We start from the raw sequence: 57,070 nt of genomic DNA, 5'->3' as shown, positions 1-57,070 counted from the left end.
GGATCCCGTCATGCCACTCGCCCTGCTTGCGCTCACGATCAGCGCATTCGCCATCGGTACGACCGAATTCGTCATCGTCGGGCTGATCCCGACGATCGGCGCCGATCTCGGCGTCAGCCTGCCGTCGGCCGGGCTGCTTGTCAGCCTGTACGCATTGAGCGTCGCGATCGGCGCGCCGCTGCTTACCGCGCTCACCGGCCGCGTGCCGCGCAAGACGCTGCTCGCCGCGCTGATGGCGCTGTTCACCGTCGGCAACCTCGTCGCATGGCAGGCGCCGAACTACGAATCGCTGATCGTCGCCCGCGTGCTGACCGGCCTCGCGCACGGCGTATTCTTCTCGGTCGGCTCGATCATCGCGACCACACTCGTGCCGAAGGAAAAGGCCGCGAGCGCGATCGCGACGATGTTCAGCGGCATGACCGTCGCGTTCGTCGCCGGGATTCCGCTCGGCACCTTCATCGGTCAGCACTTCGGCTGGCGCGCGACGTTCCTGATCGTCGCGCTGTTCGGGCTTGTCGCGTTCATCGGCGCGGTCGCCTTCGTGCCGCGCAAGCTGGCGCAGACGCCGCCCGCACCGCTCGCGCGCCAGTTCCGCGTGCTCGCGCAGCCGCGCCTGCTGCTCGTCTATGCAATGACGGCGGTCGGCTACGGCGGCTCGCTGATCGCATTCACGTACATGGCGCCGCTGCTCGAGCAGATCGCGGGCTTCACGCCGTCGCAGGTCAGCCTCGTGCTCGTCGGCTACGGCGTGTCGGTCGCGTTCGGCAACGTGTGGGGCGGCAAGCTCGCCGATCGCATCGGCCCCGTGAAGGCGCTGAAGCGGATCTTCCTGCTGCTCGCGCTCGTGCTGCTCGCGCTGACCTTCACCGTTCACGCCAAGTGGCTCGCGGTGCTGACGATGCTCGCATGGGGCGCCGTCGCGTTCGGCAACGTGCCGGGGCTGCAGGTGTACGTCGTCAAGCAGGCGCGCCATTTCGCGCCGGAGGCGACCGACGTCGCATCGGGCTTCAACATCGCCGCGTTCAACCTCGGCGTCGCGGGCGGTTCGTCGCTCGGCGGACTGATCGTCGCGCATGTCGGCCTCGGCCAGACGCCGTGGATCGCCGCGGTCGTCACGCTCGGCGCATTCGCGCTGACCGCGCTGAGCGGCCGCCTCGATCGCAGCGAAGGCCTGCCCGAACGCACGGCCGACCGCGTCGAACTCGCGCACTGAGCGCACCGATCCCCAGGAGCCACACGATGAACGCATCGACGCCGCGCCCGCCGTTCGCGGGCAAGACCTTCGAAGTCCGTTACGACGGCCTGACCGCACTGAACGCTTACGACGACGACGGCGTGCACCTGCGCTACGCGATCACCGCAGGCCCGTACGCGGGCGCATCGGACGAAGTCGGATACACGTGGCAGCACGTCAGCGGCGAGACCTACGCGATCGCCTGGCAGGAAGCCGACCGCGCGACCGTCGTCCACATCGACGATTTCGCCGCCGGCACGTCGCGCGCGTTCTTCACGGCGTCGTCGCTCGATTTCCACCGCCTCGCAGGCAGCCTGCGCGAAATCTGAACGGAGTCCGATCATGTCCCCTTCCCTCGACACCCTCACCGCCGGCGGCTTCAGCATCGGCGTGGAACTGCCGCTCGACAACGACTGGTCGCCCGGCGGCGACGCGAAGCGCCAGCACGACGGCCGCCGTCCCGGCGTGCCCGACATGACGCTGCACGCCGAACTCGCGCGGCGCGCGGACACGCTCGGCTTTCGCGCGCTCTGGGTGCGCGACGTGCCGGTCTACGACCCGTCGTTCGGCGATGCCGCGCAGGTCTTCGAGACCTTCTCGTATCTCGGCTATCTCGCCGCCGTCACGCGCGACATCCTGCTCGGCACGGCCGCCGTCGTGCTGCCGCTGCGCGAACCGCTGCTGACGCTGAAATCGGCGGCGACGATCCAGGAACTGAGCGGCGGCCGCCTGCTGCTCGGCGTCGCGAGCGGCGATCGTCCGGTCGAATATCCGCTGTTCGGCCGCGATTTCGCCTCGCGCGGCGCGAACTTCCGCGATCAGATCGCGCTGTTGCGCGACGGCGCGCGTGCGCATCTGCCGCCCGGCCTCGATGTGCTGCCGGCCGCGCGCACGCCGGTGCCGCTGCTCGTCGCTGGCCTCGCGCAGCAGACGCCGGCCTGGATCGGCGAGCACATGGACGGCTGCCTCGCCTATCCCGGCTCGCCGGCCGACCATGCGCAGCGCGCGGCGAACTGGCGCGCGGTCGCGGGCAGCAAGCCGTACGTCAGCTTCATCCATCTCGACCTCGCGGAAGACCCGCACGAGCCGCTGCAGCGGCACCGCTTCGGCGCACGTGCGGGCCGCATCGCGCTCGCCGAGGAACTGGCCGAGATGCGCGACGCGGGCGTGCAGCACGTCGGCCTGCATTTCCGCCGCAACCGGCGGCCGGTCGGCGAGTCGATGGCCGAGATCGCGGCGGACGTGCTTCCGGCGTTCCATCCGCGCACGCAGGTGCGCGCCGCGTAACGCCGGCACGCGGGCGCGGCAGCGGCGGCGGCAGCCGCGAAGCCGCGCCCGATCCTTGATTCCGAATCAAATATTTTTGTCCGCTAACGGCGTTTATCTCACGAGTCCGACGGACCACAATGATTCCCGTAGCGACACCGTTCCATCCATCCAGGAGCCCATGATGAACCCCATTCCCGCATTCGGCCTCGGCACGTACCGCCTGAAGGGCCAGGTCGTCATCGACTCGGTCCGCAACGCCCTCGAACTCGGCTACCGCGCGATCGACACCGCGCAGATCTACGGCAACGAAGCCGAAGTCGGTGAGGCTATCGCCGCGTCGGGCGTCAGCCGCGATGCGCTCTTCCTGACGACGAAGATCTGGGTCGACAACTATGCGCCGGACAAGCTCGTGCCGAGCCTCGAGGAAAGCCTGCGCAAGCTGCGCACCGACACCGTCGACCTGACGCTGATCCACTGGCCGGCCCCCGACAACGGCGTGCCGCTCGCGACGTTCATGGCCGCGCTCGCCGACGCGAAGGCGAAGGGCCTCACGCGCCGGATCGGCATCTCGAATTTCAATATCGCGCTGACGAAGGAAGCGATCGCGGCGGTCGGCAAGGACGCGATCGCGACGAACCAGATCGAACTGAGTCCGTATCTGCAGAACCGCAAGCTCGTCGAATTCCTCAACGCCGAAGGCATCCACGTGACGTCGTACATGACGCTCGCCTACGGCAAGGTGCTCGGCGACCCGGTGATCGGCGCGATCGCCAAGCGCCACGCTGCAACGCCCGCGCAGGTCGCGCTCGCATGGGCGATGCAGCTCGGCTACTCGGTGATTCCGTCGTCGACGAAGCGCGAAAACCTCGCGAGCAACCTGCTCGCGCAGACGCTGCGTCTGACCGACGACGACATGGCGCAGATCGCCGCGCTCGAGCGCAACGGCCGCGAAGTCGACCCGGCCGGCCTCGCGCCGAAGTGGGACTGAGCGCCCCGCCCGTTTATCGAATCGACCTGTCCGCGGCCGCGCGCCGCGGCATCCGAAAGGACATCATCATGACCCAGGACCCGCTTTTCCAACCGCTTCGCCTCGGCGCGCTGACGCTGCCGAACCGTATCGTGATGCCGCCGATGACGCGCTCCCGCGCAAGCCAGCCCGGCGACGTCGCGAACGAACTGATGGCCGCGTACTACGCACAGCGCGCGAGCGCGGGGCTGATCGTCAGCGAAGGCACCTACATCGCACCGCTCGGCAAGGGCTACGCATGGACGCCCGGCATTCACACGCGTGAGCAGATCGCCGGTTGGCGCAAGGTGACGGACGCCGTGCATGCCGCGCACGGCCGGATCTTCGCGCAGCTGTGGCACGTCGGGCGGTTGAGCCACACGAGCCTGCTCGGCGGCTGGCAACCCGTCTCGTCGTCGCCGCTGCAGGCGAAGGGCGTGAACGTCTTCATCGCCGGCGAAGACGGCAGCACGCCCGGCTTCGTGCAGGCGTCCGAGCCGCGCGCGCTGACGATCGACGAGATCCGCGAGATCGTCAAGCAGTACCGTGCCGCCGCGCGCAACGCGATCGACGCCGGCTTCGACGGCGTCGAGCTGCACGGCGCGAACGGCTATCTGGTGAACCAGTTCATCGATTCGAACGCGAACACGCGCACCGACGCGTACGGCGGCTCGCTCGAGAACCGGCTGCGTTTCCTGCGCGAAGTCACGCAGGCGCTGATCGACGGCACCGGCGACGCATCGCGCGTCGGCGTGCGTCTCGCGCCGCTGACGACGCTGAACGGCTGCGTCGACGACGATCCGGAAACGACCTATCTCGCGGCCGCGAAGCTGCTCGGCGAACTCGGGATCGGCTATCTGCACATCGCGGAAGCCGACTGGGACGATGCGCCGCTGATGCCGGTCGCGTTCAAGCGGCAGCTGCGCGCCGCGTTCCCGGGCGTATTGATCTACGCCGGCAAATACACGGCCGAGCGCGCGCGTGAAGCGATCGCGGCCGGCTGGGCGGACCTGATCGCGTTCGGCCGGCCGTTCGTCGCGAATCCGGACCTGCCCGAGCGCCTGCGTACGGGTGCGCCGCTCGCGCTGCACGACCGCAACACGCTGTTCGGCGGCGGCGCGCAAGGGCTGACCGACTATCCGACGCTCGCGCAAGCCGCGGCATGACCGTTCACAGGACTCCAGAATGAAAGTCACTCTCGCACGGCTCGCGCTTGCCGCCATCCTGCCGTTTGCCGCGACCCACGCGACGCCGGCCATCGCCGCAGCCGACTGGTATCCGTCCGCATACGGCGCGGACGACGAGATTGGCGCGGCCAACCTGCTGACGCCCGACGTCGTGCGCGCCGCGGTCGGCCTCGTGAAGACCGGCAAGACGTATGCGCTCGCGGTGCCGGTCGACAAGAACCTGCCTGCGTTTCGCCATCGCAGCTTCCGGCTGTACAACGTACAGGTCGGCCAGCAGGCCGGCAAGAGCCTCGGGCCGAACAAGTTCACGTTCAACGACGAGCTCGTCAATGCGTGGACCGGCGTCGGCACGCAGCTGAACGGCATCGGCCACATCGGCATCGACAACGTGTACTACAACGGCAACCGCGCGATCGACTTCGTGACCGTCGACGGCGTGAAGAAGCTCGGCGTCGAGAAGGTGCCGCCGATCGTCACGCGCGGCGTCGTGCTCGACATGACCGCGTACTACGGCAAGCCGATCGTGCCGGGCGGCACCGAATTCACGGTCGCCGACATCCAGGCCGTGCTGAAGCGCGAAGGGCTCACGCTGCGCAAGGGCGACGTCGTGCTGTTCAACACGGGCTGGCTCGAGCTGATCGGCAAGGACGACAGACAGTTCCTCGAAGTCGAGCCCGGCATCGGCATGGAAGCGGCGAAGTGGCTCGCCGATCAGGGAATCGTCGCGTTCGGCGGCGACACATGGGCGTCGGAGGTCTATCCGAATCCGCACGGCGCCGACGAGTTTCCGATCAACCAGTACATGCTCGCGAAGCGCGGCATCTACAACCTTGAGCTGATCGACAGCCGCGCGCTCGTGCGCGACCGCGCGTGGGAATTCCTGTTCGTGCTCGGCCAGCCGCTGTACGTCGGCTCGACGCAGGTCAACATCAATCCGGTCGCGATCCGCTGAACGCGGCCGCACGAACCGGTCACCGGAACATTCGCATGAGAATCGCACTTCCTTCCCGCCTGGGTTTCGGCACCGCGCCGCTGGGCAACATGTATCGCGACATCCCGAACGACGAGGCGCTCGCGACCGTGGACGCCGCGTGGGAAAGCGGCATCCGTTACTTCGATGCCGCGCCGCTGTATGGCGCCGGCCTCGCCGAGCTGCGGCTCGGCGAAGCGCTCGCCGGCCGGCCACGCGACGAATACTCGCTCGGCACGAAGGTCGGCCGGCTCGTCCTCGACGAGCACGAGGACGCGTCGCAGCGCGATCTCGGCGAGAAGGGCGGCCTGTTCCGCCACGGGCTGCCGAACAAGATCGTCTACGACTACACCGAGGACGGCACGCTGCGTTCGATCGAAGCGAGCCTGAAGCGGCTGCGCACCGACCGGCTCGATACCGTATGGATCCACGATCCGGCCGTCGACTTTCACGGCGAGCGCTGGCGCGACGTGTTCGACGTCGCGATGTCGGGCGCCGCGAAGGCGCTCACGCGGCTGCGCGATGAAAAGGTGATCCGGGGCTGGGGGCTAGGCGTGAACCGGATCGAGCCCTGCGAACTCGCGCTCGAACGCTCGGATCCGGACGGCTTCCTGCTCGCCGGTCGCTACACGCTGCTCGATCATGCGGGCGCGCTCGAGCGGCTGATGCCGGAAAGCGCCGCGCGCGGGCTCGGGATCATCGTCGGCGGCCCCTACAACTCCGGCGTGCTCGCGGGCGGCACACATTTCGAGTATCAGCCGGCGACGCAGGAAATGCTCGATCGCGTCGCGCGGATCCGGCAGGTTGCCGAGCGCTTCGGCGTCGATGTGCGCGCGGTCGCACTGCAGTTCTCGCTCGCGCATCCGGCCGTCGCGGCCGCGATCCCGGGCGCGAGTCGGCCCGAGCGGATCGACGAAAACCTGCGCCTCGCATCCGCGCCGATTCCAGCCGGACTGTGGGACGCGCTGAAGGCCGAGCGCCTGATCGCCGACCACGCCCCGACGCCGGCCGGCGCCGCATAACGCGCCGAACGCGCGAAGCGCGTGCGACCACGCACGCGTCGCGCGCGTCGGCGGCCCGACGCATCGGCCGCCGGCGACGCGTCCACGCCCGACCTCCCGCTCACCGCCCCCTCGTCGCAGCGGCCGGCCCTGCCATTCGCGCATGCAAATAGTCGCCTTAACGGATCCGATCTAGGCGTATACACGCGTTTTCTCGCGACGATGCCCCGCCGCACGCCGATATAAGCGCTGCGACATGCGCTGCATGCTCGTCTCCCAATGGGACGCCGACAGGCGTTCGCCTACTCTTCGCTACGGCAAAGCGCCGGTGACGCGACCGCCGCGATGCGGTTCGCGCCGGCCTGCCGGCGGCCCCGCGTCGCGCGCGATGCGTCCCCACGACGTTGCCGCCATTCCAACCAGATACGAGACACCCTGACGACGGCGCGCAACGCGCCGTTTCAGCACGCTGATAAAGGAGCAAGCTCATGAGTGATACCCCGGTGCAGCCGACGGTCGGCGTCGGCACGGAAGAAAACGACTTCGGCACGCCGGGCGTCATCGACCGGTATTTCGGCATATCGTCGCGCGGCAGCACGCAGCGTCGCGAGATCGTCGCGGGCGCGACCACGTTCCTCGCGATGGTCTACTCGGTATTCGTCGTGCCCGGCATGTTCGGCAAGGCCGGCTTCGACACGAGCGCCGTGTTCGTCGCGGTCTGCCTGACGACCGCGTTCGGTTCGCTGCTGATGGGCCTGTGGGCGAAGCTGCCGATCGCGATCGGCTGCGCGATCTCGCTGACGGCATTTACCGCGTTCGGCCTCGTGCTCGGCAAGGGGCTGCATCCGACCGTCGCGCTCGGCGCGGTGTTTCTGATGGGTCTCGTGTTCACCGGCATCTCGATCACCGGCGTGCGCTCGTGGATCCTGCGCAATCTGCCCGCGGGCGTCGCGCACGGCACCGGCATCGGCATCGGCCTGTTCCTGCTGCTGATCGCGTCGAACGACGTCGGCCTCGTGATCAAGAACCCGGGCGCCGGCCTGCCGGTGTCGCTCGGTCAGATCACCGCGTTCCCGGTCATCATGTCGGTGATCGGCCTGGCGGCGATCTTCGGCCTCGAGAAGCGCCGCGTGCCGGGCGGCATCCTGCTCGTCGTGATCGCGATCTCGCTGTTCGGCCTCGCGTTCGATCCGGCGGTGAAGTACCGCGGCGTCTTCGCGCTGCCGTCGCTGAGCACGCCGGGCCATGCGTCGCTGATCGGCGCGATGGACCTTCGCGGCGCGCTGTCGATGGCCGTGCTGCCGAGCGTGCTCGCACTCGTGATGACGGCCGTGTTCGACGCGACCGGCACGATCCGCGCGGTTGCCGGCCAGGCCGGCCAGCTCGACGAAAACGGCCGCATCGTCAACGGCGGCCGCGCACTGACCGCCGATTCGGTCAGCTCGATCTTCTCCGGCTTCCTCGGCGGCGCACCGGCGGCGGCCTATATCGAATCGAGCGTCGGCGTGGCCGCCGGCGCGAAGACCGGTCTCGCGGCCGCGGTGGTCGGCCTGCTGTTCCTCGTCGTGATGTTCTTCTCGCCGCTCGCCGCGCTCGTGCCGTCGTACGCAACCGCGCCCGCACTGATGTACGTCGGGCTGCTGATGCTCGGCAGCGTCGCGAAGCTGCATATGGACGACATGGTCGACGCGATGTCGGGGCTCGTCTGCGCGGTGTTCATCGTGCTGACCGCGAATATCGTGACGGGCATCATGCTCGGCTTCTCGACCCTCGTGATCGGCCGCGTCGCGAGCGGCGAATTCCGCAAGCTGAATGCGGGCACCGTGATCATCGCGGCCGTGCTCGTCACGTTCTATCTCGGCGGCTGGGCGATCTGACCACGAACCGCGCGTGCCGCAGCAGCGGGGGCGCATCCCGATAACGACGTCTCCTCCACCCTCATCGTCGAGGGACTCCGGGCCCGGAAACGCAGGTTTCCGGGCCTTTTTTGCTGCGCCGACGGCCGCACGCGACGCGCGCGGCGCGCTACCCTATCGATCTTCGCACCGCCGCCCGCGGCGAGCCGGTCCCATGCACCGGCCGCCACCGGGCGCGCCCGCTCCCGAACCCGACCGATGACGCGCATCCGAAATCACCTGAACGTCGCGCAACTGCAGGCCTTCGTCTGCGCCGCGCATCACAAGAGCCTGCGCGCCGCCGCGCGCGAACTCGGCGTCACGCAGCCGGCCATCACGCATACGATCCGCGAGCTCGAAACCGCGCTCAACGCCGAGTTGCTCGTGCGCAGCGTGCGCGGCGTCGAGCTGACGGCCTGCGGCCACGCGCTGCTGCCGCGCGCGGAGCAGCTGCTCGGCGACATGCGCCGCACGCTCGAAGCGGTCGAACAGGTGAAGGGCGAAATGTCCGGCCGCGTCGCGGTCGGCACGATGCCGTCGATCGCGCTGACGGCGCTGCCGCACGCGGTCACCGCGTTTCGCCGTGCGATGCCGAACGTGAGCCTGCATCTCGAGGAAGTGACGGTGCCCGACGCGCTCGCGCAGCTGCGCAACGGCACGCTCGACATCGCCGCGATGCACCACGTGCCGGCGCTCGACCGCGATTTCACGCAGTCGCCGCTGCTGTCGACCGAGTTCGTCGTCGCGATGCGCGACGGCCATCCGCTCGCGCACGCGCGCCGTTTAGAGGAATTGCTCGACGCGGAGTGGATCGTCACCGTCGGCGCCGAGCAGTTTCCGCACAGCGTGATGACGGCGATGTTCGACGCGCGCGGGCTGCCGCTGCCGAAGCGCCTGCTGCGCTCGCCGATGTCGTTCGCGGTCACGCTCGGGCTCGTCGCGCGCTCGGACGTGATCGGCTGCTTCACGCGCCCGCTCGCGGCGATGGTCGCGCCGCTCGGCATCCGCACGGCCGAGCTCGACGACGCGATGCCGCGCTTCGACCTGTCGATCATCGCGCGGCGCGACCTGCTGCCGACGCCGGCCGTGTCGCAGTTCATCGCGTGCCTGCGGCGCGCGGTCAACGAAACGCTCGGCTGAAGCGTTCCGGAAGGCAGGCACGCGCGACAAGTCGCCGCGCGGCCGCCCGATCCGGTATCGGGGCATGTCCTAGGCGCCGCGCCGGTATTTTGTCTTGATAATCTTGCGCACGTCGCGCGCCCGCATCGGGCAGGCGAAACGGACAGTCCGACGCGAAGCCGCGCCGGGCCGAAGGCTTACGGCGCGGCACAACCGCGCACCCATCGAACAAAACGAGGAGTCACCGAGTGAAAAAGATTCTTGCGGCTGTGACCGTTGCCCTGCTCGCCGTATCGGCCGGCAGCGCATACGCGAAAGACTGGACGACCGTGCGGTTCGGCGTCGACGCGAGCTACCCGCCTTTCGAGTCGAAAGACGCGAGCGGCAAGGTGGTCGGCTTCGACGTGGATCTCGGCAACGAAATCTGCCGCCGCCTGAACGCGAAGTGCGTGTGGATCGAGAACGACTTCGACGGGATGATCCCGGCGCTGAAGGCCCGCAAGTTCGACGGCGTGCTGTCGTCGATGTCGATGACGCCGGCGCGCCAGGAACAGATCGCGTTCTCGTCGAAGCTGTTCAACACGCCGACGCGCCTCGTCGCGAAGAAGGGCTCGGGCCTGATGCCGACGGCCGAATCGCTGAAGGGCAAGTCGATCGGCGTCGAGCAGGGCACGATCCAGGAAACCTACGCGAAGACGTACTGGGCGCCGAAGGGCGTGAAGGTCGTCCCGTACCAGAACCAGGACCAGGTGTACGCCGACCTGATCGCGGGCCGCCTCGACGGCGCGCTGCAGGACGCGGTGCAGGCCGAGATCGGCTTCCTGAAGACGCCGCGCGGCGCGAGCTTCGACTTCGCGGGCAAGGATCTCGACGATCCGAAGACGCTCGGCGAAGGCGCGGGCATCGGCCTGCGCAAGGAAGATACCGACCTGAAGGCGAAGATCGACGCGGCGATCGCGGCGATGCGCAAGGACGGCACGTACGACAAGATCGCGAAGAAGTACTTCGACTTCGACGTGTACGGCAAGTAAGCGCGCGCGCCGCATCCGCGCAGACGGGCTCCGCAAGGGGCCCGTTTTTTTTGCGCGCGCGGCTGCGCACGGCGCCGCGCGTCCCGCTATTTTTTTCGCGTCAACCCGCTGATTTGCAAAGGGAAAACGGCTGTTCCGGAACCGGTTTGATGGCTTCGACGAAGGCAACGTACAATCGACCTTCCACGCACACCGGACCATTCGCGGCTGCGCCGCGCTCCCGTCACCATGCAAACGCAGACCCATCCGCTGATTTCCCCCGCCGTCGGCACCGAACGTCAGATCACGAGCTTCCATTACGGCCCGCGCGGCGGCAAGAAGGTCTATATCCAGTCGTCGCTGCACGCGGACGAACTGCCCGGCATGCTGGTCGCCGTGCTGCTGCGCCGCAAGATCGCGGCGCTCGAAGCGGCCGGCAAGCTGCGCGGCGAGATCGTCATCGTGCCCGTGCCGAACCCGATCGGCCTGTCGCAGCATGTGTTCGGCGATCATCTGGGCCGCTTCGAGCTCGGCTCGATGCAGAACTTCAACCGCAATTTCCACGATCTCGCCGCGCTCGTGCTGCCGCGCATCGAAGGCCGCCTCACGCACGACGCGCAGCGCAACGTCGAAGCGGTGCGCGCGGCGATGCGCGAAGCGCTCGACGAACAGAAGCCGCGCACCGAGCTCGAATCGCAGCGTCTCGCGCTGCAGAAGCTGTCGTACGACGCCGACATCGTGCTCGACCTGCACTGCGACAACGACGCGGTAATGCACCTGTATACGAACCCCGATCTCTGGGAAGATGTCGAGCCGCTCGCGCGCTATCTCGACGCGCAGGCGTCGCTGCTCGCGCTGAACTCGGTCGGCAATCCGTTCGACGAGATTCACAGCTTCTGCTGGTCCGATCTGCGCAGCCGTTTCGGCGAGCGCTTCCCGATTCCGAACGGCGCGATCTCGGTCACGGTCGAGCTGCGAAGCGAGCGCGACGTGTCGTACGAGCTGGCGGAAAAAGACGCGCAGGCGATCGTCGAATATCTGACCGAACGCGGGATCGTCGAGGGCACGCCGGCGCCGCTGCCGCCGCTCGCGCATCCGGCCACGCCGCTCGCGGGCACCGATCCGCTCGTCGCGCCGGTGTCCGGCGTGCTGGTGTTCCGCACGCCGGTCGGCGTGTGGATCGAGGCCGGTCAGGAAGTCGCCGATATCGTCGATCCGCTCACCGATCGCGTCGTCACGCTGAAGAGCAGCGTGTCGGGCGTGCTGTATGCGCGTCAGGTCGTGCGCTTCGCGACGGCCGGAATGGAAGTCGCGCGCATCGCCGGCGCAACGCCGATCCGCACCGGGTCGCTGCTGTCCGCATAAGCGCCGCCGCACGCGCGCCGCGCCGCGGCCTGTATCACAGCGAAATCGCCCGCTTGCGCGGGCGATGTATTTGAGGCGGATGCGAGAGCCGGGCGGCAGCGCGCCGTGCGCGCACCGCACGCGCCGCTCAGAACGCCGGCACGATCGCGCCGCCGAATTTCTGCTCGATGAACTTGCGCACGTCGTCCGATTCGTACGCGGCGACGAGCTTCTTCACCCACGGCTTGTTCCGGTCCTGCTCGCGCACTGCGATCAGGTTCGCATACGGCCCGCGCAGGTCCTCGATCGCAATCGCGTCCTTCACGGGCGTGAGCCCCGCCTTCACCGCGTAGTCGGTATTGATCGAGGCCGCGTCGAGATCGGGCAGCGCGCGCGGCAGTTGCGCGGCGTCGAGTTCGACGATGCGGATCTTCTTCGGGTTCTCGGCGACGTCGAGCGGCGTCGCGTTCACGCCGTTCGTGCCGACGCCGGGCTTCAGCTTGATGACGCCGTATTTCTGCAGCAACAGCAGCGCGCGGTTGCCGTTCGACGGATCGTTCTGGATCCCGACCTTCGCGCCCGCCGGCAAATCCTTCAGCGACCTGTATTTCTTCGAATAGAAACCCATCGGCGCCGTATAGGTCAGCCCGACGTTGACGATCTTGTAGCCGCGCTGCTTGATCTGGCTGTCGAGAAACGGCTGATGCTGGAAGCCGTTCGCATCGAGATCGCCGGCGTCGAGCGCGGCGTTCGGCTGCACGTAATCGTTGAACTCGATGATCTTGATCGCGAGCCCTTCGCGTGCGGCGACCTTGGTCACCTCGCTCCAGATCTGCGCATCGGGGCCGCTCATCGTGCCGATCTTCAGCGTCTGCGGATCGGCGTGCGCGCCGGGCGCCGCGAAAGCCAGCGCCGCGCCGAGGGCGGCGAAGCCGGTCAGGATCGAACGTCGCATGGTTCCTCTTGCCGTGTCGTTGTTGGAACGCGCATCGTCGCACGGGGCCGGAACGCGACCAACCAAGCTTATTTCATGTGCATTTTCCGCAGCGCGATCAAAGTTCAGGCGAATTCGATATAACGGGCGGCCGCGACGCCGGGCAGAATTCAGCTCCTGTTTCGGGCCGGAACAGGGGCCGGATGTCGCATCGGCACCACACATTCTTCATATGACAGAGGCTGTCACATTCATTACGTGGCACGTCGATAAAGTCGCCGTCGGTCCGTGAAAGCGCCCGCAGAGAGCGCCGGAACCGCAACTGGACACGCATTTATTCGCTCGGAGAATCCTTTGAACAAGAAACTGTTGACCACCGCCATCCTGGCAGCCACCGCCGGTGTGGCGCACGCGCAAAGCAGCGTCACGCTGTACGGCGTGATCGACGCCGGTATCAGCTACGTGAACCACAGCAAGAACGCTACCGGCGGTAGCAGCAAGCTGTTCAAGTACGACGACGGCGTTGCGCAAGGCAGCCGTTGGGGCCTGCGCGGCACCGAAGACCTCGGCGGCGGCCTGAAGGCGATCTTCGTGCTCGAAAACGGCTTCAACAGCGGCACGGGCGCACTCGGCCAAGGTGGCGCGCTGTTCGGCCGTCAAGCCTATGTCGGCCTGAGCCAGTCGCAGTACGGCACGCTGACGTTCGGCCGTCAGTACTCGTTCTCGACCGACGTGCTCGGTTCGAACTACTCGACGGGCGGCAACACGGTCGCAGGCAACTATGCGTACCACGTCAACGACGTCGACCAGCTCACGTCGAGCCGCATCAACAACGCGGTGAAGTTCCAGAGCGCGAACTACGCCGGCTTCACGTTCGGCGCCTTGTACGGCTTCTCGAACTCGACCGACTTCGCAGGCGCACCGGGCACGGGCACCACGAACAGCGGCGGTTCGTCGCGCGCATACAGCTTTGGCCTGAACTACGCGAACGGTCCGTTCTCGCTCGGTGCGGCCTACACGGACATCCGCTATCCGAGCCAGTCGACGACGCCGTCGGGCGGCTCGAACTTCAACACGGCGCTCGCGAACATCAGCACGGGTAACGTCCGCGACCTGCGCACGTACGGCGTCGGCGGCCGCTACGTATGGGGCCCGGCAACGGCATGGCTGCTGTGGACGCGTACGCAGTTCTCGACCGTTTCGGGTGCAGGCGGCACGTTCTACAACGCATATGAAGGCGGCCTGAAGTACGCGATCACGCCGGCCCTGTCGGCAGCAGCCGGCTACACGTACACGAACGCAACGCAAAACGGCGCATCGGCGCACTGGAACCAGGGCAACCTCGCGCTCGACTACGCACTCAGCAAGCGTACGGACGTGTACGGTCTCGTGATCTACCAGAAGGCGTCGGGCAACAACGTACAGGCGCAGATCGGTTCGAGCACGAGCTACTTCAACACGTCGGGCAACGGTTCGTCGAACCAGATCGCCGCACGCGTCGGTATCCGTCACAAGTTCTAAAGCATCCGCTCAACCTGCGGATCACGACGGCAGAAGCGCCCCGCTCCACGCGGGGCGCTTTTTTATGGGCTTTTAAGTTTCGCTTAATTCTGGGCTGAGACGATGCACTCACCCCCCCTGTTGGCCGCCTGAGCATCGGCGGCATTTTTTTTGCGAACCCGGCGGCGCCGCCACCGGATACCCATAACAAGACAGGATCGGAGGCCCGTGATGATCGAAGATACCGTTTTCAGCCATCTGCACACGATTCTGACCCGCGAGCACTCGTTACCCGTCCAGAGCTGTCGCGTGTCCGTCGAAATGCAGCGCCCGTGGGGGCGCCCGTATCGGCTCGTCGAATGGACGATGCATCTCGATGCACCCGCGCGACGGCAGATCGTGCCGGCCGAATCGACCGACGCGGAAATCGCCGAAGTCGTCGCGTCGCACGTGCCCGGCCGGCTGTACGGCGACGGCCGCCTGCAGTTCTAACCGCCACTTCCCGCGTTCCTCCGGCGCCCGCCGCGGCGCCGCGCGTGCCATGCAACGGCCGCTGCGCCCGGCGCGTGCGGCACTCCGTCCCTTTGGGTCCGGCGACGAAGTCTGCTACGCTGCGCGTTTTCGTCCACGCAACACACGATGGAAAACCCTTTCAACGAACGCGGCGTGACCATCACGCGCAACGGGCTGTCGTCCGGCGGCCAGGTCTTCGCGCTGCGTGACATCGGCGACGTCGACGTCGTCAAGGTCCCGAAAAACCGGCTCGTACCATCGCTGATCTCGCTGATCGGCGTCGTCACCGCGATCGCGGGCGGCGTCGCCTCGTCGAGCGCGGCGCTCGTGGTCGGCGTGATGCTCGTCGTCGTCGGCTATCTCGCCTGGACGACGCAGGACGTCACGTATCGGCTGATGGTCCAGATGCCCGACGGCAAGCGCGAAGCGCTGTCGAGCGTCGACGCCGAGTTCGTCGAGCGCGTCGCGCAGGCGGTACGCGCCGCGCGCACGGCCACCGCCGCCGCCGGCTGATTCGCCGCGCACGAAGCGCCTTCCCCGTTCGCGATCGCGGCGCGCCGCGTGTCGACCGCCTAGTATGGAAAGTGCGGCCCGCCGCCGCATCGTCCGAGGAGGTCGGCATGAACGCTCAATCGCTGTCCGGCATGCTCCGCGCGCAGGAGCTGCTGCTCGTCTCGATGGTTCGCACGCTTCCCGTCGATGCCCGCGGCGCGCTCGTCGAGCTCTTTACCGAACAGATCGCGTTCGCCGAACAGGCGGGGCTCGAAAGCCGCGCCGAGCGCGACGTTCACGATGCGTTCGTCGCGCATGCGCGCAATCTGCTGATTCGCCTCGAATCGCTCGCCTAGCGCCGCGTCACGGCGCCCGTCTCCCGAATTGATCGCGCGCCACCGTGGCGCGCCGCTGGCGGCTGCGCGCCCGCGCGCATCGCGTTCGCTTCCTTGTATCGATAATAATTCTCATTTACACTTCAGGCATTCGTCAGCTTCCTTTCAATTTGCCGTGCGCCGCATCGCGCGCATGGGCCAGCCAGGTGAACGCGTCGCCCAGCCAGCCTTCGGGCTTGTTTCAACCATGGGAGACCACCTGTGCATCGCTCTACGCTGGCGCGCCAGCCGATCTTTGCCGCGCTCATCGGCGCGGTCGGATTGTCCGCCGCCACGGCTCACGCCGATTCTTCGCCGTCCCACGCCGCCGCCTCGTCCGTCATGGCCGATGCGGCAGCCGCACGCGCCGGCAGCGCGCTGCTGGACCCGGTCACCGTCACGGCGACGCGCACCGCGACGGCCGCGAGCCGCACCGCCGCTTCCGTCTCGGTGATCGACGCGGACGACCTCGACGAACAGCAGGCCACCAACATCAAGGACGCCTTGCGCTACGAACCCGGCATCACGGTGCGGCGCACCGCGTATCGTCCCGGCAGCGCGGCGCTCGGCGGCGGCCGCGACGGCGATTCGAGCATCAACATTCGCGGCCTCGAAGGCAATCGCGTGATGCTGATGGAAGACGGCATCCGCCTGCCGAACGCATTCTCGTTCGGCCCGCTCGAGGCGGGCCGCGGCGACTACACCGATCTCGATACGCTCAAGCGCATCGAGATCGTGCGCGGGCCGGCGTCGGCGCTGTACGGCAGCGACGGACTGACCGGCGCCGTCAACTTCATCACGAAGGATCCGCAGGATCTGCTGTCGATCTACCGCAAGCCCATCTACTTCTCGTTCCGGCCAAGCTACGACTCGACCGACCGCAGCATCGGCGCGACCGTGTCGGCCGCCGGCGGCAACGATCGCATCCAGGGGATGATCATCGCCGACGGCCGCCGCGGCCACGAAATCGACACGCGCGGCAGCAATAACGCGGCAGGCACGCTGCGCACGACGTCGAACCCGCAGCACGTGTACAGCGAATCGCTGCTCGGCAAGCTCGTGCTGACGCCCACCGCGCGCGACACGATCAGGCTGACCGCCGAAACCGTGCAGCGGCGCGTCGGGACCGACGTGCTGTCCGCGATCGTCGCGCCCGCGACGCTCGGCCTCACGACGAGCGACCGGCTCGAACGCAACCGCTTCAGCGCCGATTACGCCTTTCGCGACGACGCCTCGCGCTGGCTGCAGAACGCGCACGTGCAGTTCTACTACCAGGAAGCGACGCAGGACCAGTACGCGTTCGAAACGCGCGGCACGCTGCCGTCGCGCTCGCGCGACAACCGCTATCGCGAACGCACGTTCGGCGGCTCCGCGTTCGCCGAAAGCGGGTTCTCGACCGGCCCGCTTGCGCACAAGCTGCTGGGCGGCGTCGACGGCAGCCTGTCGCGGATCACGAACCTGCGCGACGGCACGGTGCCCGGCGTCGGCGAGACGTTTCCGAACAAGGCCTTCCCCGACACCGACTACACGCTGTTCGGCGCGTTCGTGCAGGATCAGATCGGCTACGGCCGCCTGCTCGTCACGCCGGGGCTGCGCTTCGATACGTATCGCTTGAAGCCGGCCGGCAACGATCCGCTGTTCACCGGCCGCGCGGTGTCGACGCACGCGAACGAACTGTCGCCGCGCGTCGCGGTGCTGTACGAGATCGCGCCCGCGCTGATTCCCTATCTGCAGTACGCACACGGATTCCGCGCGCCGACGCCCGATCAGGTCAACAGCAGCTTCTCGAATCCCGTGTACGGCTATACCTCGATCGGCAATCCGAACCTGAAGCCCGAGACCAGCGACACGTTCGAAGCCGGGCTGCGCGGCCGGGCCGGCACCGGCTACGGCACGATTCGCTACAGCGCGGCCGCGTTCACCGGCCGCTACCGCAACTTCATCGCGCGCACGACGATCGCCGGCAGCGGCCGGCCGACCGATCCGTTCGTGTTCCAGTACGTCAACTTCGCCGATGCGCGCGTTCACGGCATCGAAGGCCGCGCCGACTGGGCGATGCCGAACGGCATCACGCTGCGCACCGCGCTCGCGCTGACGCGCGGCTCGACACAAAACAACGGCGCCGCCAGCCAGCCGCTCAACACCGTGAATCCGTTCTCCGCCGTGTTCGGCGTGCGCTACGAGCCGACCGAACGCTGGTTCGTGCAGACCGATCTGCTGTTCCAGGCCGCGAAGCGCGACAAGGACATCGACCGGTCCGACTGTTCGAAGCGCGCGTGCTTCGCGCCGCCTTCGTCGTTCGTCGTCGACCTGCGCGGCGGCTATCGCTTCACCAAGCACGTGAGCGCGACGGTCGGCATCCGGAACCTGTTCGACCGCAAGTACTGGAACTGGTCCGACGTGCGCGGCATCGCCGCCGATTCGCCGGTGCTCGACGCCTATACGTCGCCCGGCCGTACCGTCGCAGTCAGCATGAAGGTCGATTTCTGATGCGCGCCGGCTGCACGCGCGTCCCACCGTCCGTCAAGGAGTCCGACATGATGCAATCCCCCGTTTCCGCGCCCTCCGTGCGCACGTCCACCTCGCTGCGCGACGCATTCGTGAAGCTCAAGCGCGAGCGCCGGCTGCGCAACCGCGACGTCGCGCAGGCGCTCGGCGTCAGCGAAGGCGAAGCGCTCGCCGCATTCGTCGGCGAGCACGTGGTGCGGCTCGATGCGCGCTTTCCCGAGCTGTTCGAGGAAATGCCGCGTCTCGGCCGCGTGATGGCGCTCACGCGCAACGACGCGGCCGTGCACGAAAAGGACGGCGCGTACGCGCAGATGAGCCACGACGGCCTCGTCGGTCTCGCACTCGGCGATATCGATCTGCGCATCTTCTATCGGCAGTGGGCGTACGCGTTCGCGGTGCGCGACGATACGCCGCACGGCCCGCTGAAGAGCCTGCAGTTCTTCGACGCGCAGGGCCATGCGATCCACAAGGTCTATCTGCGCGCGCACAGCGATCACGCCGAATACGATGCGTTCGTCGCGCGCTGGCGCGCGGCCTCGCAGCAACCGGGCCTCGACGTCGCGCCGGCCGCGCCGAAAAAACCCGAGCGTGCGGACAGCGCGATCGACGTCGTCGGCTTTCGCGCCGCGTGGGACGCGATGACGGACACGCACCAGTTCTTCGGCATCACGCAGCGTTTCGGCGTGAGCCGCCTGCAGGCGTTGCGTCTTGCCGATCCGCAGCACGCGTATCCGCTCGATGCCGCACGCGCGTTGCGTCACGTGCTCGAACGCGCGGCGCAGAGCGGCCAGCCGATCATGGTGTTCGTCGGCAACGCGGGGATGATCCAGATCCATACGGGGCCCATCGCGAACGTGCGCGAAGTCGGCGCATGGATCAACGTGCTCGATCCGGGCTTCAACCTGCACGTGCGCGAGGACATGATCGCGACCGCGTGGGTCGTGAAGAAGCCGACGAGCGACGGCATCGTCACCTCGGTCGAACTGTTCGACCGCAACGGCGAGCACGTCGCGCTGCTGTTCGGCGAACGCAAGCCGGGGCAGCCGGAGCGCGACGACTGGCGCGCGCTCGTCGCGTCGCTCGCGCCCGCCGCGCGCGGGGACGCACGATGAGCGCGCGCACGTTCGATCCGCGCCGCCGCGCGGTGCTGGCGGGCGCGGCCGCTAGTGCGCTCGCGGCGACGGTGCCCGCGCGCGCGATCGCGGCCGTCCAGTCCGCGCCGAAGCGCGTCGTCGTGATCGGCGGCGCGCTCGCGGAAACGGCCTTCGCACTCGGCGGCGAGCACGCGCGCGGCTACCGGCTCGTCGGCGCGGACACCACGTGCACGTATCCGGAGGCCGCGAAGCGCTTGCCGAAGGTCGGCTATCAGCGCGCGCTGTCGGCCGAAGGTTTGCTGTCGTTGCGGCCCGATCTCGTGCTCGCGTCGGCGGAAGCCGGTCCGCCGGCCGCGATCGCGCAAGTCGCGCGCGCGGGCGTCGCGGTGCAGACCTTCGACGAACATCACGATGCCGAATCGGTACGCGCGAAGATCGCCGGCATCGCGCAGGCGCTCGACATGCGCGATGCCGGCGTCGCGCTGCTGCGGCAGTTCGACCGCGACTGGCAGGCCGCGCGCGCTACCGTCGCCGCGCACGTGCCGGGCGGCGCGCAGCCGCCGCGCGTGCTGTTCGTGCTCAATCACACCGGCAACCAGGCGCTCGTCGCCGGCCGGCGCACGGCGGCCGACGCGATGATCCGCTACGCGGGCGCGCGCAATGCGATGCAGGGCTTCGATCACTACAAGCCGTTGACGAGCGAGGCACTGGCCGCCGCCGCGCCCGACGTCGTGCTGATCTCCGACGAAGGGCTCGCCGCGGTCGGCGGGCGCGCGGCGCTGCTGGGTGCACCCGGCTTCGCCGCGACGCCGGCCGGTCGCGCGCAGCGCATCGTGTCGCTCGACGCGCTGCTGCTGCTCGGCTTCGGCCCGCGGCTGCCGCTCGCCGTCACGACGCTGCATCGGCGTCTGTCCGACACGCTCGCGTAACGGGATCGCCGATGTCCGCTCGTCTCTCGTCGATTCGCGCGTCGTCGGTCGCCGCGGGCGCGCACGGCGCACGACGCATCGGCACGCAGCGCCGTTTTGCACCTGTCGCGTTCGGCGCGCTCGCGGTGCTCGTCGGCGCGATGTCGGTCGTCGCGCTCTGTGTCGGCGCGTACCGCATTTCGCCGGCCGACGCGTGGGCCGCGCTCGCCGGCGACCCCGCCGCGCAACAGGCGCGTGCGGTGCTGCTCGGCATCCGTGCGCCGCGCGTCGTGCTGGCGCTGCTCGTCGGCGGCGGCTTCGGCGCTGCCGGTGCCGCGATGCAGGCGCTGTTTCGCAATCCGCTCGCCGATCCGGGGCTCGTCGGCGTGTCGAGCGGCGCGGCGCTCGGTGCGACGGCCGCGATCGTGCTCGGCCCCGCGCTGTTCGCCGCGCATGCCGGTGCGGCCGCGCTGCCGGCCGCGGCCTTCGTCGGTGCGCTCGCGATCGCGGCGCTCGTCTACCGGCTCGCCGCGTCGCGCGGGCGGCTCGCACTGCCGCTGCTGCTGCTCGCCGGCATCGCGATCAACGCGCTCGTCGGCGCGGCGATCGGGCTGCTCACGTTCGTCGCCGACGACGCGCAGTTGCGCTCGCTGACGTTCTGGAGCCTCGGCAGCCTCGGCGGCGCGCAATGGTCGACGCTCGCGGCCGTCGCGCCGTGCGCGGTGCTCGGCTGCGCACTGCTCATGCGCGAACGCGATGCGCTGAACGCGCTGCAGCTCGGCGAAACCGAAGCGCTGCACCTCGGCGTGCCGGTTCAGCGGCTGAAGCGGCGCGTGCTCGTCGCGGTCGCGCTCGCGGTCGGCGCGCTCGTGTCGTGCGCGGGAATCGTCGGCTTCATCGGCCTCGTCGCGCCGCATTGCGTGCGTCTCGCGTGCGGGCCGGACCAGCGCATCGTGCTGCCCGGCGCCGCGTTGCTCGGTGCGCTGCTGACGCTCGCGGCCGATCTCGCCGCGCGCACGCTCGCCGCGCCGGCCGAGATTCCGCTCGGCGTGCTGACCGCGCTACTCGGCGCACCGTTCTTTCTCGCGCTGCTGTGGAAAAGCCGCGGCTCGCTCGGCGCTTAGTCGCGCCTCCGTCTCGATCATGCTGACCGTCCAACATCTCCGTGTCGTACGCCGACATCGCGTCATCCTTCACGATCTGTCGCTGACGATCGAACCGGGCCGCGTCACTGCGCTGCTCGGCCGCAACGGCGCGGGCAAGAGCACATTGCTGAAAGCGCTGGCCGGCGAGCTGACCGGCAGCGCCGCGCCGAACGGCGTGCGCGTCACCGGCCGCATCGCGCTGAACGGCGAACCGCTTGCGCAGATCGATGCGCAGCGGCTCGCGCGGCTGCGCGCGGTGCTGCCGCAAGCCGCGCAACCGGCCTTTCCGTTCAGTGTCGACGAGATCGTGCTGCTCGGCCGCTATCCGCATGCGCGTGGCCGTGGCGGCGCGGTGTCGCGACGCGATCGCGGCATCGCGTGGCACGCGCTCGCGCGTGCCGGCGCGGACACGCTGCTCGGCCGCGACGTGACGACGCTGTCCGGCGGCGAGCTCGCGCGTGTGCAGTTCGCGCGCGTGCTCGCGCAGCTGTGGCCGTCCGACGACGAAGCGGGCCGCGACGCTCGCGACGCGTCGCCGACGCGCTATCTGCTGCTCGACGAGCCGACCGCCGCGCTCGATCTCGCGCATCAGCATCGGCTGCTCGATACGGTGCGCGCGATCGCGCGCGAATGGCGGATCGGCGTGCTCGCGATCGTCCACGATCCGAATCTCGCCGCGCGGCATGCGGACACGATCGCGATGCTCGCGGACGGCACGATCGTCGCGCACGGCACGCCGCACGATGTGATGACGCCCGAGCACATCGCGCGCTGCTATGGGTTCGCGGTGAAACGGATCGACAGCGGCGACGGTACGCCGCCCGTGATGGTGCCGGCATAGCGCTCGGCCGTACGCGTGACCTGCGGCCGAAGTGCACCCCATGTAGTCGGCCCACGCGCCGTATGCGCTCAACGTTCGACGTCCGCGAGCATCCGCATCGCGACGCCGCCGCCCTCGCTGTGAGCTAGACGACAGTCGCGATGCGTCCGTCGACGCCGACATGCACGGCATGCAGTCGTCCCGCACGCCGCACACGTGCCGCACACGCGGTCAATGCTCGACGTCCGCCGCGCCGAACGTCCGCATCTCCCAACCGAACCGTACCGCGAGCATCCTCATCGCGAAGCCGGCCGCGAGCGCGACGATGGTCGCGACGCGTGCGTCGATACCGACATGCTGAAGCGCGACGTACAGCGCACCCGTGAAGAACGCGACGCTCGCATACAGCTCGCGGCGCAGGATCAACGGCATCTCGTTGCAGAGCAGATCGCGCAGCATGCCGCCGCACACACCGGTGATCGCACCGGCCAGCACGACGATGATCGGCGCCGCACCGGTCGACGCGCCGACGTCGCAGCCGATGATCGTAAACGCCGCGAGGCCGAGCGCGTCGACGGCGACGAACAGCGTCTTCATCCGCGCGACGTGCCGCGCGAGGCGCGACGCGACGGTCGCCGCGACGAGCGTGATCACCAGATATTGCGGATGCGCGATCCAGCCGAGCGGATAGTGGCCGAGCAGCACGTCGCGCACCGTGCCGCCGCCGAGCGCGGTCACGGCGCCGACCAGCGCCAGCCCGAAGCGGTCCATCCCGCGCCGCATGCCCATCAGCGCGCCCGACATCGCCTCCGCGACGATCGCGATCAAATAAAGCGTATGCATCGTCGTTCGCGTCAGTCATCGGTCCGGAACAGGTCGAGCACGCGGGCGCGCTCGGCCGCATCGACAGGCGCCGGCGTCGGCGCGACCGGCATCGCGCCGCCGTTCGCCGCAGTGGACGCGGCGGATGCAGCGAACCTGGCGGATGCCGCCTCCGCGCGGGCAGCGCCGTCGCATGCGAAGCGACTGCGTACGAACGCCGGCACATCGGCCGTGCACGCGCCGCGCGTGTATTCGGCGTAGACGAAATCGCCGTCGACACGCGCGACGTCCGGCGGCTCGACCGCTTCGGCCGGCGTGCGTCCGTCGACGGCCGTCTTCATGTAGTCGAGCCACACGGGCAGCGCGAGCGTCGCGCCGGTCGCGCGCCCCATCGAGCGCGGCGTGTCGTAGCCGAGCCACGCGACCGCGACGATGCCCGACGAATAGCCGGCGAACCATACATCCTTCGAGCCGTTCGACGTGCCGGTCTTGCCGGCCGTGTCGTCGCGGCGCAGCGCAAGCGCGCCGCGCGCGGTGCCCGCACGCACGACGTCGCGCAGCATGCTGTCCATCACGAATGCGTTGCGCGCCGACACGACGCGCGTGCCGGACGGCGCCGGCGCGTCGTACAGCACGCCGCCGTGCCGCTGCTTCACCGAGAGGATCAGCCGCGGTTCCACTCGCGTGCCGCCGTTCGCAAACACGCCGTACGCGCTCGCGAGTTCGAGCGGCGTCACCGCGCCCGCGCCGAGCGCGAGCGGCAGCGACGCCGGATTGCGCCGCGCGTCGAACCCGAAGCGCATCGCATGCTGCTGCACGTATTGCGGGTCGGCCGCCTGCATCAGGCTTACCGCGACGAGGTTCTTCGATCGCACGAGCCCGCGCCGCACCGCGATGAAGCCTTCGTAGTGGTTGCCGTAATTGCGCGGCCGCCACGGCCGCGCGCCGGTCTCGGCCGGCGTCAGCGTGCGCTGCGTATCGTCGACGAGCACGCCCGGGAAATAGCCTTTCTCGAGCGCCGCCGAATAGACGAACGGCTTGAAACTCGACCCCGGCTGACGATAGGCCTGCAGCGCATGGTCGAACACGTTGCGGCCGAAATCCGCGCCGCCGACGAGCGCGAGCATGTCGCCGGTCGCCGCATCGAGCGACACCAGCGCACCCTCGAGCGTGCGTTGCGCGTCGCGCGTCGTCCGCTGCCGGCGCAGCGTGCGCTCGAGCGCCGCCTCGGCCGCGCGCTGGTCGCGCATCGAGATCGTCGTCGTCACGTCGAGGCCGAGCGTATATGCGTCGTCGCGAAAGCGCTCGACCATCATCTGCCGCGCGCGTTCGGCCACGTACGGCGCCGCGACGATGCCCGGCGGCGCTTGCGGCGACAGCGCGATCGGCGCATCGACGGCCGCGCGGTACGTCGCGTCGTCGAGTTTGCCGAGCGCAAGCATGCGGCCGAGCACGTAGTTGCGACGCGCGGTCGCGCGCGCCGGATTGACGACCGGATTGAACGCGGACGGCGCCTTCGGCAACCCGGCAAGCACGGCCGCCTCGCCGACGCTCAACGCATCGAGCGGCTTGCCGAAATACACGTGCGCCGCTGCCGCGAACCCGTACGCGCGCTCGCCGAGATAGATCTCGTTCATGTACAGCTCGAGCAGCTTGTCCTTGCCGTACGCGCGCTCGAGCTTGACCGCCATCAGGATCTCGGCGAGCTTGCGGCTCAGCACCTTGTCGCGCGTCAGATAGAAGTTGCGCGCGACCTGCATCGTGATCGTGCTGCCGCCCTGCGCCGGCTGTCCGGTGACGACGTTCGCGAACGTCGCGCGCGCGAGGCCGCCGATGTCGATCGCGCCGTGCCGGTAGAACTGTGCGTCCTCGGCCGCAAGCAGCGCGTCGCGCATCCGCGCCGGCATGCGTTCGAGCGGCACGAACTCGCGGCGCTCGATGCCGTATTCGGCAAGCAGTTCGCCGTCGCGCGAGAAGATCCGCAGCGGCAGCGCGGGACGATAAACAGCCAGTTGCTCGACCGACGGCAATTGCGTCCAGATGCGATGAATCGTCCATCCCGCGATGCCCGCACCCGCGAGCATCAGGCCGAGCAGCGCGCCCGCGAGCATGCGCCACACGCGGCGGCGAGGCGGCAGCGCGGGCGGCGTGGGACGGGAATCGGTGCGGTCGGTCATGTCGGCTCCTTCGGGAATGCGGCGATCGACGGCGCACCACGCGGCCGACGATCATGAACGGCGCGCATTGTCGAAGGGATGCCGTGAAACCGGAACATTCCTTAGCCAATGTTGGGCTGGCTAAATTTTATTGAGGAAAGCACGCCGCATCGTCCGACGCAGCGGCACACGCACCGCCGCGCGGACGCGCCGGTTCGCCTGTACCATTTCCGCATGTTCGCTGCGCATCTTCGCTCGTGGAGCCTCACGCCCGACGGCGGTCCGATCCTGACCGCCAGCGGCGGCGTATTGCCGGTCGTCTGGCGCGGACGGCCTGCGATGCTGAAGATCGCGACCTGCGAGGAAGAGCGGCGCGGCAACGCGTTGATGACATGGTGGGACGGACACGGCGCCGCGCAGGTATGGGCGCACGACGACGACGCGATCCTGCTGGAACGCGCACAGCCGCAACCCGCGCTCGCCGACTTTTCGGCGGCCGGCCACGACGACGATGCAATACGGATCGCATGCGACGTCGTCGCGCAGCTGCACGCCTATCGTGCGCCCGACCCGCCACCGCTCGTCGCGCTGCGCGACTGGTTCGCGTCGCTGCTGGCGTCCGACGCGACCGACGCGATACTGCGCCGGTCGCAAGCGACGGCGGCCGCGTTGCTTGCCGGACCGCCCGTCGACGAAGCGGTGCTGCACGGCGACATCCATCACCGTAACGTGCTGCACTTCGGCGATCGCGGCTGGCGCGCGATCGATCCGAAAGCGCTGCGCGGCGCACGCGCCTTCGACTACGCCAACCTGTTCTGCAATCCGTCGCACGACATCGCGGTCGACCGCACGCGCTTCGAACGTCGCGTCGCGATCGTCGCCGATGCCGCGCGGCTCGATCCGCGCACGCTGCTGCGCTGGATTCTCGCGTGGTGCGGGCTGTCGGCGATCTGGCTGATCGAAGACGACCAGCCGGCAGACACGCGGCTGCAGGTCGCCGCGCTCGCCGCACACGCGCTCGACTCGCGCTGACGATGCGCGGCGCCGCCCGCCCGCGCGCGACAATAAAAAACCCGCCGGCACGCGGCGGGTTTTCGTGTACGACTGCTGCGGCGCTCAGCGGGCCGGATTCAGCGTCAGGTTCATGTGGCGGTTCACGTCTTTGTACAGCAGATAGCGGAAACGGCCGGGGCCGCCCGAATAGCAGGCCTGCGGGCAGAACGCACGCAGCCACATGAAGTCGCCCGCTTCGACCTCGACCCAGTCCTGGTTCAGCCGGTACACGGCCTTGCCTTCGAGCACGTAGAGCCCGTGCTCCATCACGTGCGTTTCCGCGAACGGAATCACGCCGCCCGGTTCGAACGTCACGATGTTCACGTGCATGTCGTGGCGCATGTCGCTCATGTCGACGAAGCGCGTCGTCACCCACGCGCCGTTCGTGCCCGGCATCGGGATCGGCTCGACGTCCTGTTCGTTCGTCACGAACGCCTCCGGCAGCGGAATGCCGTCGACGGCCTGATAGTGCTTGCGGATCCAGTGGAAACGCACGGCCGCATCGCTGACGTTGTGCAGCGTCCAGTCGGCGCCCGGCGGGATGAACGCGTAGCCGCCCGGCGTCAGCGTGTGCTTGGTGCCCTGCAGCGTCAGCTCGGCCTGGCCTTCGACGACGAACAGCACCGCTTCCGCGTTCTTGTCCTGCTCGGGCTTGTCGCTGCCGCCGCCCGGGTTCACTTCGACGATGTACTGCGAGAAGGTTTCGGCGAAACCCGACAGCGGACGCGCGATCACCCACAGGCGCGTGTGCGTCCAGAACGGCAGCCAGCTCGTCACGATGTCGCGCATCACCCCTTTCGGAATGACCGCGTACGCTTCGGTGAACATCGCGCGATCGGTCAGCAGATCGGTCTGCGGCGGGTGGCCGCCATGCGGCGCGTAATACGTTGTCTTCGACATAAGGCATCCAGGCAATGGGTTGGTGCGGCCCGTCGTCCGACGGCGCCGGCGGCCGACACGCGGCGCGCATCGGTGCGCGTTGCCGCGGCTTTCGTTCGGTCGGCCAGGTTTCGCGACGCGCGCGGCCGGTCGGCCGAGCGAGCCGCCCTTGCTCGACGGTCCGGGCGCCGGCCGCGACGTTCGCCGTCATGCGGCGGCGCGTGGTCCGGAACGTTCGATTCGGTACGCGGGCAGCACTGACGATAGCGAAGTCGTCTTCGATCGACCAATTAAATGTTGCGATGGATTGCATTCGATTTCCCACTGCTCACCGGACGCGAGCGGGGCATCTCGACAACCGCGACGACACATCCGGTTACGCGCTCGACGCCGGCGTAACGGACGATCGCAATCGACGCCGGGCACGCGGCACACGCACGCACCCGTCGAGGAGCGCAGAGAAATCGAAGGAGAAGAAGAGAATGCGGCGCGCGACTCGCGCGCATCGCATCGGGAACCGCTGAAGTGAAAACGCGTGGCGGCGATGCCGCTGTCGGTCGCCCGGCTCAGCGCGCCGGGCCCGACACGGATTCGGGCGCGCCGGTCGATCGGCCGCGCCCGCTGCTGCGATCAGTCCCAGTGACGATGATGGCGATGCTTGCGATGACGATAGCCGCGATCGTCGTCGTACGAGCTGCGCGACATGTTGCCGCCGAGCGCCGCACCCGCGCCGCCGCCGACGGCCGCGCCGAGCAGGCCGCCCGTACGGCCGCCCATGGCGTTACCGGCCGCGGTGCCGGCACCGCCGCCGAGCGCGCCGCCGATGATCGCGCCGGTACGCTCGCGACGGTTCGACGTAATCGCGCCACCTGCGCCGCCGCCGAGCGCGCCGCCGATCACGGAACCCGTGCTGCCGCCGACCGCGCCGCCGACCGCCGCGCCGGCTACCCCGCCGAGCGCGCCGCCAAGCGCGTTGTTCAAATCGTTAGCTGCCGCCGGCAGCGCAGTCGCGCCGGCGAGTGCGGCGACGACGAGAGCGGGGGCGATCTTCTTCCACATGCCCGTATCCTTCCTTGTTCGCAATGTTATGAGGAGTCGCTCGTATCGGATCTGAACCGGTCGACGTCGATTCGGGCATTGGGTCGAATCGCGCAACCAATTCATTTCAATGAGCTTGCGGCGAAGAATAGCACCGGTCCCGCAGCCTGCCCCCGACATTCTGGTAACAAGTTGTTTACCAACGGGAAAGGATCGAACGCCCGTACGCGGCGGCCCGCCGACCCGCGCCGGGCGGCGTTCCGATGTGGGTTCCGTCCCTCCAGACGACAGCAGCCGCGCGATCGTGCGTCGCACGGCCGCCACACCCTCGCGGCAATGCGTCAGCGGACGCGGAAGCTGCCGCCGATGCCGATGCTGACGGGCGGCGCGTAATAGGCCGGCGCATAGCCGTAGTAAGCGGGGGCCGGCGCATAGCCGTAAGGCGGCGCGACGACGCAGCCGCAGAGCGCGCCGAGCAGCGCGAACGAAACGAGAAGTCTGACCATGATGAATCCCGGCAAAAACACGAAGGCGCCTGTCGCGCGCGCCGCGCACGCCGCGCGATGCGGCGGCCGGCACGAAGCGCCGATCGGCGCTTCGATCGCACGATGAAGCGATGCGCGGAGTCTAGCGCGCTGCCTTTCTTACCGAGTTTCGGGTCCGGTTACACGTGTTACGCGGCGTCACCGCCGAGACGGGCGCCGCCGACGACGGAGCGCGGGCTCGGCCGCACGCTCATGCGATATGCGCGCGAATGCGCTGCGCGATCGACTCGAGCGTCGCCGCATCGGCGACGTCGCGCGCGTGCATCCGCAACGCGACGCCCTCGGTACGCGGAATCACGTGGAAGTGCACGTGCGGCACCGTCTGGCCGGCCGCCGCGCCGTTGAACTGGCCGATGAAAAGGCCGTCGGGCGCGAGCGCCGCGCGCACGGCCGCTGCGACGCGCTGCGTCATCCGGATGCTCGCCGCGGCGGCGTCGCCCGACAGGTCGAAGATCTGCGCGGCAGGCTCCTTCGGGATCACGAGCACGTGACCGTCGGCCTGCGGCATCAGGTCCATGATGGCGAGCGTCGCGTCGTCTTCCGCAACCTTCACGCAAGGCAGTTCGCCGCGCAGGATCTTCGCGAACGGGTTGTTGTCGTCGTAGGACATGGCGTTTTTCCGCAGAGAGTGGATGGGCGTGCCGCAGCAGGTGGCGCCGGTCGATTATCGGCCGACGCGCGGCGCGATTTCAACCCGCCCGTCGCGAGGACGCGTGCCGTGTCACGCGTACGCGATTGCCACGCATCGGCCGAACCTGCGACACTGCCGCTCGTCGCCGCCCGCTACCCGCTCGAGGACACGCATGACGATTCCGCTCAGACCGTTGATTCGACGCGGCATCGCGCTCGCGCTGATCGCCGCGATCGGCTATGCGGGCTATCAGCTGTCGCGGCTCGCGCCGATCGCGACCGGCTATGCGGCGAAGGCGCTCTGCTCGGGCGTGTTCGTGTCGGGGCGCCCCGCCGCTTCGGTGATCGACGTCGACATCATGGCCGGCGTGCATCCGCTGCTTAAGCTCGTGCGCCCGTCGATCGATGCCGAGCACCATCGCGCACATGCGACGTTCGCGGGCTTCGCCGCGCGCGACGCCGAATTTCGTCCGGGGCTCGGCTGCACGCTCGCGCTCGGTCCTGCGGCCGCCGCGCTGCCGGCCGCGTTGCCGCCGTTACCGGCCGCGCCTGCGGCAACCGCCGTGCCGGCATCGCTTGCGATCGCGTCGGCGTCCGCGTCGGCCTCGTCGACCACATCCGCACCCAACGGCGTCGATATGCGGAAACTGCACACGGCGCTCGATCGCGCATTCGACGAACCGGATCCCGCGCGGCCGCGCCGCACGCGCGCGGTCGTCGTCATGTGGCGCGGCCGCGTGATCGCCGAACGCTACGCGCCCGGCTTTACCGGCGATACGCCGCTGCCCGGCTGGTCGATGACGAAAACCGTCACGGCCGTGCTGATCGGAATGCTCGTCGGGCAACACCGGCTGTCGCCCGACACGGCGGCGCTGCTGCCCGAGTGGCGCGGCGCCGGCGATCCGCGCGCGGCGATCACGCTCGACGACTTGCTGCGGATGACGAGCGGCCTGCAATTCAACGAGGACTACGACGACCCGCTCTCCGACGTCGCCGTGATGCTGTTCACGCAGCGCGACACCGCGCACTTCGCGTCGAACAAGCCGCTCGCGGCGGCGCCCGGCACGCGCTGGGACTATTCGAGCGGCACGAGCGAGATCGTTGCACGCGTGATGCGCGTCGCGCTCGGCGGCAGCACGGACGACTATCTGTCGTTTCCGCGCCGTGCGCTGTTCGCGCCGCTCGGCATGCGCAGCGCGGTGTTCGAGCCCGACGCGTCCGGCACGCTGGCCGCCGCGTCGTTCATGTACGCGAGCGCGCGCGACTGGGCGCGCTTCGGCCAGTTTCTGCTGCAGGACGGTGTATGGAACGGGCACCGGCTGCTGCCCGAAGGCTGGGTGCGCTACCTGGCACGCGCGACGCCGCAATCGTCGCGCGCGGCGTTCGGCGCGCATCTGTGGGTCAAGGTGCCGGAACCGTTCGACGATCGCGATCCGCATGCGCGCGCGTTGCCCGCCGATGCGTTTCACGCGGTCGGCCACGAAGGCCAGTTCGTCAGCGTGGTGCCGAGCCGCGATCTCGTGGTCGTGCGGCTCGGGCTGTCGCGGCCCGAGTCCGCATGGAATCACGAAGCATTTCTCGCCCGCGTGCTCGACGCGATACCGGCATCCGGCACGTGACGGCCGCGCGCGAGCGGCGCCGCGTTACGGGTTCGCGCTGCCCGCGTAGGTCTTGAAGCCTTCGCGCGCCGCGAGACGATCGGCATAGCGCTTCACGGCCGGCAGCTCCGGACGCTCGAACGGCGTGCCGAACCAGCGGTTCACCGACAGGCCGATCGCGATGTCGGCAATCGTGAAATGCTCGCCGGCCACGAACGCGCCGGTCGCGTCGAGCTGCCCGTTCAGCACGCGCATGTGCTTCGTCCAGTTCGTGATCGACTGCGAGATCGCGGCCGGGTCCTGATGGTCGGGCGACTTGCGCACGAGGCCGAGAAACGCGCCGACCCACGAGCGGTTCAGGTCCGTTCCCTGCCAGTCGATCCATTGGTCGACGCGCGCGCGGGCCTGCGGGTCGGTCGGGTACAGCGACGGGGCGACGGCGCCGTTCCCCAAGCGGTCCCCGTAGCGGTTCGCGAGATAGCGAAGAATCGCATTCGACTCCCAGAGCACGAAATCGCCGTCCCGGATGACGGGCACGAGACCGTTCGGATTCAGCGCCAGATAGGCCGGATCGTCGGTCGAACGAAAACCGGCGCCCCAGTCTTCGCGCTCGAACGGCAGGTTCAGCTCGGTACAGAGCCACAGCACCTTGCGGACGTTGATGGACGGGATCTTGCCGAGAATGTGCAGCATGCGGGCTCCTTCGGACAGGGAATGAACGCGTCGACGCGGCACGCGCCGCGGACGCCGTCCGCCGAATGTATACGTCTCGGGGCCGTTTCGTCACCGTCTTTGCGCGCCGCGAGACCGCGCGCGGGCGCACCGCACGCGTGGTCTGACCCCGCGCGTCCGGCGCGCCGGCCCACCGGCGCCGCGCGTCGCAGGCTGCCGCGCCCGCCTGCCGGTCGCGGCATCCTTTACAATGCGCGGGATTTTTCCGTTTTCAGGCCGTCTGCGCCTTTCAGACAAGAGGTTCCCATGATCATCAAACCGCGCGTGCGCGGCTTCATCTGCGTGACGACTCATCCCGTCGGCTGCGAGGCCAACGTCAAGGAACAGATCGACTACGTGACTTCGCACGGTCCGATCGCGAACGGCCCGAAGAAGGTGCTCGTGATCGGCGCGTCGACGGGCTACGGCCTCGCCGCGCGTATCTCGGCCGCCTTCGGCGCCGGCGCGGACACGCTCGGCGTGTTCTTCGAGCGTCCGGGCAGCGAAACGAAGCCCGGCACGGCCGGCTGGTACAACAGCGCCGCGTTCGAGCGCTTCGCGACCGAAAAGGGTCTGTACGCGCGCAGCATCAACGGCGACGCGTTCTCCGACCAGGTCAAGCAGGTCACGATCGACACCATCAAGCAGGATCTCGGCAAGGTCGACCTCGTCGTCTACAGCCTGGCCGCGCCGCGCCGCACGCATCCGAAGACGGGCGAGACGATCAGCTCGACGCTGAAGCCGATCGGCAAAACCGTCACGTTCCGCGGCATCGACACCGACAAGGAAGTGATCCGCGAGACGGTGCTCGAGCCCGCGACGCAGGAAGAGATCGACGGCACCGTCGCGGTGATGGGCGGCGAGGACTGGCAGATGTGGATCGACGCGCTCGACGAAGCCGGCGTGCTCGCCGACGGCGCGAAGACGACCGCGTTCACGTACCTCGGCGAGCAGATCACGCACGACATCTACTGGAACGGCTCGATCGGCGAAGCGAAGAAGGACCTCGACAAGAAGGTGCTGTCGATTCGCGACAAGCTGGCTGCGCACGGCGGCGATGCGCGCGTGTCGGTGCTGAAGGCCGTCGTCACGCAGGCGAGCTCGGCGATTCCGATGATGCCGCTGTACCTGTCGCTGTTGTTCAAGGTGATGAAGGAAGCCGGCACGCACGAGGGCTGCATCGAGCAGGTGTACGGGCTGTTCAAGGACAGCCTGTACGGCGCGACGCCGCACCTCGACGACGAAGGCCGCCTGCGCGCGGACTACAAGGAACTCGATCCGCAGATCCAGAAGAAGGTCGTCGAACTGTGGGATCAGGTGACGAACGAGAACCTGTACGAGTTGACCGACTTCGCCGGCTACAAGACCGACTTCCTGCGGCTGTTCGGCTTCGAGATCGCGGGCGTCGACTACGACGCGGACGTCAATCCGGACGTGAAGATCCCGCGCATCATCGATACGACGGCCTGACGGCCTGATGGCGACGCCCGCCGCGCTGCGCGCGAGCGGAGCGCCGCTGGGCCGCGGCCGCGTCGCCCTTCGCGATGCGCTCGCGGCGTTCAGCTAAGACGGCGCGTGCGTTCGTGCCGTCTCTCTCGCGCACAATCGCCGGTGCCGATCCGGCTCTCTCCGACCGAATCCTGACGCGACGCGGCGCCGCCCGGCACGCGCTCGGCAGCGAGCCGGGCGATCCGCCGCCGCCCGCGTAGCGGGGGCCGCCAGCGGCACTACTCCACCGCGCGCGCCGCATCCCACAACGGCCGCGTACCCAGCGCCGCATGCCAGGCATCGAAGCGCGCGCGCCACGCTTCGAACGGCTCCTTCAGCGGATGACGCGGGTCGCCGCTCAGCGAATACGCCATCCCTTCGATCAGCCAGCGCGGCTTCGTCAGCACGGCGAGATTGCCGAGCGTTTCCGCCTGCCGGTGATGGATCAGCTCATGCGCGACGAAGTACGCGTGCCAGCCGCGCGGTGCGATCACCACGCCGACCGTGCCGAGCGTCAGCGCCGCGCGTTCGCCGAGGCCGAACGCATCCGCGCACGCGCGCGTCGAGCAGAATACGACGCGCGGCGCATCGCCGAACGCGCCGACCGCCGCGGCGGCACGCGCGTAGCCGTCGCGGTAGAGCTGCTGCGCGTCGGCGAGCTTCGACGCATCGTCGATGCAGATCTGCGCGTGCACGCACGACACGCCCGGCACGAGTGCCGGCATGGCGACGCGCAGCGGCTTGACCAGCGCATACGCCGCGATCGGCAGCGCGACGAGCAGTGCCGCGCACCCCATGACGACATGCGTTCGTTTCATCCGACGGATTGCCGGCGCAACGGCCGGCGAAGGTTCGCGTGCTGCATCGTGCCGCGCAGTGCCGAACGCGCTAAGCGAGTTGCTTGTGAAAGAACGTCGTCGCGCACGGCGCGCCGTCCGGCATCAGCGCAAAGTTCGGCACGACGCCGACGCGCTGCCAGCCCGCGCGCTCGTACAGCCGTTCTGCATCGCCGCCCGTCACCGTGTCGAGCACGAGCACCGTCTTGCCGACGTCGCGCGCGGCCGCATCTGCCGCCGCCAGCAGCCGCGCGGCGACGCCCTGCCGGCGCGCGTGCCTCGCCACCAGCATCTTCGCGATGTCCGCGCGATGCGGCTGATTCTCCGGTTGCGCGGTCACGATCTGCACCGTGCCGACGACGCGCCCCGACGCGTCTTCGGCGACGAGCAGGATGCGCTCGCCATTCGCGACGCTTTGCGCGACACCGGTCCAGAACGCGACGGCCGTCGATCGCGCGATCGGCAGCATGAAGCTGACGGACGCGCCGCCTTCGACGCAATCGATCAGCACGTCGGACAGCGCGTCGACATACGCGATGGCCTCGTTCGCGCCGACTCGGCGCACGGTCACAGATTCGGTCATTCCCCCTCCGGTAGTCAGGTCGGACGCGCGGCACGCGCCGGTTCGCGATCGGCAGGCGTGCGAATCGTCGGCGTTCGGCGTTCGGCGTTCGGCGTTCGGCGTTCGGCGTTCGGCGTTCGGCGTTCGGCGTTCGGCGTTCGGCGTTCGGCGTTCGGCGTTCGGCGTTCGGCATAGTCGGCAGCGGCAGCGGCAGCGGCAGCGGCAGCGGCAGCGGCAGCGGCACGATACTGCGCACGCAACGATCGCGGTCGCGTACGGCACCCCATCGCCATGCTACGCGATGAAAATGGTTGCCGCACCGCCGCAGTCGCACGACGGACGGCCGATGCGCCGCCTCGGCCGGGCGCCGCGCAGCGCGTGCGCCATACGCGGCATCGCAGCATCGGCCGCCGCCTTCCCGGCATTGCGACGCGCGGCGCGCCCGCCTACGATTTCTGAACGGGCGCCGCGCGCACCGGCACGCCACCCGTGCCGACGCTCGACCGAGGAGGCAACCATGATGCACTCGCACACGACGCACATCAGCCGGCACGTGAATGCGCCGCGCAACCGCGTGTATCGCGCGTTGCTCGATCCGCATGCGGTCGAGCAATGGAAGGTGCCCGACGGCATGACGTGCCATGTCCACGCGTTCGATGCGCGCGAGGGCGGCGCGCTGCGCGTGTCGCTCACCTCCGACGCGGCGGTGCCCGCCGGCAAGAGCGACGCGCACACCGACACCTATCACGGCCGGTTCGTGACGCTCGTGCCGGATCGGCAAGTCGTCGAGATCGACGTGTTCGAAACCGACGATCCGATGCTGCGCGGCGCGATGACGATCACGATCACGTTGTCGGACGAAGACGGCGGCACGCGCGTCGACGCGGTCCACGACGGCGTGCCGCCCGGTGTGCCGGCCGCGGACAACGAGACCGGCTGGCGCATGGCGCTTGCGCGGCTCGCGGCGCTCGTCGAAGACGGCGGTCGGCCGCACGCCTGACCGCAGACGCACAACCCGCGGCCTCCGCATGCCGCGACCCGCAAAGGCGAAATCCGCCCGTAGCCGCGCCGCGCGGCGCCGCGACCGGCTGCGCGAAACACCGCCCCATGCGACACTGGCACGCATGCGCCGACGCACCGATCGTTCGCGCGCCCGCCCGCCATCCGGCCCTGCCCGAGGAGACATCGCAATGAACGCCGCGCGCACCGCAACGTGGTATTTCGATTTCGTTTCGCCGTTCGCTTATCTGCAGCAGGAACGGTTCGACCGGCTGCCGCCGGCCGCGGCCTTCGAGCCGAAGCCGATCGTGCTCGGCGCGCTGCTTGCGCACTGGGGGCAGAAGGCGCCGGCCGAGATCGCTGCGAAGCGCGTCTTCACCTATCGTCACGCACAATACCGCGCGGACAAGCTCGGCATTCCGTTCCGCATGCCGCCCGCGCATCCGTTCAATCCGATCCGGCCGCTGCGGCTCGCGATCGCGATGGGCGGCTCGATGGACGCGATCGGGCGGATCTTCCGGCACATCTGGCGCGACGGGCAGGACGTCGCGACGCCGGACGGTTTCGCCGCGCTGTGCGAAGCGGTCGGCTTTCCGGAAGGCGTGACGGCCGTCGACGCGCAGCCCGTGAAGGACGCGCTGCGCGCGAACACGGACCGCGCGATCGCGCACGGCGTGTTCGGCGTGCCGACCTTCGAACTCGACGGCGATCTGTTCTGGGGCGAGGACGCGACCGACATGTTCGTCGACTGTGCGACCTCGCGCGCGTGGCTCGATTCGCCGGAGGTGCGCCGCATCAGCACGCTTCCGGAAGGCATCCGCCGCGGCTGATCGCGCGGCTGCGCGCGCGTAGACGGGGGCGGCGCGGCATGGCCGCGGGCCCGCTCCGCTACGCGTCGCGCCCTTCGACGAGCGCCGGCACCGCATCGCGCATCATCGCGACGAACCGCACGAGCCGCGACGGATAGAACTGCGCGTGCGGATACGTGATGTAGACGGGCAGCGGCGCGGCTTGCCAGTCGCGCGCGAGATGCACGAGATCGCCGCGCGCGAGGTCATCGGCCAGCATCCACGACGACCCGACGCACGCACCGACGCCCAGCAGCGCCGCGCTGCGCAGCGCGTACAGGTTCGCGGTCGTGATGCGCGGACGGATCGCGATGCGCCGCGTGTCGCCGGTAACGGCGTGCGTGAGCGTCAGCTCGGTCCGGTAGTACGTGCGCAGCGCCAGCCACGGCAACGCGGCGAGCGCGTCCGGATCGGCCGGCACGTCCGCGCCGTTCAGCACCGACGGCGCAGCGACGACGAAGCGCGGCACCTTCGTCAGCCGGATCGCGACGACGCCCGGGTCGGTCGGCTCGCCGACCTGGATCGCACAGTCGATCCCGCTGCCGACGAAATCGCGCACGTCGTCCTGCAGCAGCCATTCGACCGACACGCGCGGATAGTCGCGCAGAAACCGTGCGAGCGGCGCAACGAAGCGCTCCTGCCCGAACGCGTGCGGCACCGCGACGCGCAGCAGCCCGTCGGGCTCCTCCTGTGCGCCGCGCAGATCGGCTTCGAACGCCGCCCAGTGCGCGAGCAGTTCCTTCGCGCGCGTGAAGCAGCGTTCGCCGTCGACCGTTAGCCGCATCGCGTGCGTGGTCCGCTGCAGCAGCCGCACGCCGAGCGAGCGCTCGAGCGCCTGCAGCCGGCGGCTGACCGTCGGCTGCGTCGTGTGCATCTGTGCGGCGGCGGCCGACAGGCTGCCGGCCTCGACTATGCGTACGAACGTTTCCATCAGCTCGAAACGATAGCCGGCGCCGTCCACGGGCACCGTCGGAATGTGCGAAGCGCCTTGTGCGTCGCGGGAGTCATGGGATTTTGCGGTCATACGCGAAACGTATAACAAGTCTGCGCGGCACGCTACTACCGTCGCGGGTGCCGCGCGGTCACACTCGCGTCCATCGTGTTTCCACCACCGAGGACGCCCACCATGTCTACTCCGCACCGTCTCGATGCCGCGCCGCACGCGCGGCCTGCCGCCCACGCCGCCGCTTCGTCGCTGCCCGGTCGCCGTCTGGTTCTGCTGCTCGCCGCGGCGGCCGGCCTCGGCGTCGCGCCGCTCTATTACGCGCAGCCGATGCTCGGCGCGCTCGGCCCCGATCTCGGCGCGTCGGCCCGCGCGATCGGCTTCGTGCCGACGCTCACGCAGCTCGGCTACGCGCTCGGGATCCTGCTGCTCGCGCCGCTCGGCGACCGCTTCGATCGGCGCCGCGTGATCGTCGCGAAGGCCGCCGCACTGGTCGTCGCGCTGCTGCTCGCGGCCGTCGCGCCGTCGCTCGGGCTGCTGCTCGCGGCGAGCTTCGCGATCGGCCTCACCGCGACGATGGCGCAGGACGTCGTGCCGGCCGCCGCGACGCTCGCGCACGACCAGCACCGCGGCCGCATCGTCGGCACGGTGATGACGGGGCTGCTGCTCGGCATCCTGCTGTCGCGCGTGGTGGCCGGATTCGTCGCCGAAACCGCCGGCTGGCGCGCGATGTTCGCGCTCGCCGCCGCGAGCGTCGCCGCGATCGGCATCGTCGCCGCGCGCGGGCTGCCGCGCTTCGCGCCCACCACGCAGTTGCCGTATCGCGCGCTGATCGGCTCGCTGCGCGAGCTCTGGCAGCGTCATCGGGCGCTGCGCCGCGCGGCGCTCGCGCAAGGCCTGCTGGCGATCGGCTTCAGTGCATTCTGGTCGACGCTCGCGATCACGCTGCACGACGCGCCGTTTCACCTCGGCAGCGCGGCCGCCGGCGCGTTCGGCCTTGCCGGCGCCGCCGGCGCGCTGGCCGCACCGATCGCGGGACGGCTGGCCGACCGTCACGGGCCCGAGCACGTGACCCGCATCGGGATCGGGATCGCGACGCTGTCGTTCGCCGCGATGGCCGCGGCACCGGCGATGCCGGCGCACGCGCAGCTCGCGCTGCTCGCGGCCGCGACGATCGGCTTCGACCTCGGCGTGCAGGCGACGCTGATCGCGCACCAGGCGATCGTGTACCGGATCGATCCGGCGTCGCGCAGCCGCCTGAACGCCGTGCTATTCGTCGGCATGTTCATCGGCATGGCGGCCGGCGCGGCGCTCGGCGGTCTGTTGCTCGCGCAACTGGGCTGGAACGCAGTGATCGGGCTGGCCGTCGCGTCCTCGCTCGCCGCGCTCGCGGTTCGCATGTGGCGACAATAAGCGCGCTTCGCGGGGCGCCGCGCGGGCCGGCACACGCTGTCGGCCCGCGCGGCGCCAGTGTTTTTTGACGCATCGGATTCCTGCCGATTTTTTTCGCCGATCGCGGCGACTTGGGCGCATTCATCCGACCATTTCGGCCGCCCCGCCGCACGGCGCCGCGCGGTCCGGCCCCGTCGGAGGAGCGCGATCCCTCAGGGGAATCCCGGTATTTTTTCGCATTTTCTTCGAAATTACGGATGACATACTTGCCCCCCGTTGCGCTCCGCTGCGAGCGCGCTTCCTGATTCCGCCGGTCGCGCGCGATGCGCTGCGCGCCCGCCGGCGTCGCAGAACATGAACGATTTTGATACGACGATTCAGACCTTCCTCACCCACATCACGCTGAGCCCGCTCGCGAATCATGCGGTGCGCGTGATCGCGGGGCTCTACACGTTCAAGGGCTTCATCCTGATTCCGGTGCTGTGCTGGCTGTGGTTCCAGCCCGGCCCCGAGCGCGAGCGGCAGCGCGAATACGTCGTCGCGACGGTCGCCGGCGGCCTCCTCGCGCTCGCCACCGGCCGCGTGCTCGCGCACGCGCTGCCGTTCCGCGTGCGGCCGATCTACAACCCCGACCTGCATCTGCACTTTCCGTCGGCCGGCCTGCGCGCGGCCACGCTGCAGAACTGGAGTTCGTTCCCGAGCGATCACGCGATGCTGTGGATGGCGATCGCGACCGGCATCTTCATCATTGCGCGCCGCATCGGCGTGTTCGCGCTGCTCTACACGATCGTGTTCATCTGCGTGCCGCGCGCCTATCTCGGCTTTCATTACCCGACCGATCTGCTCGCGGGCGCCGCGATCGGCATCGCCATCACGTGGCTGCTGACGCGCGATCCGATCCGCGCGCGCTTCGCGCCGCAGGTGCTGCATGCGATCCGGCGTTTTCCGGCGCCGGCCTACACGCTCGCGTTCCTGCTCTGCTTCGAGCTGATCACGCAGTTCGACGAACTGCTGACGCTCGCGCAGTCCGCGACACACGCGATGTAGCGCGGGACGCACGATGCTACCGCCGACCTTCCGACCAACGCGCACGCGCTGCCGGCCGTTCGCGGCCGCGGCGCGCCGTGCGCAGCGCAGGGACGGCGCGTCGATTGCCGCGACCGCCACCGCCACCGCGGCCGCGTGCCGCGCGGGCGGCGTCAGTCGCGATCGGGCGCGCCGAGCGGAAAGAACGGCCGGTACGGCCGCGCTTCGTCGACCGCCCGCGCAAACGACGGCCGCGCCAGCAGCCGCTGTCGATACGCGATCACGTTCGCGAACGACGGATCGATCCGATGCGTCCAGTCGGCATAGAACAGGAACGGCGCCGCGCCGCAGTCGGCGAGGCTGAAGCGGTCGCCGGCCGCCCATTCGCGATCGGCCATCCGCGCGTCGAGCCAGGCATACGCGGTGTCGAGCATCGCACGCGCATCGGCGACACCGCGCGCGTCGCGCTCGCCCGGCGGACGCAGCGCGTCGAGCACGATTTTCTGCTGCGGCGTCGACACGTAGTTGTCGAAGAAGCGATCCATCATGCGCACGTCGAGCGCCGCATGCGGATCGTCGGGCAGCAGCCGCACGGGGCCAGGATGGTTGAGGTCGAGATACTCGACGATGATCGTCGCCTCGAACAGCGTGCGCCCCGCGTCGACGAGCACCGGAAAGCGCTTCATCGGCCACAGCGCGGCGAGTTCGCGCATCGGCGCCGGATCGTCGTGCGCGAGCACGCGATAGTCGAACGGCGTGCCGTTCTCGTACAGCGCGGTCAGCACTTTCTGGCAGTAGGACGAAAACGGGTGGGCATACAGCGTCGGCAGCATCGTGCGTCTCTCCGGTGATGGCGCCGCGTCGTGCGGCGCGGCAGGTCGATACCGTGACGACGATCGGCGAGCCGCCGATTCGACATCGGCGCCCTCATCGACGAAAGCCGTGCGCTGCGCCGCCGCTATGCGCGGCCGTCCGTCACGATGCGCCCTTCGGCACGCCAGCGCAGCATGCCGCCGCCAAGATTCGCGACGCGGTCGAAGCCGGCGTTGCGCAGCAGCACGGTCGCCTGCGCGGAACGCCCGCCCGCGCGGCATACGGTGACGATCGGCCGCTCGCGCGCGAGTTCGCCGGCGCGCGCGGCCAGTTCGCCGAGCGGGATCGGCGTCGCGCCCGGCAGATGGCCGAGCGGGCCCGTGAATTCGTCGGGTTCGCGCACGTCGACGATCTGCACCGCCGTCAGATGATCCTCGAGCCACTGCGCATCGATTTCCCAGAATCCGGCGAACGTGTACGCGAGCGGCGCCCAGTCAGCGGCGTCGCGTACATCGGGCGCGCTCGCCGCGATGCCGCAGCGCAGATTCGCGGGCACCGCGACGTCGATCTGCCGCGGGTGCGCGAGCCCGAGGTTGCGCATGTAGCCGGCGAAGTCGTCCTCGCTCAGGTCGCCGCCGAGCCGCGGGTTGAAGCGCCGCTCCTCGGCGACGCTCGTCACCGACAGCCCGCGGTAGTCGTGCGCCGGATACAGCAGGCACGCGGCCGGCAGCGTGAACAGCCGGCCGTGCACCGAGCGGTACAGCGCGCGCGGGTCGCCCTGCTGGAAATCGGTGCGGCCCGTGCCGCGAATCAGCAGACAGTCGCCGGTGAACGCCTTCGATTCGTCGTCGAGCACGAGGCTGATGCAGCCGCTCGTGTGGCCGGGCGTCGCGCGCACCGTCACGTAGCGCCCGCCGAACGTGCAGCGATCGCCGTCGCGCAGATAACGGTCCGCGCCCTGCGCGCCGCTGTCGGCCGAAATCGCGATCGCGCTGCCGGTGCGCTGCTTCAGCAGCCACGCGCCCGTCACGTGATCCGCATGCACGTGCGTGTCGATCGTCGCGACGAGCCGCAGCCCGAGCTCGTCGAGCAATGCGGCGTCGCGGCGGACCTGCTCGAAGACCGGATCGATCAGCAACGCTTCGCGCGCGGCCGGATCGGCGAGCAGGTACGTGTAGGTAGACGATTGCGGGTCGAAGAGTTGCCGGAAGATCATCGGAATGGCTCCGTCGCATGGCGCGTCTCTCTAGCGTAGGTCAAAACGCGCGCGCCGCCGCGGTGGCGGTGCACGACGCGCACGGGGCGACCGTCGATCGGGGGCTCGCTTACACTACGGGCCGTTCCGTTCGCGTTCAGAGGAATTTCGTCGACATGTCGCTGACTATCGATCCGAAGCAGGCCGCCGCGCTGCTCGCCGTCGCCGATACGGGCAGCTTCGAGCAAGCGGCCGTGCGGCTGCACGTGACCGCGTCGGCGATCACGCAGCGCGTGCGCGCGCTCGAAGCGAGCCTCGGCACGCCGCTCGTGCTGCGCACGCGGCCGTGCCGTCCGACCGTCGCCGGGCAGCGCGTGCTGCAGCATCTGCGCCGCGTCGCGCTGCTGCAGGCGGACCTGCAAAGTACGCTCGCGACCGAACGCGAAACGCCGATCTCGGTCACGATCGCGCTGAACTCGGACAGCCTCGGCACGTGGTTCCTGCCGGCGCTGACATCGGTGCTCGCGGGCGAGCGCATCCTGTTCGAGCTGATCGTCGAGGATCAGGATCATACGTTCGCGCTGCTCGAAAGCGGGATGGCGGTCGGCTGCGTGACGACCGAGCCGAAGCCGATGCGCGGCTGCGTCGCGACGCCGCTCGGCACGATGCGCTATCGGCTGCTCGCGGCCGACGCGTTCGCCGCGCGCTGGTTTCCGCGCGGCCTCACGCGCACGAGCGCGCGCGATGCGCCGGTCGTCGCGTATTCGCGGCGCGACACGCTGCAGTCGTCGTTTCTGGAAAAGCGGTTCGGGCTGCCGCCCGGCGCATATCCGTGCCATTACGTGCCGGGCACGCACGCGCATTTCGCGGCGGTGCGGCACGGGCTCGGCTACGCGATGGTGCCGGAGCCGCTGATCGGCGACGCGCCGCTCGCCGCGCAGAAGCTCGTCGATCTCGCGCCCGCGCATCCGACCGACGTCACGCTGTACTGGCACGCGTGGACCGTGCAGTCGCCGACGATGGCGTCGCTGTCCGCGCGCGTCGTCGAAGCGGCGCGCCGGCTGCTCGCGCCGCTGCCCTGATCCGCGACGAACGCTCGACACAGCGTTCACCGCCGCACGGGACACGTCGGGAAACCGGGCCGCGCCGCCTATACTTTTTGCATCGGCCGCGCGAACGCGCCGTGCGACCGACGATGCCTACCCGGCCGTTCCCTGTTCTGCAAGGAGAACATCATGTCCCGCCGCTATATCGACTGCCGCGAGTTTCCCAGCGCGATGCACTGCTCGGTCGCGATTTCCGCGGATTCCGATAACGAATTGCTGGAGGCCGCCGTCCAGCATGCGGTATCGGTCCATCAGCACACCGACAACGCCGAACTCCGCACCCAGCTGAAAGCGCTCTTCCACGACGGCACGCCGCCCGTCGACACGCCGCGGCAAGCGTGATCGACGCGTCCCGCGCCGAATCGAAAGACGGGGCACCGCATCGCCCCGTCACACCCGTTCCCTGCTTCGCGCCCTGTCGCGCCGGCGCTCTGCCGGCCGGCGCATTTCGTTTCACGCGCGACGCTGCGCGAAATACGCACCGACCGCTTCGACGAACGTATCGATGTCCGCACGCGACACGTCGCAGTGCGTGACGAAGCGCGACGCGTACAGCATCTGCGTCAGAATTCCGCGCGCCTTCAGCCATGCCTCGAGCGGCGCGCAATCGGCTTCGGGGAACTGCGCGAACACCATGTTCGTCGCGTGCGACAGCACTTTCACCGGTTCGATGCGCGCGAGCCCTTCGGCGAGATGCGCGGCGTTCGCATGATCGTCGGCGAGACGTTCGACGTTGTGGTCGAGCGCGTACAGGCACGCGGCCGCGAGAATGCCCGACTGCCGCATCCCGCCGCCGAGCACCTTGCGCCAGCGTTGCGCGCGCTCGATCAGCGCGCGGCTGCCGACCAGCACCGAACCGACCGGTGCGCCGAGCCCCTTCGAGAAACAGATCGACACGGTATCGAACGGCGCGCACAGCGCGGCGATCGAGCGGCCCGACGCGACGGCCGCGTTGCACACGCGCGCGCCGTCGAGGTGTGCGGACAAGCCGCGGCTGCGCGCAAACGCGACGGCTTCGTGCACGTAGCCTTCCGGCAGCACCTGGCCGCCGATCGTGTTCTCGAGCGCGAGCAGGCGCGTGCGCGCGAAATGGTTGTCGAGCGGCTTGATCGCGGCGGCGATCTTCGCGAGCGGCAGCGTGCCGTCGGGTGCGTTCTCGATCGGCTGCGGCTGGATGCTGCCGAGCACCGCGGCGCCGCCGCCTTCGTATTTGTACGTGTGCGCGAGTTGGCCGACGATGTATTCGTCGCCGCGTTCGCAATGGGCCATCAGCGCGGCCAGATTGCTCTGCGTGCCGCTCGGGAAGAACAGGCCGGCTTCCTTGCCGGCCCGCTCGGCCGTGGCGGCCTGCAGGCGCAGCACGGTCGGGTCGTCGCCCCATACGTCGTCGCCGACTTCGGCGGCAGTCATCGCGGCCAGCATCGCCTGGCTCGGACGTGTCACGGTATCGCTGCGTAAATCGATCATCTTCGTGCCCTGAGTGAACGCGGACCGGATCCGGAACGCCCGGCCCCGCCGAAACGAGACTCAGAGTGTACGCAATTCGCGCGGCAACTGCCGATGGGCCGCCGATAACCTGCGCCGGCATTTTCGGTCGGTCGAATACGCGAGAGCGCCGCTTCCAACGGGGAGCGGGAATTCGCGAAGAAGCGCCGATCGATCGAAGATCGGCAGGCCGCCATCCTGCCGGCAGCCGGACGATCGCGGCCGGACCTGCCTCGCAGCCTGCGCCGCCTCGACATGTGCGGCCGCCCGACCATCGTCATTGCGCGGAGTACCCCGGCGCGCGGCGTTCGACGGTCGGCGCATGGCCGAATTCCTTCCGATACGCCTTGCTGAACGTACTCGCCGACGAAAACCCGCAACGCGCCGACACATCGCCGACCAAATCGTTGCCGCGGCGCAGCAGAGCCCGTGCGTGCCGAAGGCGAACACTTCGGTAATAGTCGCGCGGCGACACATTCAGATACTCCTTGAACACGCGCTGCAACTGCCGTGCCGACAGCCCGACCAGCCGCGCGATCTCGGGAAAAGAAAGCGGCTCCTCGACATTGGTTTCCATCAGCTTTACCGCTTCGACCAGGTCCTCGCGCGTCGACTCGAGACGCGCGCATACCGGCATCGGCTGCGGTTCTTTCATGCCGCGCAGCCGGCTGACGACCAGATGCTTCGACACGTCGACGACGAGATGCGGACCGAGATCGCTCGACATCAGCGTCAGCATCATGTCCATCGGCGCGACGCCGCCCGTACACGTGATCCGGTCGCGATCGATCACGAACAGCTCGTCCGTAATCTCGACGTCGGGAAACTCGGCACGCAGCGCGTAAAGGTCGGCCCAGTGCGCCGCACACCGGTAGCGGTCGAGCAGGCCGGCCGCCAGCAGCGCGTACGCGCCGCTGCACAGCGCACCCATCACGATCCGTCGCGCGGCAAGCGCGGTCAGCGTGTGCCGCGTGCGCGCATCGACCATCTCGCGGATCCGCGTGCCGCCGCACACGATCATCACGTCGGGCAGCTGAGCGGACAGGTCGAGCGCCTGCGTGGGCCGCGTCGCGATGCCGTTGCTGGCTTCGACAGGGTGGCCGTCGATCGAGAATACCGTCCACCGATAGTGTTCGGTACGGTCCACGTAGTTCGCCACGCGAAGGGCTTCGATCGCGTGCGAAAACGCGATCATCGAATACGACGGCAACGTCAGAAAACCGAAATGGCGCGGGCGCGAAGCGAGGAAAGCCGGGGTATCGGACACGGTGCAAAGCCGGAAGAAGGGCCGGGCGGCCGGTGTCGCGCGGCGCGTGCGGATCCGAATCGAGATCGGCGCGCGCCGGGACGACCGCCGCTATAGATCGAGCACGAGATCCGACGTGGGACGGCTGCAGCACATCAGGCGCAGCCCCTTGTCGATTTCCCGCTGACGGATACCGCCGTTGTGCTGCATGTCGACGGTGCCGTCGAGCACCGCGGTCTTGCAGGTCCCGCAAATGCCCTGGCTGCACGACGACGGCAGCGCGACGCCGGCCTTGCGCGCGGCCGACAACACCGTCTCCGTGCCGGTCATCGGAAAGATCTTGCCCGACTTGGCAAGGCGCACCGTATACGTGCGAACGCCCGCCTCGGCCGAAGATGGCGGCACGCCGGCCGTGTCCGCGGCAGGCTCGACCGTTTCGGCGAAGTTGAAGCTCTCCTGGTGATAGCGGGCGGGATCATGACCGCCCTGCGCGAGCAGCGCCCGCGCGGCGTCCATGTAGCCCGACGGGCCACACGTGAAGACTTCGCGGTCACGATAGTCCGGAACGTGCTGTCGCAGCAGCTCGAGACTGAGTCGACCAGTCGGCCCGCGCCAGTCCGGCTCGGATCCCGGGGCCTCGCAAATAAAGATCACCTTGAGGCGGTCCGCTTCACCGCTCAGCCGCTCGAGCTCGTCGCGAAAAACGATGTCGGCGGGCGTTCTCGCGCTGTGCACGAACACGATGTCGCGATTCAGTCCGAGGTCGATCGCCGCTCTCGTCATCGACATCAGCGGCGTCACGCCGGAGCCGGCGGACAGGTAAAGCACCTTCTCGGCCGGCCCCGAGGCCGGCGTGAAGACGCCGGACGGGCCGAACGCGCGCAACTCGACGCCGGGCCGCATGTTCGCGTGCAGCCAGTTCGACATCACGCCGCCGGGCGTGCGCTTGACCGTGATCGATAACGTGTACGGCCGCGTCGGCGGCGACGACACCGTATAGCAGCGGCTGACCGCCACGCCGTCGACATCCGCCGACACCGTGACGAACTGGCCGGGCTCGAAGCTGAACGGGCGCCCGTCCTTCGCACTGAACACGAAAGTACGGACGTCGTGCGTCTCGTCCCGCACGCGACAGCACACCAGCGTCTTGTGTTCGCTGCTGTCCCACCGGACGTCCGCGCGCTCCCAGGTAGCGGGATCCGAGAAACGATCCGTGGCCGCGGTGGCCGGATCGGACATGCAAAAGCTCTCTCTGACTTTCATGACGATACTCAGATGCCGTGAGCCTTCAGACGCGCGTCGTACCAACGTGCGAACTGTTCGAGCGCGCCTTCCGTGTAGGTCGAATACGGGCCCGGGACATAGGCGGGGTCCTGCGTCCCGCTATGCGTGATCCCGACGAGGTCGGCGTCCTGACGGGTCGTGGCGACCCAGACTTCGGTCAACGTCTTCACGTCGTAGTCGACGCCTTCGACCGCATCCGCATGCACGAGCCACACCGTGCGCACGACCGTCTTGTCCGGCGCGATCGGCAGGATGTACGCGACAACCGCGTGATCGCTCATCACGTGCGTCCACGAGTGATGGGTCCACATATGCACGTCGCCGAGATCGCGGCGCGGCAGATCGCCGAGCAGCTTCGTACACGCGACTTTGGTATCCATCGTCTGCGATTCGCAGGCGCCGGCAATGACGAGCCGCTGCGTGCGGAAATTGGTCTGGACACTCTCGTCGACCGATTCGAACGCCTCGCAGATATAGCCGTCCTCTTCCCACTCCTTCCTGCGCGCGGCATTGCGGGCGAGATAGGCGTCGTAGTCGCGCAGCGATTCCTCGCTCTGGCCATCCGGGCAGAAGCCGAAGTCGTGCGCGAGGAACGATTGCGTGAGCTCCGGGTGCGTACCGCCGCAGTGGTAGCACTCGCGATTGTTTTCCATCACGAGCTTCCAGTTGCCGTTCTCGACGATCGTCATCTCGTGCGCGATCTTCGTGCGCTGCATGTCGTACGGTGCGAATCGCGGCGCCATTACCGTCTCGAGCTTCGAGAAATCCGCGGGCGCTTCTTCGGCGAGGCACACGAACACGTGCGCGCCGACCACCTTCACGTGAACTGGGATCAGGCTGCGGCACTTCGTGTCGAAATCCTTGCCCATGTGCGTCGCGTGCTTCAGGCTGCCGTCCAGGTCGTACGTCCACTGGTGATACGGGCACACCAGCATGCCGACCGTCGCTTTCGTCGCGCTCTTCATCAGGCGCGCGCCACGGTGGCGGCACACGTTGCGATACGCGCGGATGTTCTCGTCGTCGTCGCGCACGATCAGGATAGACGACTTGCCGATATCGACCGCGTAGACGTCGCCCGGCTCCGGCACGTCGGCCGTCACGGCCACGAAGATCCAGAGCTTCTCGAAGAATACTTCGACGTCCGTCTCGAACACATCCTGCCGACCGAGAAGCCCGGCCGGCAGCCCGTGCCCGGGCTTGCGGCTGTCAAGCAGTTCGCGGTGGGTCTTGAGCGGAATGACAGACATCGGATCCTCCAATGGGGTTGATTTTCGCTGGGCGTTTTTCAGACTTTGAGCGAAGTATTGGAGGGGCAATTTGGCCCGTCAACGCGCTATATTTTCTCGTTCGCATTACTTTGTGTTATGCAAGAACACGCGCACCGTCGGCCCCTTGGTTAACCCGGATTTGCCCGGCGGAAACTCACGATTCGATACGCGTCCGCATCGCAACATCGGCGCCTTGACCAGTACAATTCGGAGACGCACGATTCGCCCCGGCCGCACGAGAATCAGACTCACATGACGAAAGCAACAAAAGGTTACCGGCGGATTGTGCCGTCGCTGACCGCATTGGTGGAATTCGAAGCAGTCGCCCGCCTCGGCAGCTTCACGCACGCGGCGGCCGAACTCGGCGTGACCCAGGCAGCGGTCAGCCGGCAAGTGCGTTTCCTCGAGGAAACGCTCGACGTGCGCCTCTTCCATCGTCTGCATCGTTCGATCTCGCTGACGAACGAAGGCGAAATGCTTTATGTCGCCGTCGCTGAATCGATGCAGCGAATCGCCGGCGCATTCGACCGTCTGTCGACGGGCGCCGATCAGCAGGAGCTCGTGCTCGCGGCGACCGCATCGTTCGCACAGTTCCGCCTGCTGCCGAGGCTGCCCAAGCTCAAGCACCTGAATCCGCCCCTGAAGCTGCGGTTGACGACCCAAATGTTTACCGCGGACCTTCGTCATGTGGAAGTCGACGTCGCGGTGCGCTATGGCGACGGAAAATGGGCGGACGGAACCTCGATCCTGCTGTTCGACGAGGAAGTGTTTCCGGTCTGCTCGCCGGCCTTCCTCAAGGAAAACGGAACGCCCGAATCTGTCGAGGCGCTCGGCGCGCTTCCGCTGATCGAATCCGACTCGACGTCCGAAGGCTGGATGGGCTGGGAAGCGTGGTTCCGCTCGGTCGGTCACCGCCCGCCGAAGCTCGACTACGCGCTGCGCTGCACCCTCTACACGGATGCGATACAGGCGGCCCGATACGGACAGGGCGTCGCGCTCGGCTGGAGCCGGCTCGTGCACGACCTGCTGGCAACCGGCGAACTGGTCCGGATACCGGTCGGATCGTGCAAGACGAGCGACGCCTATTTCGTCATCGTGCCTCACGGCCGTTCGTTGACGCCAGCGGTCACGCAATTGATCGACTGGTTGCGCGAGGAACTTCCGGTGCGGTGACGCACCGCGTCAGCGCAATCGCCGTCTCCCGTCCCACTTCGAACAGCATTGAAGGATGCGGCCCGCCTTTCCGCCCAGTCGAATGCGTCGGCGTCACGGTCATCGTCGCGCCCGTCCGTCGCATCACTTAATGTAATGCGATCGTGAAAATATAGCGCGTTGACCGGCCTTTTCGACGTTTCGATACTGGCCTCGAAGGACCCGCTGGCGCCGGGCGTCGCGAGCGCGCGCCGCCAGGCGTCCGGACGGATCCACAACGACGAACGGGAGGAGCAATGTCAGCGGTCAGCACCCTTCATGCGGCGACAACGATGCAAACGAACCGTGCCACCGGCGTTCCGGACGATCTGATGGAGCGCGTGCGCGCGTATCGCATCGAGCGGGTCAGGCGCGAACTCGTTCGACGGAATTGTCCTGCCATCGTTCTGTACGACCCCGTGAACATCCGCTATGCGACCGATACGTCCAACATGCAGGTCTGGACCGGACGCAACCCGACGCGCTACGTGATGGTGTTTGCACACGGGCCCGTCATCGGTTTCGAGTTCCACAACTGCGAGCACGTGTGGAACGACAGCACGCTCGATGTCGAGCTGCACGGCGCCACCTGCTGGAACTACTTCAGCTCGGGACCAGAATCGGCGCGCAAGGCCCGGCAATGGGCGCGCGAAGTCGCCGATCTGCTGCGTCGGCACACGCCGTCGGAGATGCACATCGCCGTCGACAGGCTCGATCCCGACGGCGTTTATGCGCTGCAGGAGCAGGGCGTGCGCGTGGCGGACGGGCAAGCGCTGATGGAACACGCGCGCGCGGTGAAATCGGCGGATGAACTGCACTTGATCAAGATCGCCATCGACGTGTGCGAGCAAGGCATCCGGCGCATGCACAACGCGCTGACGCCGGGCATGAGCGAACAGGATCTCTGGGCCCACCTGCACTACGAGAATATCCGGCTCGGCGGGGAATGGATCGAGACGCGCCTGCTCGCGTCGGGCCCCCGCACCAACCCGTGGATGCAGGAATGCAGCGCACGCACCATGAGGCAGGGCGAGTTGATCGCGTTCGATACCGACCTGGTCGGCCCGTTCGGCTATTGCGCGGATATTTCCCGAACCTGGACGGTCGGCCACGTTCGTCCGACCGACGCCCAGCGCCGACTCTATGCCGCCGCGTACGCGCAGCTGACGACCAACATGGAGCTGCTGCGCCCGGGCATGGCGTTCAGCGAGTTCGCCGCACGCAGCTGGAACATGCCGCAACCGTATCGGAAGAATCGCTACAGCTGCCTCGCACACGGGATCGGCATGGTGGACGAGTATCCGTCCGTCGCGTATTACATGGACTGGGGCAGCACCGGCTACGACGGTACGTTCGAGAGCGGAATGACGTTGTGCATCGAAAGCTATATCGGCGCGGAAGGCGGCGACGAGGGCGTGAAGCTCGAGCAGCAGGTGCTGCTCACAGAGACCGGGTGTGTGCCGCTGTCGACGTTCCCGTTCGAAACGGACTGGCTTTAAGTCGTGCGTCGACCGTTGCGCACACATCCAGCGGCCGTGACCGCCTCGAAGCCGATCAGCGCGATCACGGACGGGATCGGATGATGGCGGCGTTCGAGCGCGGTCGACACAGGTCTTCGCGCAGGGTGCCGCAGGCAGCGTGTCATCGAGCGATCTCGACACCGGTATCAAGCCAGCCGTGCATCATGATACCGACCTCGTCGCGCAGCCACTGACGGAACAACCGATACTCGGGGCGCGACTGCGCATTCCGGTGCGTGATCAGATAGTGATGGCGGTCGCGGAACACCAGCACGTCCTGTACCGGTCGTATCAGGGCGCCGCGCTCGATCTGCCGGTGCACGAGGTGGTGCCAGCCGAGCAGCGTACCTTCGCCGGCCTCCGCCTGCGCGACCAGCAGCCGGTAGTCGTTGCTTTCCAGATACTTGTTCGCGGCCAGCTTTTCGGTGCCGTCGCTCTGCTGGAACCAATTGCGCCACACGCGCCAGTCGACATGCTCGCACACCTGTGCTCGGCCTAGCATCGACAGATTCAGCGTCGGGCTCGACAGCAGGTCCAGCGGCTTCAGCGACCGGCCATGAAAATGCCGCTCATGAAACGACGGGCTGCACACCGGATACACGATGTCGTGAAACAGCGGCTCGGCTTCGAACTCGGGCTCGCGCGGCGGGTTCTTCGTGATGATCACGTCGGGCTCGATGAGCCCGTCGAGCTCCATGAAATGCTCGGTGACGATCACGTGCAGCTGGATATCCGGAAACCGCTCGCGAAACGCGGGCAGCCGCGACGACAGCCACAGCGCGGAGAACGTATGCGACACGCAGACCATCAGCGCGTGCTTGTCGGTCCGACGCACGGCTTCCGCCGCCTCGGCGATGTTCATGATCGACAGATACGACGCGTTGTACAGGATCCGCCCGGCATCGGTCAGCGCGATATGCCGGCCAGTGCGCTCGAACAGCACAACGTCGAGCGAATCCTCGAGCTCCTTGATTTGCCGGCTGATCGCGGCCTGCGTCACGCACAGAACCTCGGCAGCCTGAGTGAAGCTCTCGTAGCGCGCCGCCGTCACGAAGCACCGCAGCGCGCGAAGCGACGGCATCTGCGCGAGAAGTCGGTCAGCAAACAATTGCTTCTTCAACATGGCTTTCACTCTCAAAACGGAGGCCGGACACTGCGCCGACCAACCCGTCGACGGCGGTGCCGCCGGCTGCCCTCAGGCAATCTCGTCGCACACCTTTCAATTCTCTGAATATTGCGGCCTGCGAGTCAGTCGGCCGGCAAGAGCGGCTCAGCGCCGCGTCGTCGTCACGACGACGCCATTTTCGATCGGTAGTGCACCGCATCGCTATTATCAGAAGCGATGATGGCGACTGCAAGGCGCACGCCATGCTCGCGCGACGAGGCGCGCGGCGACATCGCGGCCGACCGGCGGCCCGAGCAAGCCGCCGCACCCCGTCCGCCAACCGGCATCGCGACCCGCGCGGGCCGCGATGCCGCGTGCGTGGTACCACTCAGTCGAGCTTCAGCCAGGTCGTCTTCAGCTCGCAGTATTGATCGTGCGCGTACACGGATTTGTCGCGGCCGCCGAACCCGGACTGCTTGAAGCCGCCGAATGGCGTGGACAGATCGCCCTCGCCGAAGCAGTTCACCGTGACCGTCCCCGCGCGAATCCGCGAGGCAATCTTGTGCGCACTGTTCACGTTGTCGGTCCACAGCGACGCAGCCAGCCCGTAGCACGTATCGTTCGCAATTCGGACCGCGTCGTCGACGTCGTCGTACTCGATGAAGCACACGACGGGCCCGAACACCTCGTCGCGCGCAATGCTCATCTCGGGCGTGACGTGGTCGAAGATCGTCGGTTCGACGAACCAGCCGCCAGTCTCCGCGAGAATCGCACGGCCGCCGCACACGACGTGCGCGCCTTCCGCCTTCGCCTTCTCGATATGGCCGAGCACCTTCTCGTAATGCTTCCGCTCGATCAGCGCGCCGAGCTTCACGTCCGGGTCGAGCGGGTCACCGGTCTTCCAGCCGGCGAGTACCGCCTGAACCTTCTCCAGCAGTTCCGCCTTGCGGCTCGCAGGCACGAGGATCCGCGAGCCGGCGCTGCAGTTCTCGCCCATGTTCCAGAACGCGGCCGCGACCGCCTGTTCGGCCACGACATCGAGGTTCGCGACGTCGGGCAGGATCACTTGCGGATTCTTGCCGCCGCATTCGAGCACGACGCGCTTCAGGTTCGTATCGGCCGCGTAGTGCAGGAAACGCTTGCCGGTTGCGGTCGAGCCGGTGAACGCGACGAGATCGACGTCAGGATGGCGACCGATTGCCTCGCCGGCCTCGCCGCCGAACCCGGTGACGACGCTGAACACGCCCGGCGGCACGCCGGCTTCCCGCGCGAGATCCGCGATGCGCAGCGTCGACAGCGACGTCTGCTCGGCCGGCTTCACGACCACGCTATTGCCCACCGACAGCGCGGGGCCGATTTTCCAGGCAAGCATCAGCGCCGGAAAATTCCATGGCAGCACGGCGCCGACGACGCCGATCGGCTCGCGCGTGATCATGCCGACAACGCCGGCGCCGGACGGCGACAACGCGTCGTAGCGCTTGTCCGTCACCTCCGCATGCCAGCGGATGCACGCGGCCGACTCGGGAATGTCGAGCCCCAGGCATTCGCTGATCGGCTTGCCGGCTTCCAGCGCCTCGAGCAGCGCGAGTTCCTCCGCGTGCTCGTCGATCAGCTGCGCGATGCGCAGCAGCACCGCCTTGCGATGCGCGGGCGCGGCCTTCGACCAGATGCCCGACTCGAACGCTTCGCGCGCAGCCGCGACCGCGCGATCGACGTCGCGTTCGCCGCAGCGCGCCACTTCGGCGAGCACCTTGCCCGACGCCGGGTTGAGCGTCGCGAACGTCTCGCCCGACGCCGCCGCGCTGCGCTCGCCCGCGATGAACGCACGGCCGTCGAGCGACAACGTACTCGCCTTCTGCTTCCAATCCTGATGGGTCGTCATGTCGTTTCCTCAATCGTCAAAGCTCGGCACCCGCCGAGAATTCCTTCGCCCAGATCGTCGCCGACACGGCCAGGTCGACCAGCGGCCGAACCGGCAGCGGACGCGGATGCGGCTGCTTCAGCAACTGCTGCACGAGGCTGTCCGATTCGCCGAGCGCGTATTCGGCGATCAGCTTGCCGGACGACGACCCGCGGCTCAGCCCGAGGCCGTTGCAGCCGATCGCCTCGTAGAGTCCGTCGTCGCGCTTGCCGAACAGCGCGCCGTTGTTCGCGGACAGGCACAGCGGCCCACCCCACGTATATTCGAGCTCGACGTCGCCGAGCATCGGAAAGCGGCGCTCGAACGAGCGCCGATGCAGATGCCGCGCCTTCGCGAGGTCGGCAGGCGACACCTTCACGTCCGGCCGGAACGCAAAATGGTTGCGCACGCAAATGCGATCGGTGATCAGGCGCCGCACCGTCGTGCCCATCGGATCGGCCGGAATCACCGCCCACGACCGCATGCCGCCGAGCTCCGCGACTTCGTCGGCATTCATCCGGCGCGTGAGCGACGCGAACGTATAGACCGGCAGCAATCCGTTCGAATGCCTGCCGAAGGTCGCCGCATACGCGTTCGTGCACAGAATCACCTGCTTCGCGACGAGCATGCCGCCGGCGAAATGCAGCACGCGCGCGTCGCCGCGCGACTCGATCCGCGTGACCGGACTGAGCTCGAACACCGCCACGTTGTCCGGCTGCGTTGCGGCGAGACCGCGCATCAGTGCAGCCGGTTGCACGGTACTGCAGCCCGGCGTGAACAGCGCACCCGTGTAGAAGTCGGTGCCGGTCACGGCCTGGATGGCCCGCTCGTCGAGCCATTCGAACGCTTCGCCGATGCGCGACAGGCCGTCTGCGAAATGCGCGAGTGCAGCGGTGCCCTTCCTGTTGACCGATGCGTGGAATTTGCCCTCGTCGCGCCAGTCGCAGTCGATGCCGAAGCGCCGCACGATGTCGCGCACATAGTCGATGCCGTGCCGCTGGAACCGCACGTCGGCGCGGTCCTCATCGATGCTGCGCGAGTAGCTTTCGCTGCTGATGTCGTGCGGCAGATCGACGAAGAATCCGGAATTGCGCCCGGCCGTCGTGCGGCCGATCCGGTCGGCCTCCACGAGCGCGATCGACGCGCCGGGTGCGAGCTCGGCGAGCCGGCGCGCCGCGCACAGCCCCGTGATGCCGCCGCCGACGACGACCCAGTCGAACCGGGCGTTGGACGTGACGGTGCGCGCGTCCTGCGCGGGCGGCAGGCTCTCCCACCAGCCATTCATTCCGTCCGGCGCAGGAAACCGCGCAAATTCCAGAGTCGAACTCATGATGGATTACCGGCCGTCGCGCAGCAGCGGCTTCACGAGCTTCGCGAACGCGTCGCGCTCGTCGCCGGACAGCGCGCCGAGCGGTGCGCGCGCGACGCCGACCGGCAAGCCGGCCAGCTCGCAGCCGTAACGCACGTACTGAATGAACTTGCCGCTGCGCTCGAGCAGTTCGAGCACCGGCAGCAGTTGCGCCATCAGCTTGCGACCGGTCGCGAAATCGCCGCGTGTTACACAGGCGTCGAACAGAGCGGTGTGCGCTTCCGGCAGGAAGTTGGACGCGCCGCCCACCCAGCTGCGCGCGCCCCATGCAAAGAACTCGAGCGCCTGATCGTCCATCCCGCAGCTCAGCACGAGCCGGCCGCTGAAATGCGTGGACAGGTGATGCAGATGCGCGATGTCGCCAGTGCTTTCCTTCATCGCGACGAAATTCTTGCGCTCGAGCAGCTTCTCCAGAATGCCGTCGCCGATTTCGGTGCCGGTGCGGGCGGGGAAGTTGTACAGCATGATCGGCATGTCGAGCGCGTCGTCGATCGCGAGCAGGTGCGCAAGCAGTTCCTGCTGCGTCGGCTGTGCGTAGTACGGCGCCGCAACCAGCAGCGCGTCCAGTCCCGCGCGTTTCGCTTCGCGACCCAGGCGCAGCACTTCCTTCGTCGTCGTCGCGTTGATGCCGGCGGTCAGGAACGTCTTGCCGCCCGCGGCGGCCGCAACCGTGTCGAACGTGCGCACGCGTTCGTCGAAATTCAGCGCGTAGTACTCGCCGGTCGTGCCGCCGATACCCAGGCCGGATACGCGGCCGGCGAGATCGGCCGCATGCCGCCCCAGCAGTTCGTGATTGATTTCACCGTCCGCGTCGAACGGGGTGACCAGTGGGGTGTGTACGCCTTCGAAGCTCATTTCGATTCCTTATTCAGATGGGTGCGCCGGGTTCCTGCCGTCGGAACGGAAGCCGGCCGTGCAATAAAACGTCGTGGCGCGCCGCGGCCACCCGCAGCAACGCCGACCGATTCGTCATGCGGTTCGGATCGTTTGGCGACCCGATGCGGTTTCTGCGATCACGCAAATACCTCCGCATGCGCGTAGATCGGAAACTGGTTGCACAAATCGCGCACGTGGGTACGGACTGCGCGTTCCACGGCTTCGTCGCCGTCCGGATTGCGCTCGAGCGCCGCCAGGACTGCGAGGATCATGTCGCCGATCTGCTCGAACTGCGCGGGACCAAAGCCGCGCGTCGTGCCGGCCGGCGTACCGAGCCGTATCCCGGACGTGACGGTCGGATTTGCCGTATCGAACGGAATGCCGTTCTTGTTGCAGGTGATGCCTGCGCGCTCCAATGCCTTTTCCGCCTGCATGCCGGTGATGCGCCGCGCGCGCAGGTCGACCAGCAGCAGGTGGTTGTCGGTGCCGCCGGTGACGAGCGTCAGGCCGCCGGCCACCAGCACTTGCGCGAGCGTCTGCGCGTTGCGCAGCACCTGGTCGATATAGCGCGTGAACTCGGGGCGCAGCGCTTCCGCGAAGGCCACCGCCTTGCCCGCGACGACATGCATCAGCGGGCCGCCCTGCAGCCCCGGAAAAACAGCCGAGTTGATCTGCTTCGCGATGTCGGCGTGGTTCGTCAGGATGAAGCCGCCGCGCGGACCGCGTAGCGTCTTGTGGGTGGTCGACGTCACGACGTCGGCGAACGGCACCGGGTTCTGATGGCGGCCGGCCGCGACGATGCCGGCGATATGCGCCATGTCGACCATCAGCTTCGCGTCGACGCTGTCGGCGATCTCGCGGAA

The 57,070-nt window shown here is 68.4% G+C and carries 53 protein-coding genes (1 of these 53 cut by a window edge); 31 read left to right on the top strand and 22 right to left on the bottom strand.

Features of this window, described 5'->3' with window-relative positions; translation table 11 throughout:
• Positions 1–10 precede the first annotated feature (10 nt).
• The 11 genes from BCR55_RS22240 to BCR55_RS22190 all read left to right on the top strand — a co-directional run bounded on the left by BCR55_RS22240 (position 11) and on the right by BCR55_RS22190 (position 12,056).
• On the top strand, positions 11–1,213 hold the full coding sequence (locus tag BCR55_RS22240; protein WP_065495950.1) for an MFS transporter: 1,203 nt from the start codon (positions 11–13) through the stop codon (positions 1,211–1,213).
• A gap of 26 nt (positions 1,214–1,239) precedes the next feature.
• A complete protein-coding gene (locus BCR55_RS22235) occupies positions 1,240–1,563 on the top strand; it encodes an adenylate cyclase (protein ID WP_065495949.1) in 324 nt (107 codons plus the stop codon).
• 13 nt (positions 1,564–1,576) lie between these two features.
• Positions 1,577–2,521 (top strand): LLM class oxidoreductase, encoded by a 945-nt coding sequence (locus BCR55_RS22230; protein WP_065495947.1) that lies wholly within the window; start codon positions 1,577–1,579, stop codon positions 2,519–2,521.
• Positions 2,522–2,684: 163 nt separating this feature from the next.
• On the top strand, positions 2,685–3,491 hold the full coding sequence (dkgB, locus tag BCR55_RS22225; protein WP_065496721.1) for a 2,5-didehydrogluconate reductase DkgB: 807 nt from the start codon (positions 2,685–2,687) through the stop codon (positions 3,489–3,491).
• Between the two features lie 68 nt (positions 3,492–3,559).
• On the top strand, positions 3,560–4,675 hold the full coding sequence (locus BCR55_RS22220; protein WP_035945691.1) for an alkene reductase: 1,116 nt from the start codon (positions 3,560–3,562) through the stop codon (positions 4,673–4,675).
• 19 nt (positions 4,676–4,694) lie between these two features.
• The gene (locus BCR55_RS22215) at positions 4,695–5,648 is read left to right on the top strand and encodes a cyclase family protein (protein WP_065495945.1); all 954 of its coding nucleotides are present in this window, start codon (positions 4,695–4,697) and stop codon (positions 5,646–5,648) included.
• 35 nt (positions 5,649–5,683) lie between these two features.
• Entirely contained in the window at positions 5,684–6,688 is a 1,005-nt protein-coding gene (locus BCR55_RS22210) for an aldo/keto reductase (protein ID WP_006408755.1), read from the top strand.
• 467 nt (positions 6,689–7,155) lie between these two features.
• Positions 7,156–8,544, top strand: coding sequence for an NCS2 family permease (locus BCR55_RS22205; protein ID WP_035945687.1), 1,389 nt, complete (start codon positions 7,156–7,158; stop codon positions 8,542–8,544).
• Positions 8,545–8,781: 237 nt separating this feature from the next.
• Positions 8,782–9,702, top strand: coding sequence for a LysR family transcriptional regulator (locus tag BCR55_RS22200; protein WP_006397293.1), 921 nt, complete (start codon positions 8,782–8,784; stop codon positions 9,700–9,702).
• 227 nt (positions 9,703–9,929) lie between these two features.
• Positions 9,930–10,712: an ABC transporter substrate-binding protein gene (locus BCR55_RS22195; protein ID WP_006397294.1), complete on the top strand. Its 783-nt coding sequence runs from the start codon at positions 9,930–9,932 to the stop codon at positions 10,710–10,712.
• 228 nt (positions 10,713–10,940) lie between these two features.
• Complete coding sequence (locus tag BCR55_RS22190; RefSeq protein ID WP_006397295.1) at positions 10,941–12,056, top strand: succinylglutamate desuccinylase/aspartoacylase family protein; 1,116 nt, start codon at positions 10,941–10,943, stop codon at positions 12,054–12,056.
• A 127-nt stretch (positions 12,057–12,183) separates the two neighbouring features.
• On the opposite strand, the gene BCR55_RS22185 is transcribed toward BCR55_RS22190, so the two are convergent.
• Positions 12,184–12,990 (bottom strand): MetQ/NlpA family ABC transporter substrate-binding protein, encoded by an 807-nt coding sequence (locus tag BCR55_RS22185; protein WP_006406767.1) that lies wholly within the window; start codon positions 12,988–12,990, stop codon positions 12,184–12,186.
• Between the two features lie 333 nt (positions 12,991–13,323).
• Here BCR55_RS22185 and BCR55_RS22180 point away from each other — a divergent pair, with 333 nt between their 5' ends.
• The 9 genes from BCR55_RS22180 (at position 13,324) to BCR55_RS22140 (ending at position 22,344) form a co-directional block, all read left to right on the top strand.
• Positions 13,324–14,490 carry a porin gene (locus BCR55_RS22180; protein WP_035945680.1) on the top strand — a complete coding sequence of 389 codons (1,167 nt, stop codon included), beginning with the start codon at positions 13,324–13,326 and terminating at the stop codon, positions 14,488–14,490.
• A gap of 210 nt (positions 14,491–14,700) precedes the next feature.
• Entirely contained in the window at positions 14,701–14,961 is a 261-nt protein-coding gene (locus tag BCR55_RS22175) for a DUF2866 domain-containing protein (RefSeq protein ID WP_012216319.1), read from the top strand.
• A gap of 147 nt (positions 14,962–15,108) precedes the next feature.
• On the top strand, positions 15,109–15,495 hold the full coding sequence (locus BCR55_RS22170) for a DUF6232 family protein (RefSeq protein ID WP_065495943.1): 387 nt from the start codon (positions 15,109–15,111) through the stop codon (positions 15,493–15,495).
• Positions 15,496–15,602: 107 nt separating this feature from the next.
• The gene (locus tag BCR55_RS22165; protein ID WP_053298167.1) at positions 15,603–15,830 is read left to right on the top strand and encodes a hypothetical protein; all 228 of its coding nucleotides are present in this window, start codon (positions 15,603–15,605) and stop codon (positions 15,828–15,830) included.
• Positions 15,831–16,070: 240 nt separating this feature from the next.
• Positions 16,071–18,338 (top strand): TonB-dependent hemoglobin/transferrin/lactoferrin family receptor, encoded by a 2,268-nt coding sequence (locus tag BCR55_RS22160; RefSeq protein ID WP_065495942.1) that lies wholly within the window; start codon positions 16,071–16,073, stop codon positions 18,336–18,338.
• A 47-nt stretch (positions 18,339–18,385) separates the two neighbouring features.
• The gene (locus BCR55_RS22155) at positions 18,386–19,468 is read left to right on the top strand and encodes a hemin-degrading factor (protein ID WP_065496719.1); all 1,083 of its coding nucleotides are present in this window, start codon (positions 18,386–18,388) and stop codon (positions 19,466–19,468) included.
• Positions 19,465–20,379 (top strand): hemin ABC transporter substrate-binding protein, encoded by a 915-nt coding sequence (locus BCR55_RS22150; RefSeq protein ID WP_059936296.1) that lies wholly within the window; start codon positions 19,465–19,467, stop codon positions 20,377–20,379. Before BCR55_RS22155 ends, BCR55_RS22150 begins: the two co-directional genes overlap by 4 nt.
• Positions 20,380–20,390: 11 nt before the next feature.
• Entirely contained in the window at positions 20,391–21,482 is a 1,092-nt protein-coding gene (locus BCR55_RS22145; RefSeq protein ID WP_065495940.1) for an iron ABC transporter permease, read from the top strand.
• A gap of 19 nt (positions 21,483–21,501) precedes the next feature.
• Complete coding sequence (locus tag BCR55_RS22140) at positions 21,502–22,344, top strand: heme ABC transporter ATP-binding protein (protein WP_065495938.1); 843 nt, start codon at positions 21,502–21,504, stop codon at positions 22,342–22,344.
• A 210-nt stretch (positions 22,345–22,554) separates the two neighbouring features.
• On the opposite strand, the gene BCR55_RS22135 is transcribed toward BCR55_RS22140, so the two are convergent.
• Positions 22,555–23,166, bottom strand: coding sequence for a trimeric intracellular cation channel family protein (locus BCR55_RS22135; RefSeq protein ID WP_006406758.1), 612 nt, complete (start codon positions 23,164–23,166; stop codon positions 22,555–22,557).
• Positions 23,167–23,177: 11 nt separating this feature from the next.
• Positions 23,178–25,322 (bottom strand): penicillin-binding protein 1A, encoded by a 2,145-nt coding sequence (locus BCR55_RS22130; RefSeq protein WP_065495936.1) that lies wholly within the window; start codon positions 25,320–25,322, stop codon positions 23,178–23,180.
• A gap of 213 nt (positions 25,323–25,535) precedes the next feature.
• On the opposite strand from BCR55_RS22130, the gene BCR55_RS22125 reads away from it, so the two are divergent.
• Complete coding sequence (locus BCR55_RS22125; RefSeq protein ID WP_175403841.1) at positions 25,536–26,333, top strand: aminoglycoside phosphotransferase family protein; 798 nt, start codon at positions 25,536–25,538, stop codon at positions 26,331–26,333.
• A gap of 84 nt (positions 26,334–26,417) precedes the next feature.
• On the opposite strand, the gene BCR55_RS22120 is transcribed toward BCR55_RS22125, so the two are convergent.
• From BCR55_RS22120 to BCR55_RS22110, 4 genes are all read right to left on the bottom strand, one after another.
• Positions 26,418–27,254: a bifunctional allantoicase/(S)-ureidoglycine aminohydrolase gene (locus tag BCR55_RS22120; RefSeq protein ID WP_006406755.1), complete on the bottom strand. Its 837-nt coding sequence runs from the start codon at positions 27,252–27,254 to the stop codon at positions 26,418–26,420.
• Between the two features lie 609 nt (positions 27,255–27,863).
• On the bottom strand, positions 27,864–28,292 hold the full coding sequence (locus BCR55_RS22115; RefSeq protein WP_006397312.1) for a hypothetical protein: 429 nt from the start codon (positions 28,290–28,292) through the stop codon (positions 27,864–27,866).
• Between the two features lie 320 nt (positions 28,293–28,612).
• Positions 28,613–28,777 carry a hypothetical protein gene (locus BCR55_RS33150; protein WP_012216307.1) on the bottom strand — a complete coding sequence of 55 codons (165 nt, stop codon included), beginning with the start codon at positions 28,775–28,777 and terminating at the stop codon, positions 28,613–28,615.
• Positions 28,778–29,006: 229 nt separating this feature from the next.
• A complete protein-coding gene (locus BCR55_RS22110; RefSeq protein ID WP_006406752.1) occupies positions 29,007–29,426 on the bottom strand; it encodes an HIT family protein in 420 nt (139 codons plus the stop codon).
• Between the two features lie 193 nt (positions 29,427–29,619).
• Between BCR55_RS22110 and BCR55_RS22105 the strand changes: the two genes are divergently transcribed.
• Positions 29,620–31,065, top strand: coding sequence for a serine hydrolase (locus tag BCR55_RS22105; protein WP_065495930.1), 1,446 nt, complete (start codon positions 29,620–29,622; stop codon positions 31,063–31,065).
• A 24-nt stretch (positions 31,066–31,089) separates the two neighbouring features.
• Here the strand turns inward: BCR55_RS22105 and BCR55_RS22100 are convergent, their stop codons facing one another.
• Positions 31,090–31,737, bottom strand: a complete 648-nt coding sequence (locus BCR55_RS22100) for a glutathione S-transferase family protein (RefSeq protein ID WP_065495928.1) — start codon at positions 31,735–31,737, stop codon at positions 31,090–31,092.
• A gap of 285 nt (positions 31,738–32,022) precedes the next feature.
• Here BCR55_RS22100 and fabV point away from each other — a divergent pair, with 285 nt between their 5' ends.
• Entirely contained in the window at positions 32,023–33,225 is a 1,203-nt protein-coding gene (fabV, locus tag BCR55_RS22095; protein ID WP_006397317.1) for an enoyl-ACP reductase FabV, read from the top strand.
• 257 nt (positions 33,226–33,482) lie between these two features.
• Here the strand turns inward: fabV and BCR55_RS22090 are convergent, their stop codons facing one another.
• Both BCR55_RS22090 and BCR55_RS22085 read right to left on the bottom strand, forming a co-directional pair.
• A complete protein-coding gene (locus BCR55_RS22090) occupies positions 33,483–34,061 on the bottom strand; it encodes a membrane protein (RefSeq protein WP_035947416.1) in 579 nt (192 codons plus the stop codon).
• Positions 34,062–34,131: 70 nt separating this feature from the next.
• Positions 34,132–34,662 (bottom strand): GNAT family N-acetyltransferase, encoded by a 531-nt coding sequence (locus BCR55_RS22085; RefSeq protein ID WP_035489191.1) that lies wholly within the window; start codon positions 34,660–34,662, stop codon positions 34,132–34,134.
• Between the two features lie 496 nt (positions 34,663–35,158).
• Here BCR55_RS22085 and BCR55_RS22075 point away from each other — a divergent pair, with 496 nt between their 5' ends.
• Both BCR55_RS22075 and BCR55_RS22070 read left to right on the top strand, forming a co-directional pair.
• Complete coding sequence (locus BCR55_RS22075) at positions 35,159–35,641, top strand: SRPBCC family protein (RefSeq protein ID WP_006410830.1); 483 nt, start codon at positions 35,159–35,161, stop codon at positions 35,639–35,641.
• 190 nt (positions 35,642–35,831) lie between these two features.
• Positions 35,832–36,470: a 2-hydroxychromene-2-carboxylate isomerase gene (locus tag BCR55_RS22070; protein WP_006410824.1), complete on the top strand. Its 639-nt coding sequence runs from the start codon at positions 35,832–35,834 to the stop codon at positions 36,468–36,470.
• 58 nt (positions 36,471–36,528) lie between these two features.
• Here BCR55_RS22070 and BCR55_RS22065 read toward each other — a convergent pair whose 3' ends face one another.
• Positions 36,529–37,512: a LysR family transcriptional regulator gene (locus BCR55_RS22065; RefSeq protein ID WP_065495926.1), complete on the bottom strand. Its 984-nt coding sequence runs from the start codon at positions 37,510–37,512 to the stop codon at positions 36,529–36,531.
• A 102-nt stretch (positions 37,513–37,614) separates the two neighbouring features.
• On the opposite strand from BCR55_RS22065, the gene BCR55_RS22060 reads away from it, so the two are divergent.
• A complete protein-coding gene (locus BCR55_RS22060) occupies positions 37,615–38,844 on the top strand; it encodes an MFS transporter (protein WP_065495924.1) in 1,230 nt (409 codons plus the stop codon).
• Between the two features lie 333 nt (positions 38,845–39,177).
• Complete coding sequence (locus tag BCR55_RS22055) at positions 39,178–39,870, top strand: phosphatase PAP2 family protein (RefSeq protein ID WP_006406677.1); 693 nt, start codon at positions 39,178–39,180, stop codon at positions 39,868–39,870.
• 152 nt (positions 39,871–40,022) lie between these two features.
• Here BCR55_RS22055 and BCR55_RS22050 read toward each other — a convergent pair whose 3' ends face one another.
• Complete coding sequence (locus BCR55_RS22050) at positions 40,023–40,682, bottom strand: glutathione S-transferase family protein (protein ID WP_006406676.1); 660 nt, start codon at positions 40,680–40,682, stop codon at positions 40,023–40,025.
• Positions 40,683–40,807: 125 nt separating this feature from the next.
• On the bottom strand, positions 40,808–41,878 hold the full coding sequence (locus BCR55_RS22045; protein WP_006411701.1) for a rhodanese-like domain-containing protein: 1,071 nt from the start codon (positions 41,876–41,878) through the stop codon (positions 40,808–40,810).
• A 155-nt stretch (positions 41,879–42,033) separates the two neighbouring features.
• Between BCR55_RS22045 and BCR55_RS22040 the strand changes: the two genes are divergently transcribed.
• Both BCR55_RS22040 and BCR55_RS22035 read left to right on the top strand, forming a co-directional pair.
• Positions 42,034–42,939: an HTH-type transcriptional regulator ArgP gene (locus BCR55_RS22040; RefSeq protein ID WP_006411702.1), complete on the top strand. Its 906-nt coding sequence runs from the start codon at positions 42,034–42,036 to the stop codon at positions 42,937–42,939.
• Between the two features lie 153 nt (positions 42,940–43,092).
• Entirely contained in the window at positions 43,093–43,305 is a 213-nt protein-coding gene (locus tag BCR55_RS22035; protein WP_006397330.1) for a DUF1059 domain-containing protein, read from the top strand.
• 111 nt (positions 43,306–43,416) lie between these two features.
• Here the strand turns inward: BCR55_RS22035 and ltaE are convergent, their stop codons facing one another.
• The 4 genes from ltaE to BCR55_RS22015 form a co-directional block, all read right to left on the bottom strand.
• Positions 43,417–44,430 carry a low-specificity L-threonine aldolase gene (gene ltaE, locus BCR55_RS22030; protein WP_006406673.1) on the bottom strand — a complete coding sequence of 338 codons (1,014 nt, stop codon included), beginning with the start codon at positions 44,428–44,430 and terminating at the stop codon, positions 43,417–43,419.
• Between the two features lie 295 nt (positions 44,431–44,725).
• Entirely contained in the window at positions 44,726–45,715 is a 990-nt protein-coding gene (locus tag BCR55_RS22025) for a GlxA family transcriptional regulator (RefSeq protein ID WP_006406672.1), read from the bottom strand.
• A gap of 90 nt (positions 45,716–45,805) precedes the next feature.
• Positions 45,806–46,933: a hybrid-cluster NAD(P)-dependent oxidoreductase gene (locus BCR55_RS22020; protein WP_006406671.1), complete on the bottom strand. Its 1,128-nt coding sequence runs from the start codon at positions 46,931–46,933 to the stop codon at positions 45,806–45,808.
• Between the two features lie 32 nt (positions 46,934–46,965).
• Complete coding sequence (locus BCR55_RS22015) at positions 46,966–48,225, bottom strand: SRPBCC family protein (RefSeq protein WP_006406670.1); 1,260 nt, start codon at positions 48,223–48,225, stop codon at positions 46,966–46,968.
• Positions 48,226–48,498: 273 nt separating this feature from the next.
• On the opposite strand from BCR55_RS22015, the gene BCR55_RS22010 reads away from it, so the two are divergent.
• The gene (locus BCR55_RS22010; RefSeq protein ID WP_006406669.1) at positions 48,499–49,419 is read left to right on the top strand and encodes a LysR substrate-binding domain-containing protein; all 921 of its coding nucleotides are present in this window, start codon (positions 48,499–48,501) and stop codon (positions 49,417–49,419) included.
• Positions 49,420–49,694: 275 nt separating this feature from the next.
• Positions 49,695–50,936 (top strand): Xaa-Pro peptidase family protein, encoded by a 1,242-nt coding sequence (locus BCR55_RS22005; protein ID WP_006406668.1) that lies wholly within the window; start codon positions 49,695–49,697, stop codon positions 50,934–50,936.
• Between the two features lie 142 nt (positions 50,937–51,078).
• Here BCR55_RS22005 and BCR55_RS22000 read toward each other — a convergent pair whose 3' ends face one another.
• From BCR55_RS22000 to glyA, 5 genes are all read right to left on the bottom strand, one after another.
• On the bottom strand, positions 51,079–52,080 hold the full coding sequence (locus BCR55_RS22000) for a LysR substrate-binding domain-containing protein (protein WP_065495922.1): 1,002 nt from the start codon (positions 52,078–52,080) through the stop codon (positions 51,079–51,081).
• A 370-nt stretch (positions 52,081–52,450) separates the two neighbouring features.
• Complete coding sequence (locus BCR55_RS21995; RefSeq protein ID WP_065495921.1) at positions 52,451–53,944, bottom strand: aldehyde dehydrogenase; 1,494 nt, start codon at positions 53,942–53,944, stop codon at positions 52,451–52,453.
• A 16-nt stretch (positions 53,945–53,960) separates the two neighbouring features.
• Complete coding sequence (locus BCR55_RS21990; protein WP_053298141.1) at positions 53,961–55,292, bottom strand: FAD-binding oxidoreductase; 1,332 nt, start codon at positions 55,290–55,292, stop codon at positions 53,961–53,963.
• A gap of 6 nt (positions 55,293–55,298) precedes the next feature.
• Positions 55,299–56,186, bottom strand: a complete 888-nt coding sequence (locus tag BCR55_RS21985) for a dihydrodipicolinate synthase family protein (protein ID WP_006406662.1) — start codon at positions 56,184–56,186, stop codon at positions 55,299–55,301.
• Between the two features lie 158 nt (positions 56,187–56,344).
• Positions 56,345–57,070, bottom strand: partial view of a serine hydroxymethyltransferase gene (gene glyA, locus BCR55_RS21980; RefSeq protein ID WP_370685781.1) — the 3' portion only. It continues 519 nt past the right edge of the window; 726 of the gene's 1,245 nt are visible here — the last part of the coding sequence; its start codon lies off the right edge, out of view; it ends in the stop codon at positions 56,345–56,347.

Source organism: Burkholderia sp. CCA53 (genome assembly GCF_001685525.1).
Taxonomy (GTDB): Bacteria; Pseudomonadota; Gammaproteobacteria; order Burkholderiales; family Burkholderiaceae; genus Burkholderia; species Burkholderia multivorans.
The sequence above is the reverse complement of the archived record's forward strand: the minus strand, read 5'-3'. Positions and strand labels throughout refer to the sequence as shown.

Coding starts and splice junctions, on each gene's coding strand:
- BCR55_RS22165 (WP_053298167.1), top strand. CDS start 15,603: ATGAACGCTCAATCGCTGTCCGGCATGCTCCGCGCGCAGGAGCTGCTG.
- BCR55_RS22105 (WP_065495930.1), top strand. CDS start 29,620: ATGACGATTCCGCTCAGACCGTTGATTCGACGCGGCATCGCGCTCGCG.
- BCR55_RS22090 (WP_035947416.1), bottom strand. CDS start 34,061: ATGAAACGAACGCATGTCGTCATGGGGTGCGCGGCACTGCTCGTCGCG.
- BCR55_RS22205 (WP_035945687.1), top strand. CDS start 7,156: ATGAGTGATACCCCGGTGCAGCCGACGGTCGGCGTCGGCACGGAAGAA.
- BCR55_RS21985 (WP_006406662.1), bottom strand. CDS start 56,186: ATGAGCTTCGAAGGCGTACACACCCCACTGGTCACCCCGTTCGACGCG.
- BCR55_RS22210 (WP_006408755.1), top strand. CDS start 5,684: ATGAGAATCGCACTTCCTTCCCGCCTGGGTTTCGGCACCGCGCCGCTG.
- BCR55_RS22145 (WP_065495940.1), top strand. CDS start 20,391: ATGTCCGCTCGTCTCTCGTCGATTCGCGCGTCGTCGGTCGCCGCGGGC.
- BCR55_RS22005 (WP_006406668.1), top strand. CDS start 49,695: ATGTCAGCGGTCAGCACCCTTCATGCGGCGACAACGATGCAAACGAAC.
- BCR55_RS22240 (WP_065495950.1), top strand. CDS start 11: ATGCCACTCGCCCTGCTTGCGCTCACGATCAGCGCATTCGCCATCGGT.
- BCR55_RS21995 (WP_065495921.1), bottom strand. CDS start 53,944: ATGACGACCCATCAGGATTGGAAGCAGAAGGCGAGTACGTTGTCGCTC.
- BCR55_RS22220 (WP_035945691.1), top strand. CDS start 3,560: ATGACCCAGGACCCGCTTTTCCAACCGCTTCGCCTCGGCGCGCTGACG.
- BCR55_RS22040 (WP_006411702.1), top strand. CDS start 42,034: ATGTCGCTGACTATCGATCCGAAGCAGGCCGCCGCGCTGCTCGCCGTC.
- BCR55_RS22170 (WP_065495943.1), top strand. CDS start 15,109: ATGGAAAACCCTTTCAACGAACGCGGCGTGACCATCACGCGCAACGGG.
- BCR55_RS21990 (WP_053298141.1), bottom strand. CDS start 55,292: ATGAGTTCGACTCTGGAATTTGCGCGGTTTCCTGCGCCGGACGGAATG.
- BCR55_RS22035 (WP_006397330.1), top strand. CDS start 43,093: ATGTCCCGCCGCTATATCGACTGCCGCGAGTTTCCCAGCGCGATGCAC.
- BCR55_RS22045 (WP_006411701.1), bottom strand. CDS start 41,878: ATGATCTTCCGGCAACTCTTCGACCCGCAATCGTCTACCTACACGTAC.
- BCR55_RS22060 (WP_065495924.1), top strand. CDS start 37,615: ATGTCTACTCCGCACCGTCTCGATGCCGCGCCGCACGCGCGGCCTGCC.
- BCR55_RS22230 (WP_065495947.1), top strand. CDS start 1,577: ATGTCCCCTTCCCTCGACACCCTCACCGCCGGCGGCTTCAGCATCGGC.
- BCR55_RS22115 (WP_006397312.1), bottom strand. CDS start 28,292: ATGTGGAAGAAGATCGCCCCCGCTCTCGTCGTCGCCGCACTCGCCGGC.
- BCR55_RS22175 (WP_012216319.1), top strand. CDS start 14,701: ATGATCGAAGATACCGTTTTCAGCCATCTGCACACGATTCTGACCCGC.
- BCR55_RS33150 (WP_012216307.1), bottom strand. CDS start 28,777: ATGGTCAGACTTCTCGTTTCGTTCGCGCTGCTCGGCGCGCTCTGCGGC.
- BCR55_RS22070 (WP_006410824.1), top strand. CDS start 35,832: ATGAACGCCGCGCGCACCGCAACGTGGTATTTCGATTTCGTTTCGCCG.
- BCR55_RS22000 (WP_065495922.1), bottom strand. CDS start 52,080: ATGTTGAAGAAGCAATTGTTTGCTGACCGACTTCTCGCGCAGATGCCG.
- BCR55_RS22100 (WP_065495928.1), bottom strand. CDS start 31,737: ATGCTGCACATTCTCGGCAAGATCCCGTCCATCAACGTCCGCAAGGTG.
- BCR55_RS22020 (WP_006406671.1), bottom strand. CDS start 46,933: ATGTCCGATCCGGCCACCGCGGCCACGGATCGTTTCTCGGATCCCGCT.
- BCR55_RS22130 (WP_065495936.1), bottom strand. CDS start 25,322: ATGACCGACCGCACCGATTCCCGTCCCACGCCGCCCGCGCTGCCGCCT.
- BCR55_RS22235 (WP_065495949.1), top strand. CDS start 1,240: ATGAACGCATCGACGCCGCGCCCGCCGTTCGCGGGCAAGACCTTCGAA.
- fabV (WP_006397317.1), top strand. CDS start 32,023: ATGATCATCAAACCGCGCGTGCGCGGCTTCATCTGCGTGACGACTCAT.
- BCR55_RS22065 (WP_065495926.1), bottom strand. CDS start 37,512: ATGACCGCAAAATCCCATGACTCCCGCGACGCACAAGGCGCTTCGCAC.
- BCR55_RS22215 (WP_065495945.1), top strand. CDS start 4,695: ATGAAAGTCACTCTCGCACGGCTCGCGCTTGCCGCCATCCTGCCGTTT.
- BCR55_RS22010 (WP_006406669.1), top strand. CDS start 48,499: ATGACGAAAGCAACAAAAGGTTACCGGCGGATTGTGCCGTCGCTGACC.
- BCR55_RS22085 (WP_035489191.1), bottom strand. CDS start 34,662: ATGACCGAATCTGTGACCGTGCGCCGAGTCGGCGCGAACGAGGCCATC.
- BCR55_RS22015 (WP_006406670.1), bottom strand. CDS start 48,225: ATGTCTGTCATTCCGCTCAAGACCCACCGCGAACTGCTTGACAGCCGC.
- BCR55_RS22190 (WP_006397295.1), top strand. CDS start 10,941: ATGCAAACGCAGACCCATCCGCTGATTTCCCCCGCCGTCGGCACCGAA.
- dkgB (WP_065496721.1), top strand. CDS start 2,685: ATGAACCCCATTCCCGCATTCGGCCTCGGCACGTACCGCCTGAAGGGC.
- BCR55_RS22185 (WP_006406767.1), bottom strand. CDS start 12,990: ATGCGACGTTCGATCCTGACCGGCTTCGCCGCCCTCGGCGCGGCGCTG.
- BCR55_RS22120 (WP_006406755.1), bottom strand. CDS start 27,254: ATGTCGAAGACAACGTATTACGCGCCGCATGGCGGCCACCCGCCGCAG.
- ltaE (WP_006406673.1), bottom strand. CDS start 44,430: ATGATCGATTTACGCAGCGATACCGTGACACGTCCGAGCCAGGCGATG.
- BCR55_RS22135 (WP_006406758.1), bottom strand. CDS start 23,166: ATGCATACGCTTTATTTGATCGCGATCGTCGCGGAGGCGATGTCGGGC.
- BCR55_RS22155 (WP_065496719.1), top strand. CDS start 18,386: ATGATGCAATCCCCCGTTTCCGCGCCCTCCGTGCGCACGTCCACCTCG.
- BCR55_RS22125 (WP_175403841.1), top strand. CDS start 25,536: ATGTTCGCTGCGCATCTTCGCTCGTGGAGCCTCACGCCCGACGGCGGT.
- BCR55_RS22200 (WP_006397293.1), top strand. CDS start 8,782: ATGACGCGCATCCGAAATCACCTGAACGTCGCGCAACTGCAGGCCTTC.
- BCR55_RS22140 (WP_065495938.1), top strand. CDS start 21,502: ATGCTGACCGTCCAACATCTCCGTGTCGTACGCCGACATCGCGTCATC.
- BCR55_RS22055 (WP_006406677.1), top strand. CDS start 39,178: ATGAACGATTTTGATACGACGATTCAGACCTTCCTCACCCACATCACG.
- BCR55_RS22050 (WP_006406676.1), bottom strand. CDS start 40,682: ATGCTGCCGACGCTGTATGCCCACCCGTTTTCGTCCTACTGCCAGAAA.
- BCR55_RS22150 (WP_059936296.1), top strand. CDS start 19,465: ATGAGCGCGCGCACGTTCGATCCGCGCCGCCGCGCGGTGCTGGCGGGC.
- BCR55_RS22110 (WP_006406752.1), bottom strand. CDS start 29,426: ATGTCCTACGACGACAACAACCCGTTCGCGAAGATCCTGCGCGGCGAA.
- BCR55_RS22075 (WP_006410830.1), top strand. CDS start 35,159: ATGATGCACTCGCACACGACGCACATCAGCCGGCACGTGAATGCGCCG.